Origin of the sequence: Klebsiella sp. CN_Kp100, assembly GCF_040065315.1 — a bacterium.
Lineage (GTDB): Bacteria > Pseudomonadota > Gammaproteobacteria > Enterobacterales > Enterobacteriaceae > Klebsiella > Klebsiella oxytoca.
Genome location: NZ_JBEAIJ010000059.1, coordinates 115344 through 173014, shown reverse-complemented (window position 1 = coordinate 173014; position 57671 = coordinate 115344). Strand labels below are relative to the sequence as shown.

The following is a 57671-nucleotide window of genomic DNA, read 5'->3' as shown; positions in this document are numbered from 1 at the left end:
GAGAGAATGATGGACCTGATCTAAACTGGCCATAGCCGATTCAAATATCTTACCCGTATAGGATTCAACGCTGTCGTCTTCATCGACGTTGCGGTTAACATAGAGGGTACCGTGCGCCAGGCTTTGCGCCAGATGCAGTTTGAAATCCGGGAAACCGCGGGTTTCCAGACTGCGGCAGAAACGGTTGACCGTAGGCTCGCTGACGCCGGCTTCCAGCGCCAGGGCAGCAATACTTGAATGAATGGCCTGCGCGGGGGTTGCAAGAATGACTTCCGCCACTTTGCGTTCAGATTTGCTAAGGTGTTCCAGTCGGGACTGGATTTTTTCCAGCATATTCATGGGTAATCAGGCGCTCATCAATGGAAACGATTTCATTAATGGGTGAAATCATCAGGCGTTTTAGCAAGAATATACCCCTCCGTAGTCGGAAACGGTGAGGAATGACTTTAAAATATGTTGTTTTTTTTCATTACATGATCAGAGTCGTATTTTACTAACTGATAATCGGTCGAAACAACGAACAATACTAGCCGCATGCCCAAAAACTCAGCCCATATTTTCCTCCCTGTGCGATTTAGCCGCGGGAACGGGAGCGGAGGGTTTCGGGAAATTCGTAAACACAGTACGATGCAGTGAAAGAAAATTACAAATACAACTATAGCCTGGCATAAGCACCGGGCTATCAACTAAGGAGAATGACATGGCGGTAACGCAAACGGCCCAGGCATGCGATCTGGTCATTTTCGGCGCGAAGGGTGACCTGGCGCGACGTAAATTGCTGCCTTCCCTGTATCAGCTTGAAAAAGCTGGCCAGATCCACCCTGATACCCGCATCATCGGCGTCGGGCGTGCCGACTGGGATAAAGACGCTTACACCAAGGTAGTGCGTGAAGCGATGGAAACCTTCATGAAGGAGAAAATTGATGAAGGTTTGTGGGAGACCCTGAGCGGGCGTCTGGATTTTTGTAACCTGGATGTCAACGATACCAAAGCGTTTACTCGTCTGGGCAAAATGCTCGATCAGAAAGAGCGGGTGACGATCAACTATTTCGCCATGCCGCCAAGTACCTTCGGCGCGATTTGTAAAGGCCTGGGCGAAGCGAAGCTGAACGCCAAGCCGGCCCGCGTGGTGATGGAAAAACCGCTGGGTACCTCGCTTGAAACGTCCCGCGAGATTAACGATCGGGTGGGCGAGTTCTTCGAGGAGTGCCAGGTCTATCGCATCGACCATTATCTGGGTAAAGAGACGGTGCTGAACCTGCTGGCGCTGCGCTTTGCTAACTCGCTGTTCGTCAATAACTGGGATAGCCGCACCATCGATCACGTTGAGATCACCGTAGCGGAAGAGGTAGGCATTGAAGGTCGCTGGGGCTACTTCGATCAGGCCGGGCAGATGCGCGACATGATCCAGAACCACCTGCTGCAGATCCTGTGCATGATCGCCATGTCCCCGCCGTCGGATCTGAGCGCCGACAGCATCCGCGATGAAAAAGTGAAGGTGCTGAAATCTCTGCGCCGCATCGACCGCACCAACGTGCGTGAAAAAACGGTGCGTGGTCAGTACACCGCCGGCTTCGCGCAGGGCAAAAAAGTGCCTGGCTACCTCGAAGAAGAGGGGGCGAATAAATCCAGCCATACGGAAACTTTCGTGGCCATCCGCGTCGATATCGACAACTGGCGCTGGGCGGGCGTACCGTTCTACCTGCGCACCGGTAAACGTCTGCCGACCAAGTGTTCTGAAGTTGTGGTGTACTTTAAAACGCCGGAACTCAACCTGTTCAAAGAGACCTGGCAAGAGCTGCCGCAGAATAAGCTGACCATTCGTCTGCAGCCGGATGAAGGGGTGGATATTCAGGTACTTAATAAAGTTCCTGGCCTTGACCATAAGCACAATCTGCAAATCACCAAGCTGGATCTGAGCTACTCAGAAACCTTTAATCAAACCCATCTGGCGGATGCCTATGAGCGTCTGCTGCTGGAGACCATGCGCGGTATCCAGGCGCTGTTCGTCCGTCGCGACGAAGTGGAAGAGGCGTGGAAGTGGGTCGATTCTATCACCGAAGCCTGGGCTGCCGATCGCGATTCGCCGAAACCTTATCAGGCGGGCACCTGGGGGCCGGTTGCCTCCGTGGCGATGATCACCCGCGATGGTCGTTCGTGGAATGAATTTGAGTAATCGGCAGCTCCTCCGTCAGGGTTATTTTACCGGTAACATGATCTGACGCAGCAAGTCGCGTAATTTTTAATCTTTTAAGCCCCGGAGGATTCACCCCCGGGGCTTTTTTTATTACACTGGCTGCAGATATTTTGCCCCTGAGCCCCAGTACTTGTGCCTTGAGTCCCAAAAAGTACCGCTAAAGCGCTGCGGCCGGACAGATGAAATTTGAGGAGCCTTTATGAATTCTGAAATGTTACGGGTAACAAATCGCATCATCGAACGTTCGCGCGCTACCCGCGAAGCCTACCTCGCGCGGATTAACCAGGCCAAAACTGACACCGTTCATCGCGCCCAGCTGGCATGCGGTAACCTGGCCCACGGTTTCGCCGCCTGCCAGGCGGATGACAAAGCCTCGTTGAAAAGCATGCTGCGCAATAACATCGCTATCATCACCTCCTACAACGATATGCTTTCCGCCCACCAGCCCTATGAGCGCTATCCGGAGATTATTCGCAAAGCGCTGCACTCCGCGAACGCGGTAGGCCAGGTCGCAGGGGGCGTTCCGGCGATGTGTGATGGCGTTACGCAGGGACAGGACGGAATGGAGCTGTCGCTGCTCAGCCGCGAAGTGATTGCCATGTCCGCGGCGATTGGTCTGTCGCACAACATGTTTGACGGCGCGCTCTATCTCGGGGTCTGCGATAAAATTGTTCCCGGCCTGGCGATGGCTGCGCTCTCCTTCGGCCATCTGCCGTCTATCTTTATTCCTTCCGGTCCGATGGCCAGTGGCCTGGCAAATAAAGAAAAAGTGCGCATTCGCCAGCTGTATGCGGAAGGCAAAGTGGATCGTATGGCGCTGCTGGAGTCCGAAGCTGCGTCTTACCATGCGCCTGGCACCTGCACCTTCTACGGCACCGCCAATACCAACCAGATGGTGGTTGAGTTTATGGGGATGCAGCTGCCCGGATCGTCATTCGTGCATCCCGATGCGCCGCTGCGCGAAGCGCTGACCGCCGCCGCCGCCCGCCAGGTGACTCGTCTGACCGGCAACGGTAATGAGTGGATGCCGCTGGGCAAAATGTTTGATGAAAAAGTGGTGGTTAACGGGATTGTCGCGCTGCTGGCAACCGGCGGCTCCACCAACCACACCATGCACCTGGTGGCCATGGCGCGGGCGGCGGGGATCATCATCAATTGGGATGATTTCTCCGATCTCTCTGACGTGGTGCCGCTGCTGGCGCGTCTCTACCCGAACGGCCCGGCGGATATTAACCACTTCCAGGCGGCTGGCGGGGTACCGGTGCTGGTTCGCGAACTGCTGAAAGGCGGACTGCTGCATGAAGATGTTCACACCGTGGCCGGCTTCGGCCTCTCTCGCTACACCCTGGAGCCCTGGCTTAATAACGGCGAACTTGACTGGCGCGAAGGGGCGACCGCTCCGCTGGACGAACAGGTTATCGCCACCTTTGACAAACCGTTCTCTCGCCACGGCGGCACCAAAGTCCTGAGCGGCAATCTCGGCCGCGCGGTGATGAAAACTTCCGCCGTGCCGGTTGAAAACCAGATTATAGAAGCCCCGGCGGTCGTCTTCGAGAGCCAGCATGATGTGCTGCCTGCCTTTGAAGCGGGCCTGCTCGACAAAGATTGCGTGGTTGTCGTCCGCCATCAGGGGCCAAAAGCGAACGGCATGCCAGAATTACATAAACTTATGCCGCCACTTGGTGTATTATTGGACCGCCGTTTCAAAATCGCGCTGGTGACCGATGGTCGACTCTCCGGCGCGTCAGGCAAAGTACCATCGGCAATCCACGTGACGCCTGAGGCGTACGATGGTGGCCTGCTGGCGAAGGTACGCGATGGCGATATCATCCGCGTCAATGGTCAGACGGGCGAGCTAACGCTGATGGTCGATGACGCTGAGCTGGCCGCGCGTCAGCCCCATATTCCTGACCTGAGCGGTTCGCGTGTGGGAACCGGCCGGGAAATGTTCGGTGCGCTGCGTGAGAAACTCTCCGGAGCTGAACAGGGCGCAACCTGCATCAATTTTTAAGACGATTCGATTTATAGATCTGGCGAGAGAAAATCTGATGAAAAACTGGAAAACAACTGCAGAAGCAATCCTCACCTCCGGCCCGGTTGTACCGGTAATCGTGGTGAAAAAGCTGGAACACGCTGTGCCAATGGCGAAAGCGCTGGTTGCAGGCGGCGTACGCGTACTGGAAGTCACCCTGCGTACCGAGTGTGCGATGGACGCTATCCGCGCAATCGCCAAAGAAGTCCCGGAAGCGATCGTCGGTGCCGGGACCGTCACCAACGTTGAGCAGTTGAAAGAAGTGACCGAAGCGGGCGCGCAGTTTGCTATCAGCCCGGGCCTGACCGAATCTCTGCTGAAAGCGGCGACCGGTGAAGGCACCATTCCGCTGATCCCGGGGATCAGCACCGTATCCGAGCTGATGCTGGGTATGCAGTATGGCCTGAAAGAGTTCAAATTCTTCCCGGCTGAAGCGAACGGCGGCGTGAAAGCGCTGCAGGCGATTGGTGGCCCGTTCGCGCACATTCGTTTCTGCCCGACTGGCGGCATCTCTCCGGCAAACTATCGCGATTATCTGGCGCTGAACAGCGTACTGTGCATCGGCGGTTCCTGGCTGGTTCCGGCGGATGCGCTGGAAGCCGGTGATTACGACCGTATCACCAAACTGGCTCGTGAAGCGGTAGAAGGCGCGAAGTAATCTTCGCGCGCTTACCCGAGGCCCGGTCTGCAGTCCATGCGACCGGGCTTTTTTTATCCTTCGACGACGACCGCTGAAGCCGCCGCTTTAGCCCGCGCAACCGCTTCTTCGACGTTATCGGCTATCGCCAGCGTTACGCCCAGGCGACGTGAGCCGTCAATTTCCGGCTTACCGAACAAACGCAGCTGCAGACCCGCGCCGACCGCTGCCTGGAGGTTGCTGAAGGTGACGTTCTGGCTGCTCATCTGCGGCAGAATGACCGCAGAGGCCGCCGGGCCGTACTGGCGAATCGCGCCAATCGGCAGGCCGAGAAAGGCGCGGACGTGCAGGGCGAACTCGGATAAATCCTGCGAAATCAGTGTGACCATACCGGTATCGTGCGGGCGCGGCGAGACTTCGCTAAAAATCACCTCATCGCCGCAGACGAATAGCTCAACGCCGAACAGGCCGTAACCGCCCAGCGCCAGCACCACCTGACGGGCGATGTCCTGCGCGCGTTCCTGCGCCAGCGCGCTCATCTGCTGCGGCTGCCAGGATTCACGATAGTCGCCATCTTCCTGGCGGTGGCCGACCGGCGCGCAGAAGTGCACGCCGTCCACGGCGCTGACGGTGAGAAGGGTAATTTCAAAATCAAAATTCACCACGCCTTCAACGATAACGCGACCGGCCCCGGCACGGCCGCCCTGCTGCGCATACTGCCAGGCCTCAGCCAGCTGTTCGTGGGTACGAATAAAGCTCTGGCCCTTTCCCGAGGAGCTCATTACCGGCTTGACGATGCACGGCAGTCCTGTCTCGGCGACGGCCTCGCGGAAGGCGGATTCGCTATCGGCAAAACGGTAGGCGGAGGTCGGCAGCTTCAGTTCCTCAGCGGCCAGGCGGCGGATCCCTTCACGGTTCATGGTGAGCTTCGCCGCGCGCGCGGTAGGGACGACTTTTTGCCCGGCCTGTTCCAGCGCCACCAGGGTATCGGTGGCGATGGCCTCGATTTCCGGCACGATAAAGTCAGGCTTTTCCTGCTCAATCAGCGCTTGTAAGGCTTCGCCGTGCAGCATATTAATGACGTGTGAGCGGTGCGCGACCTGCATGGCCGGCGCATCAGGGTAACGATCGACGGCGATGGTCTCAATTCCCAGGCGCTGGCATTCGATGGCCACTTCTTTACCCAGCTCGCCGGAACCTAACAGCATAACCTTTGTTGCCGCAGGGCGCAGCGCCGTACCTAATACAGTCATAACTCTCTTCCGCAGTAAAAAAACATGCGCCGCATTATAAACGAAAACGTTTGCGCATGTCTTTATGTGCATCATTTGAGTTCGCGGAAGAAATTTGATATACTGTATAAAAACACAGTGCTGAGAGGCTGCATCATGGCGGTTGAAATTAAATATGTAGTGATTCGTGAAGGTGAGGAAAAAATGTCTTTTGCCAGCAAAAAAGAGGCCGATGCTTACGACAAAATGCTCGATCTGGCGGAAGTACTGAACGACTGGCTGGTTGAGTGCCCGCTTACGCTCGATGAAGAGCAGCGCGATAGCATGGCGATGTGGCTTGCCGAGCGCAAAGACACCCTCAACCATATTCTGCGTTCCGGTAAGCTGCCGGAAGCTGAGGGCAGCGCCGATGCGCCAGCCGCGCGCGCAGAAGAAGCAGAAGAGGGTGACAAACCCGAAGAGGTCGTCGAATCGGCAGCCTCGGCACCGGCCAGGCCGCGCAAAGCGAAAGCCGCCTGAGCCATGCTGCCGCCGCCACTCGTTCTGGCGGTTGGCTCCCGCGCCGAGCGCCCGGCGCGACATTTGCTCATCTTTAGCTGACGATAACGTTTCCTGACGCCGCGTCGTTTAGGCTGGTGGTATCGCTTATCGCGCAACGAGGAAATGTATGGCTAACTGGCTTAATCAACTACAGTCTTTGCTGGGTCAGCAAGGGCAATCTTCTTCATCTGACGATCGGTCACGCGGCAAAGACTTCCTGCTGCCGGGCGCGCTTGGCGGCCTGGCCGGGCTGCTGGTTGCCAGCAAATCATCGCGCAAGCTGTTAGCCAAATACGGCACCGGTGCGCTGCTGGTCGGCGGCGGCGCGGTTGCAGGCAGCGTATTGTGGAATAAATATCAGCAGAAATTGCGTACCAGCGGGCAGCAGACATCGGCGGCGCCCACGCCCGCAACTGCGGCGTCCTCCGCGCCAGCCGAACTTGATGCCCGCAGCGAAAGGCTGATTATGGCGCTGGTCTTCGCTGCTAAAAGCGATGGGCATATTGACGAACGCGAGCGGGCAAATATTGAAGCGCAGCTGCGCGCGGCGAACGTTGACGTGCAGGGGCGGGTGTTAATTGACCAGGCGCTGGCGCAGCCCCTCGACCCGCAGAGCCTGGCGCAGGGCATCAGCAGCGAGCAAGAGGCGCTGGAAGTTTACTATATTAGCTGCGCGGCCATTGATATTGACCACTTTATGGAACGCAGCTATCTGAACGCCCTCGGCGAAGCGCTGAAGCTCCCGCAGGAAGTGCGTGAAGATATCGAACGGGATATCCAGGCGCAAAAACAGGCCGTAACGCTCTAAATCCGCACGTTTCGCTTGCATCGCTGGCGACTTTTGCCACCCTTATATATTGTGTAGTCACGTCACCCTTCAGGCTGCTGTGAAGCAGCCTGAAAATTTTAGTACTCAATACAAGCCGCAGAAGAATAAGCAGATGCCACCAAAAGCGAAACGGATCCCCCATGCCATGACATTACATGGCGACACGCGAATCGATAATTACTACTGGCTGCGCGATGACGATCGCGCACAGCCGGAAGTGCTTGATTATCTGCGCCAGGAAAATGAGTACGGTAAAAAAGTGATGTCTTCGCAAAGTAGCCTGCAGGACAGGGTACTCAAGGAGATTATCGACCGTATTCCGCAGCGCGAAGTGTCGGCCCCCTATAGCAAAAATGGCTATCGTTACCGTCAGGTCTATGAGCCTGGCTGCGAGTATGCGATTTATCAACGCCAGCCGGTCGTAAAAGAAGAGTGGGATGAATGGGAGGTCCTGCTTGACGGTAACCAGCGCGCGGCCGGCAGCGAATTTTACACCCTCGGGGGGTTAGGGGTTTCTCCTGACAACAACATGATGGCGGTGGCGGAAGACTATCTCTCCCGCCGGCAATATAGCCTGCGCTTCTACCCTTTAAACGACGGCGATGAATTTGCGGAAGTTCTTGAGAACGTCTCGCCTGATTTTGCCTGGAGTAATGATTCGCAGACCCTATGGTACGTGCGTAAGCATCCTACCACGCTGCTGCCGTATCAGGTCTGGCGCCATCGCCTGGGCACACCGGCCAGTGCGGATGTTCTGGTGTATGAAGAGCAGGACGATACATTTTACGTCAGCGTACACAAGACGACTTCCCAGCAGTTTGTGGTGATTTATCTGGCCAGCGCGACCACCAGCGAAGTGCTGCTGCTTAACGCGGAAATGACCGACGCCGAGCCGGTCTGTTTTCTACCGCGGCGCAAAGACCATGAATATAGCCTCGATCACTATCAGCACGCTTTTTATCTGCGATCCAACCGTGAAGGGAAAAACTTCGGCCTTTATCGCACTACCCTGCGCGATGAGCAGCAGTGGGAGACCCTGATCGCGCCGCGTCAGGAAGTGATGCTGGAAGGATTTACTCTGTTTACCGACTGGCTGGTTGTGGAAGAGCGCCAGCGGGGGCTGACCAGCCTGCGGCAGATCAATCGTAAAACAAGAGAGTCCCAGGGCATTGCCTTTGACGATCCGGCCTATGTGACCTGGCTTGCCTATAATCCAGAGCCGGAAACCGCTCGTCTGCGCTACGGCTACTCCTCCATGACGACGCCGGATACGCTATTTGAACTGGATATGAATACCGGCGAGCGGCGGGTACTGAAACAGCAGGAAGTCAAAGGGTTTGATGCCAGCCATTATCGCAGCGAGCATTTGTGGATTAAAGCCCGCGACGGCGTCGAAGTCCCGGTCTCGCTGGTCTACCGTCATGAACATTTCCGTAAAGGCGCCAGTCCACTGCTGGTGTACGGCTACGGCTCCTATGGCGCAAGCATGGATGCGGATTTCAGCGCCAGCCGCCTGAGCCTGCTCGACCGCGGTTTTGTGTTCGCTATCGCCCATATTCGCGGCGGCGGTGAACTGGGCCAGCAGTGGTATGAAGACGGAAAGTTTTTGTGCAAGAAGAACACCTTCAACGATTATCTCGACGTCTGCGATGCGCTGCTGGCGCAGGGCTATGGCGATCCGCGCTTTTGCTACGGCATGGGCGGCAGCGCCGGCGGCATGCTGATGGGCGTCGCGGTGAACCAGCGGCCTGAGCTCTTTCACGGCGTGGTGGCCCAGGTTCCCTTTGTCGATGTCCTCACCACCATGCTCGATGAGTCGATTCCGCTAACCACCGGTGAGTTTGAGGAGTGGGGGAATCCGCAGGATGAAGAGTATTACCGCTATATGAAAAGCTACAGCCCGTACGACGGCGTGCAGGCTCAGGCGTATCCGCATCTGCTGGTTACCACGGGCCTGCATGATTCGCAGGTTCAATACTGGGAGCCGGCAAAATGGGTGGCAAAACTGCGCGAGCTAAAAACGGATGATAACCTGCTGCTGCTCTGTACCGATATGGATTCCGGCCACGGCGGTAAATCCGGACGCTTCAAAAGCTATGAAGGCGTGGCGCTGGAGTTTGCGTTTCTGATTGGCCTGGCGCAGGGGACGCTGCCGGGCCAGGCGGAGGTATAGCGCCGGTTACTCCCCGAGATAGTGCTTCAGCGTCAGGCGCAGCTCGGGGCTCATGCGCTCCAGGTTATTGAACAGCCAGCGTAAATAGCCGGGATCGTTTTTCGCAACCTCGGAAACCGGCTTGCCGCGATATTTGCCGAAGGTGAAGGTGGATAGTAGCGCCGGGCGGCCGGTAATGGTCGCCATTTCCTCAGGCGTCCAGCCGGAGGTGTTGATAATATCGAGCAGCAGGGCGGCGGTGATATAGCAATCATAAAGCGCCCGGTGATGATGCAGTCCCGGTGGTGTCGTAACGCTGAGCTTGCGCGACTTATATAGCCCCATATTGCTGTACTTGATGCCTGGCCACAGGCGGCGCGCCAGCTTCATCGTGCAGATCCACTCGCCCTGCATCTCTGGCAACACCCGACGGTCAAAGCTGGCGTTATGGGCGACATACCACGGACTGCCCATATACAGCGGCACAATCTCCTCGATCCACGGCTTATCGGCGACCATCTCTTCGGTGATACGGTGAATCGCCATCGCCTGCGGGCTGATGGGGCGGTCGGGGCGAACCAGATGGCTCATGGGATTGGTAATTTGTCCGTCGACAATATCAACCGAGGCGATTTCAACAATGCCTCCCTGCAATCCGCAGGTTTCTGTATCGATTACGCGCAGCATGGCTCGCTCCAGGCCAAAGAAACCAGCGTAATGCAACACGCGGGTCTTGCCAACTCGGATGTCCGCAGGGGACGGGAATTATTTCTGTTTCGGTTCATAGGGCAGGCGAGAGAGCGAAACGGAGGCCAGTCGATGGGCAATCAGACGTTCGCGAAACCAGCCGCGCAGATGTTCGGGCTGTTCTCTTTCGACTAAATCGGCAACCACCGGCATATTGTAGCGTTCTTTAAACGCAACGCCCGCCGCGGCGAGATCGACATTCACTTTGTCCATCTCCTCCTGGGATAGTTTAGCCAGGTTCTTTTCCATCGGTTTCTCCTCTGATAACGCCGCAAAAAGTACTAAGCACGCGGCAAAAAGGCAAGTCTCAGACGCTTAGCTCGACTGCGCCATTATACAGGGTTATTCTCTGTGCTACATACATAACAAAAAGGAATGACAACTATGCCAATCATCGCCGGACGCGCGCTGCGTCTGTCTCTGTTTCTCGCCGGTTGCCTCAGCGCAGCAGGCGCATTCGCCCACGCCCATTTGCAACAGCAGCTTCCGGCCGACGGCGCGGTGGTGGCGGCTTCACCCCAGGCGCTGACCCTCAACTTCTCTGAAGGCATCGAAACGCAGTTTAGCGGCGTGACCCTCACCGGGCCGCAGCAGAAGACCATCACCCTGGGTAAACCTGTCCGCAGCGACAGTAATAAGGCCGAGCTGACGGTACCGGTTGAGCAGGCGCTGACGCCGGGCGAATATACCGTTGACTGGCACGTGGTCTCCGTTGATGGCCATAAGACGAAAGGACAATACACCTTTACCGTGAAGTAAGCCGATGCTGAGTGGAGTCTATGTCAGCTTACGCTTTATCCATTTTATCTCGCTGATCGTCGCTTTCGGCTGTGTCCTCTATGGGACATGGTGGGCGCCGGTAACCTTGCGCCGCTTAATGATGCAGCGTTTCTACCCGCTAATGCGCCATTTATTGCTGGCGAGCGCGCTGTCGGCGCTGCTGATGCTGATGGCGCAGGGTGGGCTGATGGGCAGCGGCTGGCCGGACGTCTGGCAGCCGGCTATCTGGCAGGCGGTTGCCGGAACGCAGTTCGGTAGCGTGTGGATATGGCAGATTTTACTCGCCCTTGTGGCGCTGGCGGTGGTCTGGCTGAAGCCCCGACGATCGGGACGTTTGCTGCTGGTCCTGTTTTGCGCACAGCTGCTGCTGTTGGCCGGCGTCGGTCATGCCGCGATGAACGACGGCTGGCTGGGGATAGTGCAGCGGACCAACCATGCTATTCATCTGTTTTGTGTTGCCAGCTGGGTTGGCGGTCTGCTGCCGTTTATCTACTGTCTTCGCCTGGCGCACGGTCGCTGGCGGCAGGCGGCGATTGCCACCATGATGCGTTTTTCACGCTACGGGCATCTGGCGGTTGCTGGCGCTATTGCCAGCGGCGCAGTGAATGCGCTGTTGATCCAGGGCGGGCTCATCAGCGCCTCGCCCTGGGGGCGTATGCTGTTGCTCAAATGTGCGCTGGTGGCGGCAATGGTGGTAATTGCGCTGGTGAACCGGTATGTTCTGGTGCCACGCATGTCGGCAGGCGGAACGCGAGCGGAGCAGCTTATCGTGCGGACCACGCAGATAGAAATTGCGCTGGGGGCGCTGGCGCTGTTTGCCGTCAGCCTGTTTGCCACCTGGGAACCTTTCTGAATAAACTGGTTAAATCATGAAAAAAATCGTTCTGACAATGTTGTTATTGGCAAGTTCTGGCGCTGCGCTGGCGGCGCCGCAGGTGATTACCGTGAGCCGCTTTGAAGTGGGTAAGGAGAGCTGGGCGTTTAATCGGGAAGAGGTGATGCTGACCTGCCGTCCGGGCAACGCGCTGTTTGCCATCAATCCGAGCACGCTGGTGCAGTACCCGTTAAACGACATCGCCGAGCAGCAGATGAAAGACGGTAAGACCAACGCGCAGCCGATTTCTGTGATCCAGATTGACGATCCGCAGCAGCCGGGACAAAAAATGAGCCTTGCGCCATTTATTGAGCGCGCGCAGAAACTCTGCTGATCGATATTTTCATCCTACTGTTTTTACATAAAAATAACCGCCATCTCCCCATTCCGGGAGCGGCGGTTTTTTGTAGGCATACGCAATCCTGAGAGGAATTATTGGTTCCCTTTTGTCACGGACTGGAAAACCTGACACGGTAAACTATTCTTATAAGGCAAGGCGACTTAGCCTGCATTAATGCCAACTTTTAGCGCACGGCTCTCTCCCAAGAGCCATTTCCCTGGACCGAATACAGGAATCGTGTTCGGTCTTTTTTTATCTTTTTTTCAGCAATCGCAGATTCCCTTCTAAAAACCCCAGCAGCTTTTTTCGGGGCTTTTTTCTTATACCACAACAATAATTTCCTAAACATTTCTTTTACAAAAAAATCGCCTGCTAACCTTTTAATAGCTCACCGTCACCAGGACGGTATCGCTGTAGGTTCCCGCAGGCTGGTTGCTCTGGTTCGGGTTAATCTTCAGGGTGTAGCTTGCAGATTGCGCGGCGCCGGAGCCGGTCACGCTGAGATTGTTATTTTCCGTCCAGGCGCTGCCGTTGGGCTGGTAAAATTGATACTGCAAAAAGGCAGTCGGTTGGTTAGCGATGGGCTGGCTCATCTGCCGCCAGTCGCCGACGCTGGCGTTAGTACTGGCGAGATTGACGGTGTAGGCCGCGTTTTTTGTGCAGCGAATGGCAAGCTGGCCGCTGTAGGAACTAAAACCGGACGGGAGGACGGCAGGGGCAAACTCGACGTCCGGCGCGCTGTCGATATAGCAAAAATTGGTCACCCTCACCGATACGTTGACCGTAGAGACCAGGGTGCCGTTATTCGGAATACATATCTTAATGCCCAGTAGATCGAGCCCGACGTAGCAAAAACGATACACCCAGGTAATGGTTAAGACATCGCTATAGGTTCCGGCGGGCACGTTGGCTCCCGGGGTGGTTCTGAAGTAGAGCGGCATGGTGCCATCGCTCGAGTTAAATAGCCCCAGCAGCTCAAGCAGCGTTGTCCTGGACCAGCTTATTACGCCGCCATCCTGATAGGCCGGCGAGCAGGATGCGTCAGAACAGATGCTGTAAGGGATGGCATCGCCGGCGCCGTTAAGCAGCCGGGGCACTCTGTTGCTCTGGTTAGCCGACGCCAGGGTAGCGCTTAGCGTGTTGGTCGAGTTCAGCGCCACCAGTTCCGGGGTGCAGTAAAACCCCGCGCCCGCCATCACGCCCTGAGGCGCGCTGTAGAGCGTAAAGGAATCGACAGGGCCGATCGCTGGCGCACTGGTTTTGATGCTGCAGGCGGCCAGCGCGTTGCTGGCTTGCCCAAGCGCTAAAAGCATCACGAATACCCGGATAATATTTTTCAATCTTATCTCCGCTATGAAGAGGGACAGCTGACCGGGCCTATCCGCTGCGGAACCGGCGTGGTCTCCGGAAGCTCGAACGGGATGCTGCATCGAAGCTCTCCGGCATTTATTTTGACTTCGTTAATGCGCCCGAGGTGCGAGAACCAGACCACGCCGTCGTAGCCCACCAGGGCGCGCTGTTGACTATTAACTTCCTCCACCGGCGTACCGACCGGTAGCGGTTGTCCCTGAGCATCGACGAAGATGAGCGTTGCCGAGCGCACGCGGTTAACCGGGAAATCAACCAGCGCGCCGCTGCCTTCGCGTACGGCGATGCGTTTTTCCACCGTGACGGCTTCGGTATCCGTGGGCAACGGCAGCGTATCGAGGGTGACCTTTCCCGGATACCACGCCGAAGCCCAGGGGATCAGCAGATGACCATTTTTATCGGTCACGCCGACTTTGCGGTTTTCATAATTCACCGTAATGTTCGGATAGTTGCCGGTAGAAACGACGATAAAGGCGTCGTTAATTTGCCGGGCGAAAAACAGACTGTTATCCATCAGCACGACCGAGCCTGCGGCCTCAAACCAGCTGTGATGATCGTCACGCGACCCGTAATAGCCACCGCTCAGCGTGGACACGCGATTAATCCAGGTCAGATCCGCCTGACTATAGTTATTGCCGCCGATCGAATGGGCGAGGTTCCAGCCCAGCCCGCCTTCCGCCGGGGCAGAGCGACTAACGTTGATATTTTCCCCCCATTGGCCTGAGCTGGATCGTTGACCGCTTAGCTGCACGGAGCTTTGCGAATCGAAAGGGATAATGATTTGCAACATGCTGGCGTAGCTATTGTCCTGCAGATCGCGGTTTACGCTCAGGTTGAGGCTGCTGCTTTGCCACAGGCTGCGGCTCCAGGAGAGGTTCATGAGCCGGGTATGTGAATTATCCTCGGCTTTGATATCAAAATAGCCAATGCTGAAAGATCCGAGCGCTCTGTCCCATGGGCTCAGGCTCAGCGTCGCCTGATCTGACTGACGGCTTAATGCGGCGACAGAACCGTAGGTGCTGAGGTTGTTGTAGTCAGCGCTGCGGCGAATATGCTGATAGTTCACTCCCCAGCTGCTGGCGTAATAAGAGTATCCGGCGGTGAGTTGATTGCCGCTGCCGTCGCCCCGGCTGGCGCTGGTCGACAGGCTGAGGGTGCCCAGGTTCCCCACGCCGATATCGCTGCCTATTCCGGCATTGGTTAATCCTTTGCGGTCTTCCGTATGCGTCGACAGCGTGAGCCAGTTGTTGACTCCATAGCGATAAATCGCGCTCAGCGCGCCGGCGCCATAATCGGCACTCTTGATACCGTAGTTGTTGCGCAGGGCCCCAAGGGTGAAATCAAAATCACTCAGGCCTTCGCGCAGCAGGGTGTTGGAGACATAAAAAGGAATGCTGGTGGACACCTGACGACCCAGGGCATCGGTGGTCACCACGGTAGCTTCGCCGGCGCCGCTGATCCAGGGAACGTTGGTCAGCGTATAGGGGCCGCCATTGATTTGCGCGGAGCTGGCTTTATAGCCGTTAATAAACAGATCGACGCTTGAAGGAACCGCCGCGCTGCCGGATAAATTGAGCAGCGGATACGTCACCAGATCCGGGCGAACGCTGAAGTTACGGCTCAGCCGGAGTCCTCCCATTCGTACTGAACTGCTCCAGGTCAGGGCGTTACTGACCACATCCCCGGCCTGGTAGCTAATCATCTGTTCGCTGTCGCTGTATTTCCACAGGGTGTCGTAACGCATAAAGCCCTGCTGCTCGTAGCCCGTCGAAGACCAGTTTTGCCGGATGACGGCATTGTTAGAAAGAACGCCTGGCGGCCCGAAGAGGCGCATCTCGGTATAGGTGCTGGTGGTTTGCGTTCCGCCGGACGAGAAGAGGCTGTAAGCGTCATAGTTAAATAACATGCCGGGACTGCTTATCGCGGCCTGGTAGTTTTGTCCCGTCGTCTCCCCGATGCGCTGCTCGGGAAGCCAATTGTCCGGCACCCGGAGATTGAGCATTTGCCCCGGCCGATCGTATTCCACTTTAACCGAGGGGATCGTCGTCACGTCAACCAGCGCATCTTGGGTCTGTAAGGGAATATGCGCCTGGCGCAAAATGTCGGCGGCGATCCAATAGCGACCCGTAATAACCTTTACCGGAGCGGCGCTCGCCACGAGATTCCCGTTGACCGATACGCTGAGATACAGCTCATACTCCTGCTTATCGCTGTATGAAGCTGCTGGCGCAGGCAACGAATCATAGGTCGCAGCGCAGGCCGTTACCGACGCTAGTGCCAACAGCCCTCCGGTCGCTGCCCTTTTCAGATCGCGCATTATCAACGATCCGCCGGAATTTCCACCGCCTGGCCGTTATCCGTTAATTTCGCGAACAGGTGCATGCCTGAGGGGACTGAAGCGTTTCCCACCAGCGGGAAACAGCTCTTTTTCTGCGCCAGCACGTAGCCGAGCAGGCCATTGGCCTGAGCTATCTGGCCCTTGCCACCGGCATTGGCCCAGTAAACCGCGCTGAGCCGGGCATGCTGATTGCCGGTATTGTCGATGCACAGCGTCTGGCGGCTATTTTGCCGCGAGAGCGACCAGCGCAGCGTGGTTCTTACCGCTTCCACGGATCCATTGTTCTTCAGCGGGTTGATGCCCTGTCCGTAGGTAAACAACGGCAGGACATAGCGCATGCGCATTTTCAGTCCGGCGGAATTCTGTTCCTTCTGCGCCGTCGGTTCAGCGGCAGGAATCTCATCGATAACAATACGGTAGGATTGTTCTTTGCCAGCCGTGACGGGGGCGATGCGCATCAACCGTACCAGCTGACGCTGGCCGGGCGCGACGGTGGTAAAAGGTGGGCTGGCGACGACATCACGCTGATCGGCATAGGCATCGGACGACCCTTTTTGGTCCCAGGAAAAAACGCGCAGCTGTAAATTAACCGGGGTAGCGCCGCGGTTTTCCAGCCACAGCTCTGACCCCTTTTCGTGGCTTTCGATAGTCTGGAAGATGGGCCAAACGAGGACGGAGCTTGCGGCCATAACGGAGCAGGGGAGAGATAAAGCGAATGTAAACAGCGCAAATCTACAGCGAATCATAGTTAACCTGTGATGATTTAATAGGTCAGCGTGACGGTGACCGTGTCGGTATAGGAGCCCACCGCCGGGAAGCCATTCGTGGCAAAAAGGCGGCCATAAACCGTATAGGTTTGCGTGGAGCTCGGAAATGATGCAACGCTCAGGGCCAGCGTACTGTTGCCCCAAACGTTAGCGCGGTTGGCATCCTGATAAAGCTGATAGGCCAGCGTGTTGCCGCCGCCGTTCGACATATAGCGCCGGGTGGCCGAACCGCCGTTTACGCCATAGTCGAGAGCGATTGAGATAGCGGTGCCGGGGGTACAGGTCACGATGATTGAGCCGGCGCCGGAAGTACTGGCGACATCAACATTGTTATAAAGCGATGACAGAGTGCCAAAACTCAAGGTGCCGAAATCCGTCGTTTGGGAGCCATCCCCCGCGCCAAGCGCGCAGCCAGCGGTTATCTGCGCGGAGACTTTGAAGGTCTTCTGGACAGTAGCGGCGTGGGCGCCCGAGGTAAAAAGCAGAATTAATGTAAGCCACTCTGGTCGAAGCATGACGCCCATTTTCCTTATGCGATTACCAGGTTAACGTTGCGGTTACGATGTCGTCATACACATCGGCTGTCGGCGCGTTGACGCTCTGGTCCTCGGGGCGAATACGGGCAAAAACGGGGATAGCCTGCGGGTTGCCTGTGCCTACGATAGCGATTGTTCCGCCGGGTAAAATTTCCTGACTGCGGGCGGCATCCGCATAGAGCCGATAAGCAATCTGCTGGTTGCCTGCCGCGTTTTTCATGTAACGCAGAGCAGCGTCGCCATACTGGCCGCCGTCAAGCGTCAGCGTTGAGTCAAGATCTTCGGTACAGGTCACGGTAAGCGCGTTACCTCCGCCGCTTCCGGTGACGCTTGCATCAATGGAGTTGGCTAAATCACCGTAGGCGCCGAAATTAATCGTGCCCCAGCGGTTGTTTTCTCCACTTCGGACGTTCGATACGCTGCAGCCGCTGCCAAGTGTGACCTGAACACTAATCTGGCCGCTTAATGTTCCCGCTGCGGAAGCCGGTTGCGTAAGAACTATGGCGCTCAGTAAGCCGCCCAGGATACTGCGCGATATCGTTTTCACGTTCATCGAAAACCTCTTAGTGGAAAGCCGCTGAAGAAAAACAACAATGTAGCGATAGTCGTGGGTCACCGTTTAACAACCACGGTTTTGTTGGTTAACGTATAGCTACTTCTGTGGGATATGGGTAACTTTGCGTTAATGACTGCATTTTGGTTGTGAAATGGTTTTTTAGTCTGACTTATTGCTATTCTGTTGAAATAAAATTCCTTATGTTAATATTTTGTTGGTTTTATGTGTTTTCTTTGTTTTTTGAAGGGGCGAAAAGAGAATGCGATTTTTTTAAAATCACAATCGGGCGCAAAGTTTGAAACAAAAAATCTGGACAAAAAGGCGTGTGTAGACACTTACCGTGCGGTTGAGCGACAACGAGGAGAAAACACCTGCACGAAATCAGGCCCATAGTGCAGGTGAACTTTACGGGCCAACATCGGAAGTGACCCAGTATACACATTTGTATGACAAATAGAATAATAGATAAGAAAACGCCTTAAATTTTTTGCCTATTATTTTAACGGCGCTTGTCCGAGGTATTGCAAAGAAAGGATAGGCAGCTTAGAGGCGACAAAGAAATAACGCCCAGGGCATTATTCTGGCGTCACAAAAGAGGGGTACAGCGTTGTTTCAAGGTAGCTAACAATGAACCATATTTCGTCACTAAAAATAAACCAGAGAGCAGCGGACAAAATAATCAACAGGATAGCCAGCAGGAGTATTTCTGTTTTGCTCATAACTTCACTAGCCGTCCGCAAGGAGTACAACGAAGTTATGATAGTAACTAAAGCGGCGTAGAAGATGCAAACGCCGCTGTGCTAAACGGCGTTGATGAAACGTTTGCTGCGTTAATCGATGAGAATTGTCATCTGCGCAGCCATATCATCCAGCAGCTGGAAGCGGCGACGATATTCAGCGCGCTTCTTACTGGCAATGCTCTCAAGCGTCTTTCTTTCCAGCTTCAGTGGTAAGCGCCAGCGCCATGCACCGTCGGCTACCCCTTCGATAGATTGCCAGAATTCATCATAGCTGGCGTGGAAATGGCGCCCTTTGCTCAGACGATAGCGCAGCGCGCGGAAGACGTGACCGTTATCGCTGACTCCGTAAATATGTTGAATGCCGCAACGCGCCGCCATTAGCCAGATAAACTCCATCAGCAGGCGTTTCGGGAACAGACCGTAGCAGGCGCGGGTTGCTCGTTTAATCACTTCATGCGAAATATTGCTACGCGGCCCCTGCAGGCCGCCAATAGTCAACTGCCAGCGATCCTGCTGACGGGAAACGCTAAAAGTCGCGCTGGCGAGCACGATCCCATCGCCATCGCGCAGCCATAGGGTCGTTTCACCCTCGCGTTCAGCTTTGCCCGCCGAAGAGGCGGAAAGCGTAAACCGGCTGTCGTCCTTGCCTGCCAGCTCAAGCAGCGGCAGCTCATTCGCTGCGGTCATGGCATCAGCCAGGCGCGATCCGCCCAGCGAGTCGACAAACTGGTAGTGGCTGATAATCGCGTGCGCGCGCTGGCTGGCGTTGAGCCCGCGGGTTAAATACTGACGATGAACCTTGCCCGGCAGAGTCACCTGAGCGGTCAGTAGCTGATTGAAGTCCGCGCGCGCCGACAGGCTCTCCAGCATGCTGCGCGTTGGCGCATAAAATAATGCCGTGCGCAGTAAAAACTTCAGCCGGTAATTACGTTTTTGCCAGATGGGTGCAGGGGTGAGTCGCCCCATCACCAGGTCGGCAATAAGATTGGGGCGTCGTTCAACGACCCCGGCTGAATGCAGGCTGTTATCCGTCACGATGAATACCTCGTTGTTATTTAGCCTCTATTCTAGGGATATATCGTGAGGAGCTTAATGCCCTGGCGGACTATATTTGGCTTTCGTTTAAACTCGATTGAGGTGGCAATATTACGCCCGCGCCAGCGGGAGAATTTTCCTATAATTAGGTCAGGAGGACGAAATATGTATCAGCGTATTAACGGTTCCGCCTGGCGTAATATCTGGCTGGTTGGCGACCTGCACGGCTGCTTTGCGCGGCTGATGGAAGCCCTTCGCGAGCGCAGGTTCGATCCTTACCAGGACCTGCTTCTTTCCGTGGGCGATCTGATCGATCGTGGGCCGCAAAGCGCGGAGTGTCTGGATTTACTGCGCTATCGCTGGTTTTTCGCGGTGCGCGGCAACCATGAACAGATGGCGCTGGATGCGCTTGCCGATGGCGAACCGATGCTCTGGGAAATGAACGGCGGCGGCTGGTATACGCAACGCTCAGAACAGCAGAAAGAGCGCCTCGCGCCGCTTATCGCCCGCTGCCGTCATCTGCCGCTGATTATTGAGCTCCACAGCGCTGAGCAGGTACATGTTATCGCCCATGCGGATTATCCGGCGACGCTTTATCGCTGGCAGCAGGCGGTGGATGAGCATCAGGTGCTGTGGAGCCGACAGCGTCTTACCGATCATCTCTCCGGGCGTCACGGCGCGATTGCCGGTGCTGACCACTTCTGGTTCGGCCATACGCCGCTTAAACGGCGTTACGACTACGATAATCAGCACTATATTGATACCGGGGCGGTATTTGGCGGGGAGTTAACCCTGGCGGCGCTACAGAGGACGGGCTAAAAGTCACTGTACTCCTGGGCGGGCAGCCAGAAACTATCGATAAAATCCTCTACCGGAAAGCAGCCGCCGTGACGTATTCGCTGATCGTCCATCGCTGCGGTGCACTGCCGTTCGTTATCGTACACATCCACAACGATATCTTCACAGCCTCCGTCGAGGTAACAAATAAACAGCACTAAGGCAAACATCCCGGTCTCATATCCTGAAAAACATAGTTATAAGTGTAGGAGATGTCGGGAAAGCAGGGGGAATAAATAACCCGTCTCAGGCGACGGGTTCCTTTGAATCAGGCGAGACGCATGATCCAGGCATCGGACTGACGATCGTAGTGCTTACGGTAGAGGACGGAATGTTCACCATCAAGTATGGCGGGTACGCTGGTGTCCGCGTCCCATGCATCTAGCTGCATACATAAATCCGGATCGGATTTGCAGGGTATGCTTAACGTTCGCTCTCCCTGCTGTTCGCCGTGCAGTTCGGCGTCGTCTATTTCAAACGCGCCGATACGTACGCTGGTTTTACTCATAAATTCACCCCGTTGATCTGCTGATTTGTGGTACGACCAGTTAAGGCCGCCATTTTTCAGCGTAGACAAAGGTGCGCAAAGCGCCAGTGAAAAAATGCTGTTTTTCCGTTCGTCATCACGCTTTAGTGCTAAAAAGCTTTCCGTCGCGCACCAGTTCACGGGGATAGCTGTTTTTTAAACGCGAGCCGATTTTTTTCGCCAGCCCCAGCGGCGCGCCCTGAAACGTGACAATAACATCATCCTGCTGCGACGGTACTGCAGGATAGACGTCACGACCGCGGTACCACTCTTCCGCTTCGGCCTGGGTCAGCTCAAAAGGGGCATCAGGCGCGGCAAGCGCAATGACCGCTTCGTGCTGCCAGCGATAGCCTTTGTTGTGGGTTTCGGCAAGACGGATACCGATGCGGGAAAAGCGCACTTTGCCGAATAGCGACTCGAGCGCGTGAGGGAATAGCCAGATTTCTTTATCCCGCTGCCAGAGCGTATGGTCAGCGCCCCAATGCAGGCCAACGGCGGCAGCGGCGGTCGCAATGGCGGCCGATTCGCGGCTTTTAAGCGGGATAAAGGGGAATTTACCGACCTTATAACCCGGCGCCGGCAGCGGTGCGATGGCGGCGGTTTTACGCAGACGGGCGACGAAGAAGCCTTCGCAATCGAAAATCTGCGGGAACACGTGCAGGAAACCCTCTTCGGTTAGCGCCTCGCTGGCCTGCGGGAACAGCGAACCGAGCGGCAGTACCTCTGCCGCCTGCGGATAGCGCGCCAGTAGTCCGTTGACCACGTCTTCGTTTTCTTGCCGGTTCAGGGTACAGGTGGAGTAGACCAGCGTGCCGCCGGGGCGAAGCGCATGAAACGCGCTGTCGATAAGCTCGCGCTGGGTCTCGGCGATACTGGCGTTGCTTTCCGGCGACCAGTTTTTTAACGCATCGGGGTCTTTCCGTACCACGCCTTCGCCGGAGCAGGGGGCGTCGAGGAGAATCGCGTCAAAACACTCCGGCAGCGCGGCGCCGAATACGCGCCCATCAAAATGGGTCAGCGCCACGTTGCCGATCCCGCAGCGGCTGATATTGGCGTGCAGCACTTTAACCCGGCTGGCGGAATATTCGTTGGCCAGGATCCCGCCTTTATTGCCCATGCGCGCGGCGATCTGGGTGGTTTTTGACCCCGGCGCGGCGGCGACGTCCATCACCCGGTTCGGCATATTTCCGTCGGCAAACAGCGCGGCGACCGGCAGCATGGAGCTCGCTTCCTGGATGTAAAACAGCCCGCTGAGATGTTCAGCGGTGCTGCCCAGCGGCAGGGCGTCGTCTTCCTCACGATCGATCCAAAAACCCTCCTCACACCAGGGTACCGGCGTTAGCTGCCAGCCGTAGGGGGCGACCAGCTGCAAAAAGTCAGCCACGCTGATTTTTAGCGTATTTACGCGAAGGCTTCGGCGCAGGGGGCGCTGGCAGGCGGCGATAAAGTCAGCGAAAGAGAGATGCGTCGGCATTGCCGTACGCATTTGAGCGAGGAATTCTTCAGGAAGATAGACAGCGTTTTGAGCCACGGGGAGCGCACCACAACGAAAAAAGGGGGCGTAGTTTACCATAAAGGCTCCGGCGACGGACACCGGAGCCTGTTATGCTTAGCGCGGCAGGGCGGTACCCCATTCGCGCCACTCTTTCGGTTCACTCTCCAGCAGCAGGAAGTGTTTACCATCCTGCGCTTTCGGCGCCAGCGGCGTACCCGGAGGCGTCGCAAAAGCGATGCCGCCGCGAATGAACTGATTGAAGGTACCGGTTTTCACCACGCCGCCGATCAGGCCAAAGTCGAGGCTATAGCCGGAAGCCAGCCAGAACACCGAGTTGTTGCGCACCAGATACTGATAACGTTTACTGATACGCAGCTGTACCATGACGCGATCCGACATCGAACCGAGCATCAGGCCGGTAACCGTACCGACTTCAAGCCCGCGGAACAGCACCGGCGTGCCGATACCCAGCGAACCGGCTTCGGGTACTTCGACGATAATGCTCAGGCCGTCGATATAACGTGAATCGCTAATCGTGGTTTCCTGAATTTCAAAATCACGGCGCGGCGCACCGCGTCCCGGCTCCACGTTAATATAGGCCTGGAAGAGCGTATCCAGATGCTCGACGCCCGCTGCGGAAATCTGCGGAGTAATCACCGAGAAACGCGTGCCGGCGCGGGCGAAGGTGTTGACGTATTCCGGATAGAGAACCGCTTTCGCCTGCACTTCGTTTTTCGCGGTAATTAAATTCAGCGATTGGATCTGCCCAATATCAATCCCCAGGTAGCGGATCGGCATACCTTCGGCGATTTTACCGGCGTCAAAGGCGTGCAGGGTTATCTGGCCACCCACCGCGCGGGCGGCGGTTTCCGACGCATACAGCACGCGTTTATTATCGATACGCGCGCTGGCGCTGGCGCCGCTCAGATTATCAAAGCTTATCGCGCCTTTCAGCGCGCGGGAGAGCGGGGAGGCCTGAACCGTCAGGCCGCTGCCGTTAAGCTGCACTTTCGCGCCGCCTTCGGCCCAGAACACGCTGTTACTGGTGAGCAGATGGCGATATTCCGGTTTGATATGGATGTTGATCTCAAAAGCGTTCTTGCGCGGCTGAACGGTGATGATTTCCCCGACTGCGAATTTACGATACAGCACCACCGATCCTGCCTGGACGTCCGGCAGCGTCTCAGCTGAGAGCGTGAGAGTGGTGGTCGGCAGATCGCTCATGCTGTTTTCCAGCGCTTTTTCCTGGTTGGCGTACAGCGGATAGCGGCTTTGCATCGCCCCTTTGTCGCCCGGAATAATGCGGATCCCGCCGTTGACCCATTCGCTGGCGCTGGCGCCGAGGAACTCCACGCCATCAATACCGACTTTGACGTCGATACGGCTATTGACCACGAATTTGCTGTCGCCGCGCACCAGTGAACGGTACTCGGGCATGACTGCGACCTGGAAAGTGACGCCGTCGGCGTTTAGCTTGCGCTCCAGAACCTGGCCAATCTGAACGCCGTGCAGGATCAGCGGCTGCCCGGCATCAATACCGTAGCTTTCTGGCGCGGTGAGCGTGACGGTTGCGACATCCGGTTCTTCCAGGATGGATTTATCGGCAGGCAGCACCGCAAACTGGTTGCGCGGTTCACCCTCGCCGGGGACCAGCTCAAAGGTGGTACCGGTCAGCAGGGCGCTGACGCTGGGATTATCCAGCGAGATTTTCGGCTTCTTCATCTGAATCAGCGTCTTCTCGCGCAGCAAGCTGACGACGCTGGGATCGACGGTCATTTCGCCGGTGACTTTCCCGTCAGCATTGAGATTCAGTTTACTGAGCTGGCCGACCTCCAGACCCTGATACATCAGCGGCGTAGAGCCCGCTTTTAACCCTGCGCCGTCCGGAAGGTCCAGTTTCACCACCACTCCGCGCTGGCTGTGCGCCAGGTCTTCGTATAAGTGATAATCGGTATTCTGCTGAGCCTGCGGAGAATCATCGGGGGAATCAAAGGCGATAGCGCCGTTCACCAGCGCGGAGAGGCTGTCCAGCTGAACTTTAGCTCCGCTCAGGCTGACGTCCGCCTTTACGCCGGATACGTTCCAGAAGCGGCTCTCTTTTTTCACCAGATTGGTGAAACGCCGCTCGATCAGTACATCAATCGTGACGCCCTGATTGTTCGGATTAATGGCGTAGTCATACACCCGGCCGACCGGAATCTTACGGAAGTAGACCAGCGAGCCGCTGGTTAACGAGCCTAAATCCGCTGACTTGAGATGGATCATCAGCTCGCCGTTATTAATGTGGTACTTCGGCTGGGTATCGAGGGCGACAAAGTGATCCTCGGGCTCGCCCTGGCCTGGCATCATGCCGATATAGTTGCCGCCAACCAGCGCATCCAGGCCGGACACGCCGGCAAGCGAGGCTTTCGGCGTCACCAGCCAGAACTGGGTCTCCTTGCGCAGCGCATCTTTCATATCGCCTTTGACGCTGGCAGAAACCTCGATTTTACTCAGATCTTTGCTTAGCGAGATATTCTCGACCGTACCGACTTCTACCCCCTGATAGCGGATAGGCGTCCGTCCCGGAACGATGCCGTTGGCCGACTGGAAGTCGATGACGATCGTCGTACCGCGATCCTGATAGCTGGTCCAAATCAGCCAACCGGCAATCAGCAGCGCGATGACCGGCAGCAGCCAGAACGGTGAAATGCGGCGTTTAGTTTTAATCTTGGCTTCAGTCGGCGAAGCGGGCGTTTCCTGACTCATGTGCGTCCCAAAGTAAGCGGCTGTCCAGCCATTCAACAGCAAGGATAGTTAAAATTACCGCGGCGCCAAAATAGACCGCGGCGGGCCCCATCGTAAACGCGAGGAGCTGATCGCGGTTGATCAGCGACATGGTTAATGCGATGACAAAAAGATCCAACATAGACCAGCGGCCGATCCAGGTAATCAGCCGCAGCAGCAGGATGCGGGTACGTAGCCCCTGTTCACACTTGAATTGTATGCTGACCAGCAGGGTAAACAATACAATAACTTTGGTGAATGGGACCAGAATACTGGCGATGAACACCACCCCGGCGATGGCGACGTTGCTGCTGGCCAGCGACATAATGCCGGAAAGGATGGTGTCTTCCTGACGCGCGCCGTTGACGTAGATGATCGAGATCGGCAGCAGGTTGGCAGGAAGCAGGAAAACCAGTGATGCAATCAGCGCAGCCCAGCTCTTTTGCAGGCTTTGCCGGCGTCGATGGCGCAAAGGCGTGTGGCAGCGGCGGCAGCGCCCGCGCGCATCGCGATGTCCGGTATAATGGCAGCCCAGACAGACCTGAAGATTTTCATCCGGGCGCAGCGCAGGGCGCTGGGGATAAAAACGCTCCCAGAGCTCTTCAACGTTCATATGGATAAGCGTCAGGATACTGAGCAGCGTGAGGGAAACATAGGCGACAAGCCCGATACCCGGCTGCAGGAAGGCGTAATCCTGCACTTTAATGGAGGCGACGCCGATGCCGACCAGGTAAATATCCAGCATTACCCACTCCTTGAGCCGCTCCAGCATCAGCAGTATCGGTCGCAGATTCATGCCCAGCACGTTGCCCAACCACAGGTAGGCGATTGACACCACCAGCAGCACCGGCGCGACGACCGCGCAAAAGAGCACCATCGCCGCCGTGAGCGGATCGCCCTGGCCGGTCATTTGCCAGATGCCCTGAAGGACGTTAGCGTCGATACGCACGCCCAGCAGATGCAAACGTAGCAGCGGTTCGCTCCACGCAAAAGGCATCAGCAGCAGCATAGCGATCGCCATGCTGCCCAGCCGGGTAAGCGACCAGTCGCGGCCATCGCGCACTTTGGCGTTGCAGCGAGGGCACCAGGCGCTTTGATTCTTTTTGAGGACCGGTAAACTAAACAGCAGGTCGCACTGCGGGCAGCGCTGATAGTGAGCGTGCGCAACAGGGGCGCTGACCGAGTAGACGATCATCTTTTTTGCTGGCGTAATCCTGGGTGTTTTTAGTGGCATTTATAACTTACAGAAATGAATGTATCTCTCTATCTTAACTCAGGAATGAATTCATCTTGAGCATGAATGCATTTAAAGCTTATTTTATTAGGCTGTAAGTGTAAGGCAGTAAGACAACTAAGCGATCATATAATGAACAAATCAGAATTCTACGCGGATTTAAACCGCGATTTTCAGGCGTTAATGGCAGGCGAAACCAGCTTCCTGGCGATGATCTCAAATACCAGCGCGCTGTTATTTGAACGACTGGCGGAAGTGAACTGGGCCGGTTTCTATCTGCTGGAAGGCGATACTCTCATCCTCGGGCCGTTCCAGGGCAAGCTGGCCTGCGTGCGTATTCCGGTAGGACGCGGCGTATGCGGGACTGCCGTCGCGCAGAATCGCGTGCAGCGGGTCGAGGATGTTCACGCCTTTGATGGCCACATCGCCTGCGATGCCGCCAGCAATTCGGAAATTGTCTTCCCGCTACGGGTGAACAATCAAACCATCGGCGTCCTGGACATCGATAGCACGGCGCATTCCCGCTTCACCGTTGAAGACGAGCGGGGTCTGGCAGAACTGGTCTCGCATCTGGAAAAACTCATTTCTGCCACGGATTATCAAAAAATATTCACCCGCGTCGCAGGATAATCAACGGATAACGTAGCATTTACCGAGGACGTCATTATAATGACGCCTGTTCATGCCTGCGGCTTGTTGGCTACGTCCGTTGTAATCAGGAAATTTCATGGAAAATCAACCTAAGTTGAATAGCAGTAAAGAAGTCATTGCGTTTCTGGCCGAACGTTTCCCTCAGTGCTTTAGCGCTGAAGGCGAAGCTCGCCCCCTGAAAGTCGGTATTTTTCAGGATCTCGTTGAGCGCGTTGGCGGAGAGATGAATCTCAGCAAAACCCAACTTCGCGCTGCTTTGCGTCTTTATACTTCGAGCTGGCGCTATCTGTACGGCGTTAAACCAGGCGCTGTCCGCGTTGACCTTGACGGCAACCCGTGCGGCGAACTGGAAGAGCAGCATGTCGCTCATGCCCGCCAGCAGCTTGAAGAAGCAAAAGCCCGCGTTCAGGCGCAGCGCGAAGCGCAGCAGGCCAAAAAACGTGAAGCCGCTGCCGCAGCAGGCCAGCCGGAAGAGGGAGCACGTCGCGAGCGTAAACCGCGTCCTCAGCCTCAGGCTCGTCGCAAAGAAGGCGCTGAGCAGCGTAAACCACGCCCGGCAGCAGCCGCCAAAGCGCCGCGCGAAGAGCGTCATACCCCTGTATCAGATGTGTCTGTATTGACCGTTGGCCAGGCACTGAAGGTGAAAGCAGGCAATAATGCAATGGACGCCACCGTCCTGGAAATCACCAAAGATGGCGTTCGTGTACAGCTGACTTCTGGTATGTCAATGATTGTACGCGCAGAACACCTGGTGTTCTGAAACGGAGGCCGGGCCAGGCATGAACAAATTCTTTAAGCTCACCGCGTTGGCGGGCCTGCTGGTAATAGCAGGCCAGTCGTTCGCCGTGGACGATATAACCCGGGTCGATCAAATCCCCGTGCTGAAAGAAGAGCCGCAGCACGCGACGGTGAGCGAGCGCGTAACATCGCGCTTTACCCGCTCTCACTACCGCCAGTTCGATCTCGACAATGCCTTTTCGGCGAAAATTTTCGATCGCTACCTGAACCTGCTGGATTACAGCCATAACGTACTGTTAGCCAGCGACGTCAACCAGTTTGCCGCGAAAAAGAATCAAATCGGCGATGAACTGCGCAGTGGGAAGCTGGACGTATTTTACGACCTGTATAACCTGGCGCAGAAGCGTCGCTTTGAGCGCTATCAATATGCGCTGAAAGTGCTGGAACGGCCGATGGATTTTACCGGCCACGATAATTTCAACCTTGACCGTAGCAAGTCGCCCTGGCCGAAAGATGAAGCCGAGCTGAACGCGCTGTGGGATGCCAAGGTGAAGTTTGACCAGCTAAGCCTGAAGCTGGCTGGCAAAGATGATAAAGAGATTCGCGAAACCTTAACCCGCCGCTACAAGTTTGCTATCCGCCGTCTGGCGCAAACCAATAGCGAAGACGTTTTCTCACTGGCGATGACCGCCTTTGCGCGTGAAATCGACCCGCATACAAACTATCTCTCACCGCGCAACACCGAGCAGTTCAATACTGAAATGAGCCTGTCTCTGGAAGGTATCGGCGCGGTGCTGCAGATGGACGACGACTACACGGTGATCAATTCTCTGGTCGCGGGCGGTCCGGCGGCGAAGAGTAAAGCCATCAGCGTGGGCGATCGCATCGTTGGCGTCGGCCAGCCTGGTAAAGGCATGGTCGATGTGATCGGCTGGCGTCTTGATGATGTCGTCGCGCTGATTAAAGGTCCCAAGGGCAGCAAGGTTCGCCTGGAGATTCTCCCGGCGGGTAAAGGCGCGAAAACGCGTATTGTGACCCTCACGCGTGAACGCATTCGTCTGGAAGACCGTGCGGTTAAGATGTCAGTCAAAACCGTTGGCAAAGAAAAAGTTGGCGTGCTGGATATTCCTGGCTTCTATGTTGGCCTGACGGATGACGTTAAGGTTCAGCTGCAAAAGCTGGAGAAACAAAACGTTAGCAGTATCGTCATCGATCTGCGCAGCAACGGCGGCGGGGCGCTGACCGAAGCGGTTTCGCTTTCTGGCCTGTTTATCCCCTCCGGCCCGGTTGTCCAGGTTCGCGATAATAACGGTAAAGTCCGTGAAGACAGCGATACCGATGGCGTGGTGTACTACAAAGGTCCGCTGGTCGTCCTGGTCGATCGTTTCAGCGCCTCGGCTTCCGAAATTTTCGCCGCTGCGATGCAGGATTATGGCCGCGCGCTGATCGTCGGAGAGCCGACCTTCGGTAAAGGGACCGTCCAGCAGTATCGTTCGCTGAACCGTATCTACGATCAGATGCTGCGTCCTGACTGGCCGGCGCTGGGTTCCGTACAGTACACTATCCAGAAATTCTATCGCATCAACGGCGGTAGTACTCAGCGCAAGGGTGTAACGCCGGACATCATGATGCCGACCGGAACCGAAGAGCGTGAGACCGGCGAGCAGTATGAAGACAACGCGCTGCCGTGGGATAGCGTCAATGCGGCAACCTTCGTGAAATATGGCGATTTGACGCCGTTTGGACCGGAACTGCTGAAGCGTCACGATGCGCGTATTGCCAAAGATCCTGAGTTCCAGTACATCATGAAGGATATTGCTCGTTATAACGCGATGAAAGACAAACGCAACATCGTTTCCCTGAACTACGCGCAGCGTGAAAAGGAGAACGAAGAAGATGATGCGATTCGTCTGGCCCGCGTTAACGATCGCCTGAAACGCGAAGGTAAGCCGTTACTGAAAAAGCTGGAAGATCTGCCGAAGGATTACCAGGAGCCCGATCCGTATCTTGATGAAACGGTTCATATTGCGCTCGACCTGGCCCATGAGGAAAAGGATCGGCCAGCGGTAGAGCCCCCGGCCAGTAAATAATCCCCCCAACGGGCACAATCATTTGTGCCCGTTTTCTTTCGCTTCTTTCCCAACGTTCATTGCCTGATTTCAACAAAATGTCAACGCTTTTGCCCAGCGTCAGCAATATGCTACAAAATGTAAAGTTGTGTCTTTCTCGTGACTTAGCGGGGGCTGATGGTTGAAAATTAGCGTTCTACCCATACCATGTGGGTAATCGCATAGTGCGTTTTGTTAAATCGAGGTAAAAAGAAAATTATGATGCGAATCGCGCTTTTCCTGCTGACCAACCTGGCAGTGATGGTGGTGTTCGGGCTGGTGCTAAGCCTGACGGGAATTCAGTCAAGCAGCATGACCGGGCTGCTGATCATGGCGCTGTTGTTTGGCTTCGGCGGTTCAATCGTTTCGCTGCTGATGTCGAAATGGATGGCGTTGAAATCGGTGGGTGGGGAAGTCATTGAGCAGCCGCGTAACGAAACCGAGCGCTGGTTGATGAATACCGTCGCGCAGCAGGCGCGCCAGGCGGGAATTGCCATGCCGCAGGTCGCGGTCTACCATGCGCCGGATATTAACGCCTTCGCGACCGGCGCGCGCCGCGATGCGTCGCTGGTTGCGGTCAGCACCGGGCTGTTGCAGAACATGAGCCGTGATGAAGCGGAAGCGGTTATCGCCCATGAGATTAGCCACATCGCTAACGGCGATATGGTCACCATGACGCTGATTCAGGGGGTGGTGAACACCTTCGTTATCTTTATCTCGCGCGTTATCGCGCAGATTGCGGCGGGCTTCCTCGGCGGCAACCGCGATGAAGGTGAAAGCAGCAACGGCAACCCGCTGATCTACTTTGCGGTTGCTACGGTACTGGAGCTGGTGTTTGGTATTCTGGCCAGCATCATCACCATGTGGTTCTCCCGCTACCGCGAATTCCATGCGGACGCTGGCTCAGCGAAACTGGTGGGGCGTGAGAAAATGATCGCTGCGCTGCAGCGTCTGAAAACCAGCTATGAGCCGCAGGAGGCCAGCAGCATGATGGCATTCTGCATTAACGGTAAAGCGAAATCCATGAGCGAGCTGTTTATGACTCACCCGCCTCTGGATAAGCGCATTGAAGCCCTGCGCAGCGGCGAATATCTGAAGTAAACGCCGCTCCCGGCCCTGAAAACAAAAATCCGCAACCTTCGGGCTGCGGATTTTTTTATGTCGATTCTTTGCCTACAGCCTGGCGCGCGGCTGCGTGACGCGTAGCCCGCTGACGGCAGCGGCGACGACGGCTAGGATCCCGGCCAGCAGAAGTGCGGTATGAGTTCCGCTATTGCCCAGCAGGTTAAACAGCAGCGCCACCAGCGCGGCGCCTGTACTCTGGCCAAGCAGACGGGCGGTACCCAACATGCCGCTTGCTCCGCCGCTGCGGTGAGCCGGCGCTGAAGAGACGATCGTATGGTTGTTGGGTGACTGGAACAGGCCAAAGCCCGCGCCGCAGAGCGCCATTCGCCAGATAATATCCAGATCCGTGGGTGTGGAGGGGAGCATCGCCAGACCGAACAGGCCACAGGCCATTACCAGCAGGCCAATCGCCCCCAGCAGACCGGCGTGAAATTTCTCTATCAAATAGCCTGCCAGCGGCGCCATTACCATGGTTGCCAGCGGCCACGGCGTCAGGAGCAGACCGGTTTCCACCTCGCTGCGTCCAAGCATCGACTGCAGGAAGAATGGTAGCGAAACCATGGCCAGCATCTGGGCGCAGAAGGAGCATATCGAGGTGCAGATGGACAGGGAAAAAATCGGAATGCGCAGCAGATCGACGGGTAGCAGGGGAACCGGCATTCTGAGCTGACGGCGGACAAAAAAGAATCCAACGACCAGCATCGCAATAACCTCCGCCAGCACCAGCTCGCCGGATTGGCCCTGTGCGAACCCGCCGAGAGCGGTAATTAATAAGCCGAAAGTGAGAGCATTCATGATGGCGCTGGGCAGATCGAAGCGGGTGACCTTGCTCCCGCCGACATTGGCGGGCAGGTAGCGCATCGCGAGAACCAGTGAGATAACGCCCAGCGGAACGTTAATGAGAAACAGCCATTGCCATGAAGCCATCGACAGGATAGCGGCGGCAATGGTCGGGCCCGCAGCGGATGAGACGGCGACAACAAAAGAGTTGATCCCCATTCCGCGGCCGAGAAAGCGGCGGGGATAAATCAGGCGAATCAGCGCGGTATTAACGCTCATTAGCGCCGCGCCGCCAAGACCCTGCGCAACGCGCGCCAGCGTCAACATTTCCAGGCTGCGGGAGAGCGCGCAGGCTAGAGAGGTGAAGGTGAATACGACCAGGCCGATTTTATAAATGCGCCGATAACCGACCATATCGCCGAGGAAAGAGAGCGGCAGAAGCGCAATAACAATGGCAATTTGATAGGCGTTTACTATCCAGATTGAGGATGCCGGTGACGCGTTTAAATCGCTGGCGATCGTCGGAAGCGCTACGTTGGCGATAGCGCCGTCCAGCACGGCCATCGTCAGGCCTAATACAATGGTCAGGATGGCGCCGTAACGCTGCGGTGCTGGCAGCCCATCGGGGAGGTTTTTATCCATATAAAGTGTATGTCTTATCGGGAACTATTAACTGGATAATGATTTTAGCATTGAATATTCAGCGGCATGTCGCAGATTTGTAACGAATGGGCAGAAGAACGATTGCGGGTAACGGGATGCGAATTTATAATAAAAACCGGTTCTAATTTTTATAAAACAGTTGCGATGAGGTGATAAATGGCAGTTGCAGATTTGGATAAACAGCCAGATTCTGTCTCTTCGGTATTGAAGGTTTTTGGCATCCTGCAGGCGCTTGGCGAAGAGCGTGAAATTGGCATTACCGAACTGTCCCAGCGCGTCATGATGTCAAAAAGCACCGTTTATCGCTTTTTGCAGACCATGAAATCGCTGGGGTACGTAGCGCAGGAAGGGGAATCTGAGAAGTATTCTTTAACCCTGAAACTCTTCGAACTCGGCGCGCGGGCTTTGCAGAACGTCGATCTGGTGCGCAGCGCCGATATTCAGATGCGCGAGCTATCACGCCTGACGAAAGAGACCGTCCACCTGGGCGCCCTGGATGAAGACAGCATTGTTTACATCCATAAAATCGACTCAATGTACAATTTGCGCATGTATTCGCGCATCGGACGCCGTAACCCGCTGTACAGCACCGCGATCGGTAAGGTGCTGCTGGCATGGCGCGATCGCGCGGAAGTTGAGCAGATTCTGGAAGGCGTCGAGTACAAACGCAGTACCGACCGGACCATCACCAGCACCGAAGAGCTGCTGGCGGTTCTGGATAAGGTCCGCGAGCAGGGCTACGGCGAAGATAACGAAGAACAGGAAGAAGGGCTGCGCTGCATCGGGGTGCCGGTTTTCGACCGCTTCGGCGTGGTTATCGCCGGCCTGAGTATCTCTTTCCCGACGCTACGTTTCTCCGAAGAGCGCCTGAACGAGTATGTTGCGATGCTGCACACGGCGGCGCGTAAAATTTCTGAGCAGATGGGCTACAACGATTATCCGTTCTGATTCACTATCCTATTCGGGCTACCGTTGCTGTAGCCCGAAACATGACTAGCCGTTATCCACTACCGTGACGCTTTTTCGCAGAACAGGGCAATCGGTAATGCCGATAATACCGCTGCTGGAGTGAACATATTGTGCGGTGCTGATGCCGCGAGCGGTGAGATATTTGCACTGCAATCCTAACCCACCGGCATTCTCACTGCTGCCTATTAACACGCCGTAGCCGCTTAATAATACGCCAATCCATAAGATAGCCAGCACCACAATGGTACGAATGATCAATCGCATTGTTGCCTCAATATTTGTATTATCCCTGCGTCTATTCTGTCATGCACACGAGTTGAAACAAGTCTATGATTCCTAAACTTGCCTTTCGTATTACAGTTAGCCGCGGTTTAAGATGGTCATGTTATCCTGGCGACATTTGATACTGATGCGGAGTGTGGAGTGAAAAAATTACGGTGGGTTTTGCTGATAGTCGTTATTGCAGGATGTTTACTGCTATGGACTCAGATGCTTAACGTAATGTGCGATCAGGATGTACAGTTCTTCAGCGGCATCTGCACTATCAATAAGTTTATTCCCTGGTAAGACATTTTTTATATGACTGATTTTCTTCTGCCGCGCGGGTGGTAGAATGAACGCCTTCTCTTTGAGGTGGTGAAATGAGTGAGTTACTAAATCCCGGGATTGTAAGCCTGGCATCCGTGGCGCTGTCTGTCGTGCTGTTGCTTGTCGGCCTGTTATTATGGTTTTTTGTTAATCGCGCCAGTTCGCGCGCAAATGAGCAGATCGCGCTACTGCAGGCGCTTCTGGATCAGCAAAAGCGGCAAAACGCGCTGCTGCGCCGTCTCTGCGAGGCCAATGAGCCTGAGAAGGAGAGTGCAGCAGAACCTTCCATAGCCGAGAAGGGGAAAGGCGACGACGACTTCATTCGTCTGGTCGCAGAGCGCTAATCTGATTGTCAGGCGTGCATCCTAGGGTGTGCGCCTGTATCTCACCCCGGTCTATAACTTATCCTTATCAATAAATCTTCTGCTGACGGTTATCCGGCGTGCCGGCAAGCGGACGCTGTGCGTTAATCGCGCCTCTTTAATTAGTTTGTTTAATTAATCAAATAAAAGGACAGAAACGGCCTGACTGTCATCAGGACTTCATTATTGCCGTGCAGTATAGACAATATTTTAAGTTATTCCATTTACGCGCTTCTATATTATGCAATGGTCCTGCAAAGCAATTTTTCAGCTATCGATATGAGCTTTTAAATGCATCTTTATGCAATACTTTTTGTTGCCCCCTAAAATTGGCAGTTTAGCTTTGAGCGGGGCGGGGTACGCCGAAGTTGTTGAGGAATGGCGGATAAACTCTCTTTCCGGAGCCAGTCTCTACGGCACAGACGCGGGGCGGAAAGGATAAGGCAGAGGGAGCAAAGTCGCATAAATGTGCAGGTGATCAAATGATTCCCTTATAATTTGTGCGAGCGATCGAGACCCATCTAAAAATGGCTTGCCATTATTAACGTAGTATGTGATAACACGTTTCGGGTTAAACGAGGTACAGTTCTGTTTATGTGTGGCATTTTCAGTAAAGAAGTCCTGAGTAAACACGTTGTCGTTGAATACCGCTTCTCTGCCGAACCTTATATTAGTGCCTCATGCAGTCATGTGTCAGTTTTATCTATGTAAGTGCCCACGGGCGAAGAAAACAGTCTAAGGAATTTTGCAAATGGCAAAGATTAAAGGTCAAGTTAAGTGGTTCAACGAGTCTAAAGGTTTTGGCTTCATTACTCCGGCTGATGGCAGCAAAGATGTGTTCGTACACTTCTCCGCTATCCAGGGTAACGGCTTCAAAACTCTGGCTGAAGGCCAGAACGTTGAGTTCGAAATTCAGGACGGCCAGAAAGGTCCAGCTGCAGTTAACGTAACTGCTATCTGATTCAAGACCACTGAATCTTGTAAGAAAGCCTCGCGACCGCGGGGCTTTTTAGGTTTTATTGCAAATCATGTCAATTATCCTCCCACCGTTGCGCTTTGTTGCAAAACAACATCCTTATTAGCACTGTTTAGCAATCTGTTTTGTATATATCTGTTAAATCAGGTGGTTGCAAAATAATGATGGAGCTAAGGTGCAAAAGAACAAACTTAAGACAGCCGCCAACTTTACCCCTCTGCGGTTCGGGTTGCTATGCGTGGCCATTCTTTGCTGTATGGGGCTGCTGCTGGTCCGGGTAGGCTGGCTGCAAATTGTCTCTCCTGACAATTTGGTGAAACAAGAAGATATGCGCTCCTTGCGCGAAGAGCCTATCGACGTGCAGCGCGGCATGATTAGCGATCGCGAGGGCCGCCCGCTGGCGGTTAGCGTTCCGGTGAGCGCCATCTGGATCGATCCGCAAACAACGCTCGCAAAAGGCGGCGTCGGATATGGCCCGCGCTGGCAGGCCATGGCGCAAGCTTTACATCTCAACCTTAGCGAGCTGGCTCATCGCGTGCAGGCGCATCCTCACGCGCGCTTTCTCTATCTCGCGCGCCAGATAAATCCTGAGCAGGCAGAGTGGATCGACAAGCTGCGCCTGCCGGGTATCAATCTGCGCGATGAGTCGCGTCGCTTTTATCCCGCTGGACACGTTGCCGCTAACCTGCTGGGCTTTACCAACATCGATAATCAGGGGATCGAGGGAGTCGAGAAAAGCTTTAATGCTCAGTTGACCGGTCAACCCGGGCGTCGGCTGGTGCGCAAAGATCGTCACGGCAACGTCATCGAAAATATCACGGAAGTTCCGGCAGTCCCGGCCCATAATTTGCAGCTCAGTATCGACGAGCGTCTACAAACGGTGACCGAAGACGCGTTGGATAACGCCGTGCGCTGGAACAAAGCGGAGTCGGGGGCGGCGGTATTAATTAAAATTGATACCGGGGAAATTCTGTCGATGGCCAGCTACCCTGATTTCAACCCTAACAATCGCGATGATGCAAAGCTGGATGATTTCCGCAATCGCGCGATTAGCGATACTTTCGAGCCGGGGTCGACGGTTAAACCGCTGGTGCTGATGACTGCCCTCCAGCAAGGCATTGTTCAGCCGGATAGCGTGGTGGATACCCATCCGTTTATCCTCGACGGCCATCGCATTCGCGACGTGGGTTACTATCCAGAATTAACCCTCACCGGCATCCTGCAAAAATCCAGCGATACCGGCGTTTCACATCTGTCGCTGGCGATGCCCATTCAGCATCTCATCGATACCTATAAAGCGTTCGGTTTCGGCGATTCTACCGGCCTGGGATTAACCGGTGAAAGCGCCGGGCTGATGCCGCAGCGCCGCTATTGGGGACAGCTCGACCGGGCGACCTTCGCCTTCGGCTATGGTCTGATGGTCACGCCGCTGCAGCTGGCGCACGTATACGCTACCATCGGCAGCTACGGTATTGAACGTCCGCTATCGATCACGCGTATCGATCCGCCGGTCATGGGGACCCGAGTGATGCCGGAGCAGATAGTGCATGAAGTCGAGCATATGATGGAGAGCGTTGCCTTGCCGGGCGGCGGGGGGACCAAAGCGGCGGTGCGCGACTATCGGGTGGCGGTAAAAACCGGTACCGCCAAGAAAATCGGCCCTGACGGGAAATATATCGACAAATACGTTGCCTATACCGCAGGCGTCGCGCCGGCCAGCAATCCGAAATTCGCCCTGGTGGTGGTGATGAACGACCCCAGCAACGGTTCATATTACGGCGGAGCGGTGTCGGCGCCGGTATTCAGTCAAATTATGGGCGATGTGCTGCGCCTGGAAAACGTCATGCCCGATGGAATGCCGGAGGGCTCGGAAAACCTGATCGTCATGCATCACGACGGCGTTCTGCCGCCTGCGCTGTAACGGTGGCCTGGAAGGGCGAATAGCGCTACACTTTCGCCCTTTCAGCACACCGGAGTTGCCATGTCTTACAGTTGCCCTCTTTGCCACGCGCCGCTTGCGCGCCGCGATAATAGCTTTATCTGCCCGCAGCGGCATCAGTTCGATCTGGCGAAGGAAGGGTACGTCAATTTGCTGCCGGTACAGTTTAAGCGCTCCCGCGATCCAGGCGACAGCGCCGAAATGATGCAGGCGCGGCGAGAGTTTCTCGATGCGGGTCATTACCAGCCGCTTCGTGAGGCGGTCAGCGCTTATCTGCACACCTTCGCGCCAACGGATTTACTAGATATAGGCTGTGGGGAAGGCTACTACACTCATGCCTTCGCCGCTATCGTCGGCCGCTGTTGGGGACTGGACGTGTCGAAATCGGCGATTCGCGCGGCGGCAAAGCGCTATCCGCAGGTCAGCTTTTGCGTCGCCTCCAGCCAGCGATTACCGTTTGAGGATGCAAGCCTGGATGCGATAGTGCGTATTTATGCCCCCTGTAACGCGCTTGAACTGGCGCGCGTTGTCCGTACCGGCGGCTGGGTCATCACCGCGACGCCGGGACCTCGTCACCTGATGGAACTAAAAGGGTTGATCTACGACGAAGTGCGTTTGCACGAGCAAAACACGGAAGCGCTTGAGGGTTTCACGCTACGTCATCAGCAGCAGTTGGCCTATCCGATGCGCCTCAAAGGCAGCGAGGCGGAAGCTTTACTGCAAATGACGCCGTTTGCGTGGCGGGCAAAACCGCCGGTTCGGGAAACGCTGCGCCAGCAGGCGCTATTCAGCTGCCAGACCGATTTCATGATTCACTGCTGGCAGCGCGACGCTGAGGGTTAGCCGGCAAAATGGCTCCAGAGTATTTGGGCGCCGATGCCGATCAGCACGATACCGCCGAGGATTTCCGCCCGTTTGCCGAGCAGCGGGCCGATAAAACGTCCTACCATAATGCCCAGCGTTGACATTATCAGCGTCGCGCAGCCGATAGCCAGCGCGGTGGCGATAATGTTGACCTGCAAAAACGCCAGGCCAACGCCGACGGCCATAGCGTCAAGGCTGGTGGCGAAAGCGGTGGTGACCAGCAGCCAGAAACCGTGACGGCGCGGAGCTTCACACTCCTCGCCATCGCCGCCGCGAACCCCTTCGATAACCATTCGGCCGCCGAGAAATACCAGCAATACAAAGGCTATCCAGTGGTTCCACTCGAGCACGAACTGGCTGGCGAGCATCCCCATTCCCCACCCGAACAGCGGAGTGAGCGTTTCGATAGCGCCAAAGATGAGACCGGTGCGCAGGGCTTCGGAAAATTTAGGTTTATGGAGAGTCGCGCCTTTACCAATAGAGGCCGCGAAGGCGTCCATGGACATGCCGAAGGCAAGAAGAATTGTAGCGGATACATTCATGAGAGCGTCCTGACCGGGGATAATCCATATGACACATCGCCGCCCCCAGTAAAAATACGCAGCCCATCCTGAAGATGAGGCGCCGCGTACAGCAGCGATGCGTCTATGGTCTCGCCTGATTGAAGACGTTCTTCTTCAACCCGCACGTGCCACGTTTTGCAACGAGTATGTTGACACGTACATTTTCCGACAGGCAGAAAATTGGCTACTCCCCAACGACGGGCGCAACCTTAACATAATTTTAGAATATAAAACAATAACAGAATCGCGTTATTTTAATAACCAAATGATAACGATTTTCATTTGAATTTAGAGGTGAATGATTCGTTAATAAATATCGTTGAATTAAGCGGCTGAAATATAGCTATGGCTATGTTTCAGCCGCCGGGAAATGATTAAATATAGCGTAAGCTATATTGTTAACTCATTGAGTGGAAACGAGAAGTTTGTATATCTTTTCCAGGTCGTCGATATTTCGTACGCGGATCAGCAGGCGACGTTGTTCTAATTGCATCACCAGCACCCCGTCTTCTGATAAATTCATCTCTGTAATACGCTTATATTCAATCCAGATATTGGCGAAAAAAAAGCCCTGCTTTTTGAAGATGATTTTGGGCGAGCGGATCCAGAAAAGATATAACCCCATTAAGGCCAGGGCAGATAATAACCAGGTGGTGATAAGTTCGCCATGATTAGCGATGTTGTTATAAATCAGAATGGCAATAAGACCGACGAAGATAATGCCATCGACGCGATTGCGGCGGAGCAGGGGGATTGCCAGCAAAACGGGGCCATTGCGGCGCGGCATGATGAACTGGTCGTAAACCGCAAACGCGAACAGTACAAGAATAAACAGGATTAACACCAGGTCCGTGATTGTCATCCATCCTCCAAATAAAAAAGCCGGGGGCAAGCCCCCGGCGCACAACGTATTGATTACTGGCCCAGCAGGCCGACTGCGTAGCCTGCAATACCGATGACGAAGAAGCCAACGATGATCCACAGGGCGTTAACTTTCTTACGCAGCAGCCACATACAGGCGAAGGTCAGCAGCAGCGGCACCAGTCCCGGCATCAGCTGGTCAAGGATAGTTTGCACGGTGGTCACGCGCGTCTGGCCATCCTGACCGGTGATGGTGGAGACCACCAGCGGAATGTTGACGTGCGTCCATTTGTTAACCAGCGCCCCCATGACAAACAGGCCGAGAATAGACGCCCCCTCGGTCAGTTTCTGCAGGAAGCCGCCGCCCATATCTTTAACGATGTCGATACCTTTACGGTAACCGTACGCTACGCCGTAATAACGGGTCAGCAGACGCACCGCGTTAAACAGGATAAAGAACAGCAGAGGCCCGAGCAGGCTGCCGCTCATCGCGATACCGGCGCCGAGTGCGGCGAATACCGGACGAACGGTACCCCAGAAGATTGGGTCGCCTACGCCAGCCAGCGGGCCCATCAGGCCAACTTTGATACCGTTAATAGCACCATCGTCAATCTCTGCGCCGTTAGCACGCTGCTCTTCCATCGCCAGCGTAACGCCAAGAACCGGCGCTGCAACGTACGGATGGGTGTTAAAGAACTCAAGGTGACGTTTAATCGCCTGTTTACGCGCATCGTTGTTCTCCGGATACAGGCGACGAATAGCCGGTACCATGGAGAAGCAGAAGCCCAGCGCCTGCATACGTTCGAAGTTCCATGAACCCTGGAACAGGTTAGAACGAATGAACACGCCACGAATATCACTCTGAGTCAGTTTTTTCTCGGTGGTATTTTTAGTCATATCAACCATTTCGCTCACCTGTTAGTCCAGTTCGTTGTCGAGATCGTTATTACCAGCAGCCTGCACAGGCGCACCCGCTACGCGGTTATATTTCGGGCTCAGCTGGATGTAGAGCACCGCCATCACGGTACCAATGACACCCAGAGCGACCAGGTTGAAATCGGTGAACGCGGCGGTAACAAAGCCCAGATAGAAGAACGGCATCAGGTAGCCTGCGCGCATCATGTTGATGACCATCGCATAACCGACAACCACGATCATGCCGCCCGCGATGTTCAGACCGCCGGTGACCACTTCTGGAATGGCGTTCAGCATGCCCTGCACTTCGCTGGTGCCCACGGAAATCGCCACGATAACCGCCGGAATAGCGATACGCATGGCCTGCAGGAACAGAGAGGAAACGTGTAGCCAGGATATGGCCGTCAGGTTTCCGTTCTCGGCGGCCTTATCCGCCGCGTGCTGGAAGGCAACGGTGATGGTACGAACGATAATGGTCAGAACCTGGCCTGCCGCAGCCAGCGGGATGGCCAGCGCGATACCGGCACCGATGCTTTGATGGCCGGCGATAACCAGAACGGTAGAGATAATAGATGCAAGGGCGGCATCCGGCGCAACGGCCGCACCGATGTTCATCCAGCCCAGGGCGATCATTTCCAGGGTACCGCCGATAATAATACCGGTTTTCATATCCCCGAGAACGGCGCCAATCAGCGTACAGGCCACCAGAGGACGGTGGAACTGAAATTCATCAAGTACCGACTCCATACCCGCAATACACGCGACGATGAACACCAGCACAATCTGAAGAAAGGTAATCTCCATTGCACTTCTCCTGTTGATTAAGTCTTAAGTTGAAAATTGCGTTGCGATCTGCGGGGTGACTTATTTCACCTTGGCGATCAGATCCATCATTTTCAGTTTCTGGTCGGTGGAAACTTTGCGGGCTTCCAGTTCGATACCGCGGGCGTTCAGCTTTTTGAACGCTTCGATATCTTTTTCATCGACCGAAATGGCGTTGTTCACCTGCGTTTTGCCCTGACGGAAAGCCATACCGCCGATGTTGACGCTGGTGATTTTCACGCCGCCTTCAACCACGCGCTCAACGTCCGTTGGGTTAGTGAACAGCAGCATAATGCGCTCGCCTGCGTATTTGGGGTTGTTATAGACGCGGATCATTTTCGCGACGTCTACAACGTGGGCGGTAACGCCCGGAGGAGCAACCTGAGTCAGCAGCGTTTTACGTACGGTATCCGCCGCAACTTCGTCGCTGACGACGATAATGCGGGAAACGTTGGTTTCTTTAGTCCAGCGGGTGGCGACCTGACCGTGGATTAAACGGTCATCGATACGCGCAAGCCCGATAACCATGTAGTCGTTTGGACCCATTGGTTTCAGCGGCGCAGCCGCTTTCGGTGCAGCAGCCTGAACCGGAGCAGGGGCGGCCTTTTCCACCGGCTTCGCTTTCAGGGCCTTCACGCCTTCGCGACCGGTTTCCACCGCCAGGGCAACCAGCTCATCGAACGACGGGTTATCGTCGCGCGCCATCAGCGTTTCGACCAGCATCGGAATATTAACGCCCGCGATGACTTCATGATGTTCTTTATCGACGACAATGCGGCTGGCAGCGTTAAACGGACTGCCTCCCCATGTATCGACGAGAAATAACACGCCTTTTGCTGTATCCAGCTTTGCCAACTGAGCGTTGTACTTCTCGATCAACGTTTCTGCGTTTTCGCCAGGAACGAAATCGATCCAGCCAACGTTTTCCTGTTCGCCCAGCAGCATTTCTGCCGTTTTTAACAGCTGTTCTGCAGCCCAACCATGTGTGCCTATTACAATAGCAATCGTCACTTGCTACCTCCTTTATAATCGTGAATGCATCATCTGTTGTGATACATCCTGAATCACTCTTGCGAACAAAATCGATTCAGTAAGGGTGTAAGATATAAAGTAATTACTACAGCGAATTATTTTAGACAGTGAAAAAATAATTAATGTGATGAAGCTCCGCTAATTTTGCATCGGTTGGTAATTATTTTGCAGCGCAAAAAATAGTCTTAGCTATTGCAAAGACAGGTAAATTTTTTCCAATATTGCTCTATATTTTGCTATGTTTACGTTCCGTTTAATCACTCAGGAGTATAGGGCATAGCCCGCTATATGGATCGTCACCGACGCCTTTTCACCTTCCGGCATTCGTCTGCCGCCATCACCTGCTACGTTTTTTCACCAGCAACAAGTGTCTCGTCTGTGCATGACACAGCGATGACTACGCCTGTCGTTAACTGGAGCTGCTCATGGAATTCTTAATGGATCCCTCTATTTGGGCCGGTTTGCTGACGCTTGTCGTCCTTGAAATCGTATTGGGTATCGACAACCTGGTATTTATCGCCATCCTTGCCGACAAGCTGCCGCCAAAGCAGCGGGATAAGGCGCGCCTGATCGGCCTTTCGCTGGCGCTGTTTATGCGCCTGGGTCTGCTGTCGGTCATTTCGTGGATGGTGACGCTCACTAAACCGCTTTTCAGCGTTGCCGATTTCTCGTTTTCCGGACGCGACCTGATCATGCTGCTCGGCGGGATATTCCTGCTGTTTAAGGCGACCACTGAACTTCATGAACGGCTGGAGAACCGCCAGCATGACTCCGGTCATGGTAAAGGTTATGCCAGCTTCTGGGTGGTCGTACTGCAAATCGTGGTACTGGACGCCGTGTTCTCGCTGGATGCCGTGATTACCGCGGTCGGGATGGTTAACCATCTGCCGGTGATGATGGCGGCGGTGGTGATTGCGATGGCGGTGATGCTGCTGGCCTCGAAGCCGTTGACTAATTTCGTCAACCAGCATCCGACAGTGGTGGTACTCTGCCTGAGCTTCCTGCTGATGATCGGTCTGAGCCTGGTCGCGGAAGGTTTTGGTTTCCATATACCGAAGGGCTACCTGTACGCCGCGATTGGCTTCTCGATTACCATCGAGTTCTTTAACCAGATTGCGCGTCGTAACTTTATTCGCCACCAGTCGACGCTGCCTCTGCGCGCGCGTACCGCCGATGCGATTCTGCGTCTGATGGGCGGCCGCAAACAGAGCGCTGCGGCACACGATAGCGATAACGCCTCGGTGGTGCCGGTACCGGAAGGTGCGTTTGCGGAAGAAGAACGCTATATGATTAACGGCGTGCTGACCCTGGCCCAGCGTTCGTTGCGCAGCATTATGACCCCGCGTGGGGAAATAAGCTGGGTGAACGCCGAGCAAAGTGAAGAAGAAATTCGCCGTCAGCTGCTCTCTTCGCCGCACAGCCTGTTCCCGGTATGTCGCGGCGAGCTGGATGAAATCATTGGTATCGTGCGCGCGAAAGAGATGCTGGTGGCGCTGGAAGCCGGTGAAAATGTTGCCGCACTGGCGTCGGCTTCGCCGGCGATCGTGGTCCCGGAAACCCTCGACCCGATTAACCTGCTGGGCGTCCTGCGCCGGGCTCGCGGTAGCTTTGTCATCGTCACCAACGAGTTTGGCGTGGTGCAGGGCCTGGTGACGCCGCTGGACGTACTGGAAGCGATTGCCGGTGAGTTCCCGGACGCCGACGAAACGCCGGAAATTATCATTGATGGCGACGGCTGGCTGGTGAAAGGTTCAACCGATGTGCATGCCTTGCAGCAGGCGGTAGGCGTCGACGATCTGGTCGATGAGGACGAAGATATTGCGACGGTTGCCGGGCTGGTCATTGCCGTCAACGGCCATATTCCCCGTCCTGGCGACGTGCTGGAACTGCTGCCCTTGCAGTTCACCATCGTGGAAGCCAACGACTATCGCGTCGATCTGGTACGCGTCGTCAAGCAGCGCCAGTATAACGACGAAGAAGAGTAACCTTTGTGCCCGTCGGTTTCATGCCGACGGGCTGTTTATTACCGCATTTCCCGACGCTTTTCCGCCGCCAGCCACTGCGGAAAGTCCTCTACCGGCATAGGTCGGGCATAATAATATCCCTGCAATAAATCGACGCCGTTGTCGCGCAGATAGGCTTCCTGCTCCTGGGTCTCGACGCCTTCCGCTACCATCACTATCTTCAGCCGATGGGCGAGAGCGATGATCATGTCGGTCACCGTTGCGTTGACGCTATCGACACCAATCGCGCCGATGAAAGACTTATCAATCTTCAACACATCAGGACGCAGTTTTTCCAGCCAGGAAAGAGAGCTGTTGCCGGTGCCGAAATCGTCGATGGCCAGCTTTACTCCCTTAAAATGGAGATGTTCGGCCATATGGTGATCGCCATCCTGGAGCACGTCGCGTTCGGTGAGTTCAACCACCAACTGCTGTACTGGATGGGCGCTAAACCAGTAATGATGCAGATCGCGCAGCAGTTCGCCATTCGCGAAATGGCGGGCGGCGACGTTAATGCTGATGTGAAACTGTTTATCCTGCGGAAAGAGGGCTAATTTATGGGCCGTTTGCGAAATAACGTAGCGGGTCAGGGGCAGTATCAGGTTATAACCTTCGGCGATGGGGATAAAGACATCCGGCGAAATAGCGCCTCTGCGCGGGTTATTCCAGCGCAGCAAAATCTCCACGCCGCAGCATTGCCGGGTGCGTAAGTCCTGCAGGGGCTGGCACCAAAGCGTGAACTCGTGGGCGGCGATTCCAAGGTTAATTTCCCGGGAAAAGCTCATTCTTCCCGCGGTCGCCAGCCACGCAATACCGGTCATCAACAGGCTGATTATCAGCGCCAGGGGCAGTTCGCCCGGTAGCTCATTGAAGGCGACCGCTGAGGCGCCCGGCCCGCTGACGCTAATCGTGAAAGGAAATTCCGTCGAATGCTGGCGATAGATGATTTGCTCGCCTGGCAACGCTTCGTGATCGACCAGCCCGGTGCCGCTAATAAAGCTTTTTTCACCGACGCTGAGGCCAATTCCGGTAATTAACGCCGATTTTGCATTGAAAATTAACTCGCCCAGCAGCTCGATATTAATCACCAGCAGCACGCCGTCGTCACCGCTAAGCGAAGCGGGATACCACTGGATGAGAACCGGCGTTCCCTTGAGCAACGAAGAGTCGTAGCTGAAAGTAAGCAGCGGGTGACTGGTCGGCAAGGCGGGCTGTAACTGGTGCACCGGAATATTTCGTTGACCAAAAATACTGGAGCAGTACAGTTGTTTCGACTGCACCAGGGCGATGGATCGCACCGTCTGTAGCGACGCCGCCAGCTTACGTAACGTGAGATGAATTTCCTGACAGGGCTGGTTTACCAGGTGCAGCAGGGGGGCGTGCTGTGCCGCCAGAGGCCGCAGGATATTATCCATGGCGGTCACCATTTTATTGGTGCTGATCTGGACGCGCTGCTGATTTAGGCTACGCTGCGAAATAAATCGTATTACTAATGTCGTCGTTAGCGTAAGTAGCGCGACCAGCAAGCAAACCAGAATGCGTTTCCTGCGATAGGTTGTGATAACTTTTTGTGCAGTCTGCATGCGCGACGCCCTGTCGGCTAAAAGTGTTAATGAGAGTAACAGCCGTTATAGAGCAAGTGTAGTGGGCGCAGATAATATCGAGAGGAAAAAGAAGAATGCGCCCGTGGGCGCATTCTGTTGAGCAATGATTAGTCGCACTGAACTTTGATTGCCAGGCCGCCGCGCGACGTTTCCCGGTATTTGGCGTTCATGTCCTTACCGGTCTCATACATCGTCTCAATGACTTTATCCAGCGACACGCGCGGTTCGCTGGTGCGGCGCATAGCCATCCGACTGGCATTGATGGCTTTGACGGAAGCGATGGCGTTACGTTCAATGCACGGTACCTGCACCTGGCCGGCCACCGGATCGCAGGTGAGACCAAGGTTGTGTTCCATGCCGATTTCCGCCGCCACGCAGACCTGCTCGGGGCTGGCGCCAAGGATTTCCGCCAGACCTGCAGCGGCCATCGAGCAGGCCACGCCGACTTCGCCCTGGCAGCCGACCTCAGCGCCGGAAATGGAAGCGTTCATTTTATACAACGTACCGATAGCGCCAGATGCAAGGAAGTAACGAATATAGATATCCGGGCTGACGGACTCGATAAAGTGGTCATAGTAAGCCAGGACCGCCGGCACGATGCCGCAGGCGCCGTTAGTCGGTGCCGTGACCACGCGGCCACCGGCGGCGTTCTCTTCATTCACCGCCAGCGCGAACATATTGACCCAGTCCACCACGTTCATCGGGTCGCTGGAGAGTTTATCGCTGGCAACCAGCATCCGCCGCAGCGCCGAGGCGCGACGAGGCACGCGCAGCGGGCCAGGCAGTACGCCTTCGGTGTTCATGCCGCGGTCGATGCAGGCGCGCATGGTCTGCCAGATATTAGCAAAATAGTCTTCAATCTCTTTTTTGCTGTGCAGAGCCAGCTCGTTCTGCATCACCATGCCGGACAGCGACATGCCGGTCTCTTTGCAGTAGCCCAGCATCTCCTGGGCGGATTTGAACGGATAGGGTACGGAAAGTTCGCTGGCGCTCTCTTTGCCGAAATGCTCTTCATCGACGATAAAACCGCCGCCGATGGAGTAATAGGTTTTGCTGTAGATTTCTTTCTCGCCAGCCCAGGCATGAATGGTCATCCCGTTTTCATGCAGCGGCAGGTTGTCGCTACGAAAACGCATGCCGTCATTCTGCGGGAAATCGACCTCATGCTGCCCCTGCGCCAGCAGCAGGCGTCCGCGCGTTTCAACGTCGCGAATAAATGCCGGTATCGCGTCAATATCGACCGTATCGGGCTGATTGCCCGCCAGTCCCATAATAATAGCGATATCCGTATGGTGGCCTTTGCCGGTTAATGACAGTGAGCCGTAGACGTCAACCGCCACGCGCGTCACTGTATTAAGCAATCCCTTTTCGACCAGGTCATCGACGAACTGTTTACCGGCCTTCATCGGCCCTACAGTGTGGGAAGATGAGGGGCCGATCCCCACCTTGAACATGTCGAATATACTAATCACGCTAACACTCCTGACAGGGTTGTCGCGAGTGCGACAACGATGTAATCACTGCGCATAGTGTAAGAGGGAACCGGGTCATCAGCTTATGTATTCACATGAATTAAACTAATGGATAACCGCGGATTTACTAATGCTGTGAACCCGCGCTATTAAGTATATACCCTGGAGAATTCGAGTTGCAGAAAAGCTAGCTTACACGCAACCTGAAGTATGGCGGGTAGCGCTAAGGACGAGCGCCTATCTGCAGCGCCAGCTCGCGAATAATACCGGCGGTCATTCCCCAGACAAAATAATGCTGGTACCAGGATAGCCAGACGCGATGCGAATTGCCGCGGCGATGGATATCCAGCGGGTGATAGCGTCCCAGCCGCAGCGCTTCGGCCAGCGGCATTTCGAAGACCGCAGCGACTTCATCCTGGCTGGCATGATAGTGCAGGTCAGGTGGAATAATCCCTACCACCGGGGTGACCTGAAAGCCGGTGACGCTATCCACCGGCGGCAGAACGCCGATGACCTCAACCGACTCTGGCGGGATCGCGACCTCTTCCTGCGCCTCGCGCAGCGCGGCGGCGATCAGCGTCGCATCGCTGCTATCTACCGCGCCGCCGGGGAAAGCGACCTGACCCGCGTGCTTGCGCATCAGCGGCGAACGCTGGGTTAGCAGCAGCCCAGGCTGCGGGCGACGTACAATCGGGACCAGTACCGCAGCCTGACGCTGGTTAAGCGCGCTGCGCGTGGGCTGCGGGCGCAGAAGCTGAAAACGCGAAAGGAAATCGTCAAGTTCGAGGGCGCTGTCCGCCATGTGCTAGCTCTCCAGTTGCTGCAGGATACGATTAACTTTATCAAAAGTTTCCTGATATTCCGCTGCTTCATCGCTATCGGCGACAATCCCGCCTCCGGCGGAGCAGTAAAGCTGCCCCTGCCAGGCCGTCAGCGTACGGATGGTAATGCTGGTATCCATATTGCCGCAGAAGCTGAGATATCCGATGCTGCCGCACCACGCATTGCGCCGCTGCGGCTCCAGCTCATCGATGATCTCCATCGCTCTGACCTTCGGCGCGCCGGTAATTGAGCCACCGGGAAAGGCCGCGCGCAGCAGGTCGGCGGCGTGCAGATGGGAAGGCAATCTGGCGGTCACGGTGCTCACCAGGTGATGCACGGCAGGGAAGGGCTCCACCACAAACAGTTCGGGCACCCGGACGCTACCGGGAGTGGCAACCCGGCCAATATCGTTGCGCATTAAATCGACGATCATCAGGTTTTCGGCGCGGTCTTTTGGCGAGTTCGCCAGCTTTTGCGCCTGCAGCGCGTCCTGCTCAGGGTCGGTCAGCCGGGGGAGCGTCCCCTTAATCGGCCTGGTTTGAATTTCGCCTTGCCGGAGCTGAATAAAGCGCTCGGGCGACAGGCTTAATACTGCCCCTTCATCCAGGCGAATAAAGGCGCTGAACGGCGCGCGATTGGCGCGGTTAAGCTGACGGAAGGCCTGCCACTCATCCCCACGATAGCTTGCCGTAAACCGCTGCGCCAGGTTGACCTGATAGCAGTCGCCGCTGTGCAGCCAGGCCTGGATCTGGCGAAACTTCTCGCCATACTCTTCGCGGCTCATATTTGAGCGCCACGCTGAGGTCAGGGTAAAGGTTTCGGCGACAGGCTCTGCCTGTGCTTCCAGCCATGCCAGGCGCGCCTGCGGATCGTCATAGCTGAATAACGACACCTCCCGACGCTGGTGATCGACGATCAATGCCCAGTCGTAGATCCCCACCGCCATATCCGGCAGCGCGATATCTGCATCCGCTCGTGACGGCAGAGATTCAAAGCGGCGGCCCAGATCGTAGCCGAACAGCCCCAGCGCGCCGCCGAGAAACGGCAGATGCGGATGAGGCTGCGGATGCAGGTTGAAGCGCGCCAGCTGCTGATGCACGAGCGTGAGCGGATCGGCGTCAGAGGTGATGACGGTTTCCCCCTCGTTGATGATGGTCGTTTGACCACGCGTTACCAGCGTGGCTCGCGGCTGGGCGACAACAATATCAAAACGATTATGCGGATGTTCGGCAAAGCCGGAATGCAGCAGCATCGCCCAGGGCCGGGAACTTAAGGAGCTAAAATAGTATTCAGCGGCATCCGGACGCCAGGGCAGGGAAATCATAGCGGGGGACAACATCGTCTTCTTCAATCCTGATCGTTACCGCCCGCTGGTATACAAGAGGACGGCGTGAAATAATTACGCCCCACAATGTAGCAGGAGTCAGTCATGTTTGCAGGTTTACCTTCGCTGAGCCACGAGCAACAGCAAAAAGCAGTGGAAAGAATTCAGGAGCTGATGTCCCAGGGCATGAGCAGCGGCCAGGCTATTGCTTTAGTGGCCGATGAACTGCGCGCCTCCCATACCGGCGATCGGATTGTGGCGCGCTTTGAGGATGAAGACGAGTAAACTCCCTCCAGTTGAGATCAGGTGCCGCTTTCCGCGAACGGAAAGATCGCATCGGGTCGTTTCCCGGGGGCGTCGTAAAACGTCACGTGCGTCACGCGCTCGCCGCGCCAGAAGGTAATTTGCGTCCCGACTGGCGTATGATTCACTTGCACTTCCGTCAGCGGTGCGCTGTTGGCAAAATCCCACAGGCAGACAAAACGCGCCTGCGGCAGGTGACTGCGTATGACCAGATAGCTGAGATCGTGAGTCGCCGGGTTATCGGGCGCCACTCCCTGCCAGAGTTCACCATCACCGGAAAGCCAGAGCGCAACGGTATCGCCGTCGCGCGCAAAGTGGCGCGGCTGGCAGCCGTTCAGCGGCGCCATGGTTGCATTGGCCATATGCCGCAGCGGTCCGCTGAGCGAAAAGGGCTGCGGCGTGCCGCTCTGATCCAGCGCCTGCGCCGCCAGGTGCAAAGTCCAGTCGAGCTGCTGGCGATGTGGGTTCTCTACGGTAGAGAGATCGATCAGCACCTCTTCAAGCCATAGCAGGCGACGGCGAAAGCGCACATCTCGCCAGGCCGTCGCGTCCCACTCGACGCGGCTATGACTGTCTAGCTCCGGCGGCGGCTTGCCCCAGTCAACCTCGCTGTCCAGCCACAGAGCATCGCTATCCATATGCCAGCCTGATACCTGCGGATTGGCCGGAGGCTGGTTGGTCTGATTGACGGAAAGCGTATTATGGGTGGCGCTGTTTTTGTAGTAGTCGTAGTGCATTTTCGCGCCGTAGCCGGTTGTGCCCATATCCGGGAGCAGCCAGCCGTCGTGATGCCAGAGCATCAGCCCCAGCCTGTCGTAATGATCGTGTTCGCCGCCCCAGGGACTGTGCTTTATCAGCAGCGCCTGCTGCGGGCGCCGCCAGAGAGTGAGCCCCGCGCCTGGCGCAAACAGCGATTGCTGAGGAATGAGCGCCTGCGTCGTTTCAGGCAGCGGCTGGTTGCGCCACAGCAAGGTCTCGCGGACATCAGGTTCCGTTTCAATAAACTGCAGCACGGCGGCGTAGAGCGGGTCACGCCAGATAAACCAGGCGAATTCGTACAGATCCCGGTGTCGCAGCTTTTCTTGTCCGGCGAGGCAGTCGTTGAGGCGAGGGAAGGTTCCGTCCGGCAGTAGCAGCGACAGCGGGAACTTCAGCATCGGCTGATACCAGGGGCCATCCAGCAGGCTCCAGCGAGTGCCGCGCGCCAGTTTTTCAAAGGCAAAAAAGCCCTGCAGCGCGTAGTAGTGGTAGTGAATCGAACCTTCAAACCATAGCCCCTCCGCCAGCAGGCCCTTTTCCAGCTGCCAGCGCAGGCCGTAAGGCTGGTTAACGGCGAATTCCAGCAGGCTCTCATCTTCAAGAACGAAACCGAGAACGCCAAGCGCCGCGCTAATTTTGACTTCGTGATTATGAATCTGCGCAGTGCGGTGCTCGCGTAGAAACGTTGCCGCGCAGCGCAGCAGGTTGTCGCGAATATGCCGCTCTTCGGCGGAGGTTAAGCCGTCGCGAATAAAGTCATAACCCAGCGCCATCTCCAGAATACAGTTGGCTTCGCACAGCGTCTGGGCGTTCATCTTCCCCGGTCCGTTGTTGGGAATATCACCGTGAATTTGATAGCCGGGATAGACGTCAGCGTAACCCATCAGCAGCGTGCGAACTTTATCGCGATACGCCGTTTCGCCGGTCAGCCGCCATATCAGACCAAGCTGCTGACAGGCGCTGGCGTTACGACCGTTCATTTCTCGCCACCATGCGCCGTCCCACGGCTCACCGCTGAAAATTTCGCCATCAACCGGGCAGGCGTGGCGATGAGGCATATCCGCCCGCCACGTCAGCCGCACGCCGTGATGGGGGCAAAAATAGTAGAGGTTCCAGCTGGCGATCCCCGTTTGTGGAATGAGCGCCGTCGCGTCAAGCTGCGGTTGCGCTTCCTGCACCAGCCGTTCAAGCAGACCGCTATCGCCGGCTGCACGTCTGGCAATGTCGGGCCAGAGTCCAGAAAATTGTTTCATTAGCGGTTATCCCTGACCTCTGACGATGGGGAAAGCGGAACAATGAGCGTGGTGATATCGTCGGGATATTTCGCTCTTAACCATTGCGCTTTGGCGCGGAACAGGGGATCTTCCGGCCAGGCATGCGCGGCGGTGGCCATATTGCGCAGCGCTTTCTTGTCGTCCATCTTATCAAGGTCTTTCCAGGGCCATGGCGTATCGCTGTTAATAAACCCGGCGATGTATTGATAGCCTTTGCGCAGGCTATGGTCGTCGAGGGTGAAGTTCCAGATATCGACGCCCGCCTTCTCGCCCAGACGACCCAGTCGGTTATAGGCTTCAAGGTTGAAATTGCTGTAGTGCCACGGACGCGTGCGCTCCAGCTCGCCCATCTGGCGGCCTTCAATGTCGAATTGCCCGGCAATTCGTCGCAGCTGGGTGATGTACAGGCGCTGTTTCGCCTCGTCAGTTTTACCGCTAAACAGGGCGAAGGTCGCGGCCTGCATATCAAAATAGCTGCCGTGGTTGTTGTGCCAGTTATCTTCTTCGAAACCGTTCTGGCTGGTGGTCATCCACTGGTAATACTCGCCAAACCACTGCTTTAATGCGCTAACGTCGTTTTCGTTCAGCGCCTCTGAGGATTGCAGCAGGGCGATAGCATCCACCACCTCTACCAGCGCGCGGCTATCAATAATGCCGATACCGCGTCCGGTATTAATGCCGGGAATGGCCTGGGCATATTGCAGGTTGGGATTCATGCGCGTTTGTGGATCGATAAACCAGCTCTTCAACTGGGCCGCCGCCTTCTGCGCGTAGCGATTGTCCTGGGTGAAGTACCACGCCAGCGCAAGGGTTGATACGTCGTTACTCATCTTCACCAGGCGGTTTTTATCGGTGGCATCGCTATTGGCATCCGGGTTGGTTTGCCCATCCTTACGAATATAGGGCAGTCCGTCTTTCGTATCAGGGTTCGGCCACCAGTAGGGAGGGAAACTATAGTAGTCGTGCTTATCGCCGCTGGCGGCGACCAGGGTTTTATCCATCACCGAGAACAGCGGATGCTTGAGCGCCAGATCGGCTTTTTTTTGCAAAGCCGCTTGCGCCTGCACGAATAGCGGATCTTTCGCGGCAATCTGCTGGCGGCTAAAGGTTAAATCCTTTCCGTCGAGCGTGTACGGCTCAGCGGCATATGAGGAGGCGCTAAGGCCGGAACAAAACAGCGCAATGCCTAACAAACCTCGGCGAGGTATTGAGATCATAGTGATAACCCTTCTGCATAATATGAGAAAAGATAACAACAGAATTATACCTGTCGCGTATTTTAATGACGCATAAAACAGGCGGTTTAATTAAAGGCGAACTATTTGAATATTCGATGGCGTGCAGTGTAAAAGACAAAGTGATTTTTTTTGTGATATCCATCAAACTTATTGTCATGGATAAATAATGGCGTTTTTAATGCTGCCGCCGTCACACAATTTCGCCTTTTTCCAGATTTTTTGAATGTTTTAACAAAATCAGTAAATTTATAATTTATTGATATTATTCGATATTTTATTTGTGTCACCTTTTTTGTCACTTCTTGATGTGATCTGCTTCTATTTTTTGATTTTTGAAACGCGATTTCTTTTTAGTGTGGTTGTATTGGGAAATACATTTCTATCTAATGAAGAGAAATATTTCTTACGTCTGCTTTATTAACGTCTTAGCGATATTCAAATACCTTGCTGTGTATTAATTAAGAATTTAATTACCTTTGTGCCCTACAATAAAGGATATGCCATCATGTCTGCCAATAAATTACGTTCACTATTACTTCTCACCGCACTCGGGCTCGGCGTTAGCCAAAGCTATGCGGCTACCACCCTCAACGTTTGGATCCGCGCCAGCAACGACTCGAAAAATATCTACAAACAAGAAGCGGAAAAATTTGAAGAATCAACCGGTATCAAAATCGCGTATTTCAACGCCACTACCGACTTTGAACAGCGGCTGGCGCGCGCCACGGCGGGCAACGCCTTACCCGATCTGATTTTTAACGATGCGGCTTCGCTGGGGCAGTTTATCCAGCTGGGTATTGCCGAAGAAATTGACCCGCAAGCGATCGCCGGCGGCGACCAGCTATTCCCGACGGCCTGGAAAAGTACCCGCTATATCGACGGCAAATACTACGGCGTACCGACTTCAGCGCAAACCTTCGCGCTGTTCGTACGCAAAGACTGGCGTGAAAAACTGGGGCTGCCGCAGCCTAAGAGCTGGGATGATATCCAGACCCTGGCGAAAGCCTTCACTACCCAGGATCCCGACGGCAACGGCAAAAATGATACCTACGGCTTTATCGTTCCCGCCTCCACGACACGCGGCTACGCCAGCTGGTTTATGAGCAGCTTTATCTGGCAGGCGGGCGGTGATTTCGTTAAAGAAGAGAGCGGAAAGTTCAGCGCCTCGCTCAATACGCCGGAAGTGGCTCAGGCGATAACCTTTATGCGCACCATGATGTGCGAAAAAGTCACCCAGCCGGGGGCGATTAACGCCACCACCGCCGACGTTATTCCATCCTTCCGCTCAGGGCAAAGCGGCATGTTCTTTAGCGGCCCGTACCATATCGCGCTGTTCGATAAAGATCCCGGTAAAGACAATTTTGAAGTGGTTCCGGTGGTGGGGCCAAAAGGCGAAGCGACTCTCGCGGAGGGCACCACGGTCTTTATGATGAAGAGCAGTAAACAGAAAGAGGCGGCGCGTAAATTTATCGAATTCATGATCTCGCCGGAAGGCCAGGAGATCGGCATGGGTAAAGGCAGCCAGCATATACCGGTGGTGCGCCTGCCGGTGAATAAGAACGTCGACGTCAAAGCCGTTTATCAGGACGCCCGCTGGGAAACTTTCGCCAGACTTTACAATGAACAGGGACGCTACGTGCCGCAAATTCCTAACTGGACGCCGGTGCGCCAGGTGGCCGCCGACGGTTTTAACCGAATTTTTGCCGACTGCAGCAGCGATATCGCCGCTGAGCTGAAAACTATCGACGGCAAGGTGAACGCTGAGCTGAAAAAACAAAACGTGCTGGCTAACTGAGGACACAAGTGATGACGCTGCATGAGACGAAGTCCTCGCCGATAAAGCAGGCCGCTTCGCCTGACTCAACCGGATGGCTGAGCGCAAAGCGTAAGCGGGCGCTGATCCCGTGGCTGTTTTTGGCGCCTGCGCTGATTATTTTCAGCTGGTTTAAGTTTATCCCGATGATTCAGGGTCTGGTGATGAGCTTTTACAAGGTCAACTTTAATCAGCCGAACGAGTGGGTAGGACTCGATAACTTCACCCGCGCTTTTGCCGACGCAGAGTTGCACGCGGCGGTGGTGAACACTTTGCTGTACGTGGTGGTAACGATGTTCGCCGCGGCTATCCTGGCCTTCTTCCTCGCCATGCTGCTGGAAGGCCCGGCGCGCCATCTGCGCTTTATTCGAACCGCCATCTTTTTACCCGCGGTCACCAGCGCGGCAATCGTCGCCGAAATGTGGCGCATTTTGTTCAACCCGACGCCCAATGGAGTGGTTAACCACATCCTCAGCTGGTTTGGCGTCGCCGATCAGGGCTTCCTTGCCAGCTCCGATCAGGCGCTGGGGGTCATCATGCTGCTGCATATCTGGAAAGCGGTGCCCTACAACATGGTGATTTTTATTGCCGGTCTGGCGGGGATCAGCCGCGATTTATACGATGCGGCGAACGTCGACGGCGCCAGCTGGTGGAATCGTCTGCGCTACGTCACGCTGCCCGGCATGATCCCGGCGCTCTCGGTGGTGCTGATGCTCTCCTTTATCCGCGGTTTCCGCGTGTTCGCCGAGGTGTACGCCACCACCGGCGGAGGGCCGTCTAACGCCACGGAAATGGTGATGACCCATATCTACAAACTGGGTTTTGAGCAGTTTGACTATGGCTACGCCTCGGCGGTGTCGTTTCTGCTGTTCACCTTCACGGTTGTATTAACCCTCTGTCATCTGACGCTGAAAAAACGTATCGCACGTTACTAAGGAGCCGCGATGTTAAGTAAACGTTGGGATACAGCAGGGCGCTGGTGCATTTACGCGCTGCTGCTGATTGTCTTCGTCGGGCCGTTCTGGGGCATCGTGGCCACGGCCTTCAGCGGTGCGCCGGTGAAGCCGGGCGAGCTGCTGGCCTGGCCGAATCAGTTCTCGCTGGAAAACTTCATCTTTGCGTGGATGGATATCGGCGTCTGGCAGTACCTGCTGAACTCTATCCTGGTGGTGTTCTTCGGCACCGTTCTACAGGTGTCGGTCAGCGCGCTGGCGGCGTATGCCCTGGCGCGGAAAAAGTTTCGCGGCGTGGCGCTGGTGAGCCTGGTGATTTTGTCCACCATGATGCTGCCGGAAGAGGTCATCGCCATTCCGCTGTACATGATTATTAACTGGCGACTGCCGCTGATCGATGCCTCGCTCTACAACAGCTACCTCGGGATGATTTTGCCGGTGGTTGGCTGGGCTTTCTCCATCTTTGTCCTGACCGAATTTATGTCGGCGATACCGAAAGAGCTGGAAGAGGCGGCGCGGATAGACGGCGCCAACGAATGGCAGATTTTCTTCCATGTGATTCTGCCGCTGGTGAAACCGGCGCTCGGTACGGTAGTGACGTTCGGCTTCATTATGATTTGGGACCAGTACCTGCTGCCGCTGATTGTGGTTAACCAGGACAGCCTGAATACTATTCCGGTGATCCTCGGCACGCTGCGTACCGATGAGAGCATCACGCCGAACATTTTTATCGCTATTACGCTGCTGGCGATGCTGCCCAGCATCATCGTCTATCTGGGTCTGCAAAAACATTTCAACCGCGGGATTATGTCCGGCGCAGTCAAAGGATAAGGAGTGACCAATGGGATCTGTTGTACTGAATAGCGTGCGTAAATCGTATGGTGATGCGCACGTCATTAAAGACGTGTCGCTGACTATCCCGGACGGTGAATTCTGCGTTCTCGTTGGCCCCAGCGGCTGTGGGAAATCAACCCTGCTGCGCATGATCGCCGGCCTGGAGGAGATCTCTGGCGGCGAGGTGCATATTAACGAGCGCAACGTTAACGAGGTAGAACCGAAGCTGCGCGATATTGCGATGGTGTTTCAGAGCTATGCGCTCTACCCGCAGATGACGGTGCGTGAAAATATGGGTTTTGCCCTGAAGATGGCGCGCCTGCCGAAAGCGGAGATTAATCAGAAGGTTAATGAAGCCGCTGCGCTGCTGGGGCTCGAACCGCTACTGGAGCGCTTGCCGAAGGATCTCTCGGGCGGCCAGCGCCAGCGGGTGGCGATGGGGCGGGCGATCGTGCGTAAGCCGCAGGTGTTTTTGTTTGACGAACCGCTCTCCAACCTCGACGCCAAGCTGCGAACCCAGGTGCGCGGCGAAATTCGCGAGCTGCATCGCCGGCTGAAAACCACCTCGGTGTACGTCACCCACGATCAGATTGAAGCCATGACCATGGGGCAGATGATCGTGGTGCTGCGCGATGGGCGCATTGAGCAGGCGGGGACGCCGCTGGAGTTGTACGACCGGCCGGCGAATCTGTTCGTCGCTGGTTTTATCGGTTCGCCGGAGATTAATCAGCTGTCGGGCGTCGTGGTTTTGAACGGCA

At 55.5% G+C, this 57671-nt stretch carries 54 protein-coding genes and 2 pseudogenes (2 of these 56 cut by a window edge); 27 read left to right on the top strand and 29 right to left on the bottom strand.

The genetic code is table 11. The annotated features are described in order from the left end of the window. Positions 1-339, bottom strand: the start of a protein-coding gene (locus ABLV12_RS26675; RefSeq protein WP_004103378.1) for a MurR/RpiR family transcriptional regulator. It extends 531 nt beyond the left edge of the window; only the first 339 of its 870 coding nucleotides appear in the window; it begins with the start codon at positions 337-339; its stop codon lies beyond the left edge, outside the window. Positions 340-700: 361 nt separating this feature from the next. On the opposite strand from ABLV12_RS26675, the gene zwf reads away from it, so the two are divergent. From zwf to ABLV12_RS26660, 3 genes are all read left to right on the top strand, one after another. Beyond that, on the top strand, positions 701-2176 hold the full coding sequence (gene zwf, locus ABLV12_RS26670; RefSeq protein WP_004103371.1) for a glucose-6-phosphate dehydrogenase: 1476 nt from the start codon (positions 701-703) through the stop codon (positions 2174-2176). 220 nt (positions 2177-2396) lie between these two features. Beyond that, entirely contained in the window at positions 2397-4208 is a 1812-nt protein-coding gene (edd, locus tag ABLV12_RS26665; protein WP_004103369.1) for a phosphogluconate dehydratase, read from the top strand. Positions 4209-4245: 37 nt separating this feature from the next. Next, positions 4246-4887 carry a bifunctional 4-hydroxy-2-oxoglutarate aldolase/2-dehydro-3-deoxy-phosphogluconate aldolase gene (locus tag ABLV12_RS26660; protein WP_004103368.1) on the top strand — a complete coding sequence of 214 codons (642 nt, stop codon included), beginning with the start codon at positions 4246-4248 and terminating at the stop codon, positions 4885-4887. A 53-nt stretch (positions 4888-4940) separates the two neighbouring features. On the opposite strand, the gene purT is transcribed toward ABLV12_RS26660, so the two are convergent. Beyond that, positions 4941-6119: a formate-dependent phosphoribosylglycinamide formyltransferase gene (gene purT, locus ABLV12_RS26655; protein WP_004103366.1), complete on the bottom strand. Its 1179-nt coding sequence runs from the start codon at positions 6117-6119 to the stop codon at positions 4941-4943. A 135-nt stretch (positions 6120-6254) separates the two neighbouring features. Between purT and ABLV12_RS26650 the strand changes: the two genes are divergently transcribed. The 3 genes from ABLV12_RS26650 to ptrB all read left to right on the top strand — a co-directional run bounded on the left by ABLV12_RS26650 (position 6255) and on the right by ptrB (position 9640). Further along, complete coding sequence (locus ABLV12_RS26650) at positions 6255-6617, top strand: YebG family protein (protein WP_017145640.1); 363 nt, start codon at positions 6255-6257, stop codon at positions 6615-6617. A 148-nt stretch (positions 6618-6765) separates the two neighbouring features. Next, positions 6766-7446 carry a DUF533 domain-containing protein gene (locus ABLV12_RS26645; protein ID WP_064397732.1) on the top strand — a complete coding sequence of 227 codons (681 nt, stop codon included), beginning with the start codon at positions 6766-6768 and terminating at the stop codon, positions 7444-7446. A gap of 133 nt (positions 7447-7579) precedes the next feature. After that, entirely contained in the window at positions 7580-9640 is a 2061-nt protein-coding gene (gene ptrB, locus ABLV12_RS26640) for an oligopeptidase B (RefSeq protein WP_016808307.1), read from the top strand. Between the two features lie 6 nt (positions 9641-9646). Here the strand turns inward: ptrB and exoX are convergent, their stop codons facing one another. Both exoX and ABLV12_RS26630 read right to left on the bottom strand, forming a co-directional pair. Then, on the bottom strand, positions 9647-10306 hold the full coding sequence (gene exoX / locus ABLV12_RS26635; RefSeq protein WP_348867481.1) for an exodeoxyribonuclease X: 660 nt from the start codon (positions 10304-10306) through the stop codon (positions 9647-9649). 78 nt (positions 10307-10384) lie between these two features. Then, positions 10385-10615, bottom strand: a complete 231-nt coding sequence (locus tag ABLV12_RS26630) for a DNA polymerase III subunit theta (protein WP_004103351.1) — start codon at positions 10613-10615, stop codon at positions 10385-10387. A gap of 135 nt (positions 10616-10750) precedes the next feature. Here ABLV12_RS26630 and yobA point away from each other — a divergent pair, with 135 nt between their 5' ends. The 3 genes from yobA to ABLV12_RS26615 are packed head-to-tail and all read left to right on the top strand — an operon-like array spanning position 10751 to position 12354. Next, positions 10751-11125: a CopC domain-containing protein YobA gene (gene yobA, locus ABLV12_RS26625; RefSeq protein ID WP_064397728.1), complete on the top strand. Its 375-nt coding sequence runs from the start codon at positions 10751-10753 to the stop codon at positions 11123-11125. Between the two features lie 4 nt (positions 11126-11129). Then, a complete protein-coding gene (gene copD, locus ABLV12_RS26620; protein WP_004103346.1) occupies positions 11130-11999 on the top strand; it encodes a copper homeostasis membrane protein CopD in 870 nt (289 codons plus the stop codon). A 16-nt stretch (positions 12000-12015) separates the two neighbouring features. Then, a complete protein-coding gene (locus ABLV12_RS26615) occupies positions 12016-12354 on the top strand; it encodes a YebY family protein (RefSeq protein ID WP_004103344.1) in 339 nt (112 codons plus the stop codon). 386 nt (positions 12355-12740) lie between these two features. Here the strand turns inward: ABLV12_RS26615 and ABLV12_RS26610 are convergent, their stop codons facing one another. The 7 genes from ABLV12_RS26610 to ABLV12_RS26580 all read right to left on the bottom strand — a co-directional run bounded on the left by ABLV12_RS26610 (position 12741) and on the right by ABLV12_RS26580 (position 19700). Then, the gene (locus ABLV12_RS26610) at positions 12741-13700 is read right to left on the bottom strand and encodes a spore coat protein U domain-containing protein (RefSeq protein WP_064397726.1); all 960 of its coding nucleotides are present in this window, start codon (positions 13698-13700) and stop codon (positions 12741-12743) included. A gap of 11 nt (positions 13701-13711) precedes the next feature. Next, a complete protein-coding gene (locus ABLV12_RS26605) occupies positions 13712-16045 on the bottom strand; it encodes a fimbria/pilus outer membrane usher protein (protein WP_348867480.1) in 2334 nt (777 codons plus the stop codon). Between the two features lie 2 nt (positions 16046-16047). Then, on the bottom strand, positions 16048-16812 hold the full coding sequence (locus ABLV12_RS26600; RefSeq protein ID WP_004113760.1) for a molecular chaperone: 765 nt from the start codon (positions 16810-16812) through the stop codon (positions 16048-16050). Between the two features lie 17 nt (positions 16813-16829). Beyond that, positions 16830-17348: a spore coat U domain-containing protein gene (locus ABLV12_RS26595; protein ID WP_032692328.1), complete on the bottom strand. Its 519-nt coding sequence runs from the start codon at positions 17346-17348 to the stop codon at positions 16830-16832. A gap of 22 nt (positions 17349-17370) precedes the next feature. Then, a complete protein-coding gene (locus ABLV12_RS26590) occupies positions 17371-17922 on the bottom strand; it encodes a spore coat U domain-containing protein (protein WP_064397722.1) in 552 nt (183 codons plus the stop codon). A 578-nt stretch (positions 17923-18500) separates the two neighbouring features. Next, positions 18501-18644 carry an Ecr family regulatory small membrane protein gene (locus tag ABLV12_RS26585; RefSeq protein WP_142447463.1) on the bottom strand — a complete coding sequence of 48 codons (144 nt, stop codon included), beginning with the start codon at positions 18642-18644 and terminating at the stop codon, positions 18501-18503. A gap of 111 nt (positions 18645-18755) precedes the next feature. Further along, positions 18756-19700, bottom strand: coding sequence for a VirK/YbjX family protein (locus tag ABLV12_RS26580; protein WP_004113756.1), 945 nt, complete (start codon positions 19698-19700; stop codon positions 18756-18758). A 165-nt stretch (positions 19701-19865) separates the two neighbouring features. Here ABLV12_RS26580 and pphA point away from each other — a divergent pair, with 165 nt between their 5' ends. After that, complete coding sequence (gene pphA, locus ABLV12_RS26575) at positions 19866-20519, top strand: protein-serine/threonine phosphatase (RefSeq protein WP_105890446.1); 654 nt, start codon at positions 19866-19868, stop codon at positions 20517-20519. On the opposite strand, the gene ABLV12_RS26570 is transcribed toward pphA, so the two are convergent. From ABLV12_RS26570 to yebS, 5 genes are all read right to left on the bottom strand, one after another. Further along, positions 20516-20707: a YebW family protein gene (locus ABLV12_RS26570; protein WP_004103330.1), complete on the bottom strand. Its 192-nt coding sequence runs from the start codon at positions 20705-20707 to the stop codon at positions 20516-20518. The genes pphA and ABLV12_RS26570 overlap by 4 nt on opposite strands. A gap of 98 nt (positions 20708-20805) precedes the next feature. Continuing rightward, on the bottom strand, positions 20806-21045 hold the full coding sequence (locus ABLV12_RS26565) for a YebV family protein (RefSeq protein ID WP_004103329.1): 240 nt from the start codon (positions 21043-21045) through the stop codon (positions 20806-20808). Positions 21046-21160: 115 nt separating this feature from the next. Beyond that, complete coding sequence (gene rsmF, locus ABLV12_RS26560) at positions 21161-22594, bottom strand: 16S rRNA (cytosine(1407)-C(5))-methyltransferase RsmF (RefSeq protein ID WP_348867479.1); 1434 nt, start codon at positions 22592-22594, stop codon at positions 21161-21163. A gap of 78 nt (positions 22595-22672) precedes the next feature. After that, positions 22673-25306 (bottom strand): PqiB family protein, encoded by a 2634-nt coding sequence (locus ABLV12_RS26555; RefSeq protein ID WP_016808295.1) that lies wholly within the window; start codon positions 25304-25306, stop codon positions 22673-22675. Further along, complete coding sequence (yebS, locus tag ABLV12_RS26550) at positions 25275-26558, bottom strand: membrane integrity lipid transport subunit YebS (RefSeq protein WP_016808294.1); 1284 nt, start codon at positions 26556-26558, stop codon at positions 25275-25277. The genes ABLV12_RS26555 and yebS overlap by 32 nt, the downstream gene beginning before the upstream one ends. 132 nt (positions 26559-26690) lie before the next feature. Between yebS and ABLV12_RS26545 the strand changes: the two are divergent. The 4 genes and pseudogenes from ABLV12_RS26545 (at position 26691) to htpX (ending at position 31156) form a co-directional block, all read left to right on the top strand. After that, positions 26691-27204, top strand: a pseudogene (locus ABLV12_RS26545) (GAF domain-containing protein). 81 nt (positions 27205-27285) lie between these two features. Further along, positions 27286-27969, top strand: coding sequence for an RNA chaperone ProQ (gene proQ / locus ABLV12_RS26540; protein ID WP_004103320.1), 684 nt, complete (start codon positions 27286-27288; stop codon positions 27967-27969). 19 nt (positions 27970-27988) lie between these two features. Next, a complete protein-coding gene (gene prc / locus ABLV12_RS26535; RefSeq protein ID WP_004113745.1) occupies positions 27989-30037 on the top strand; it encodes a carboxy terminal-processing peptidase in 2049 nt (682 codons plus the stop codon). A 237-nt stretch (positions 30038-30274) separates the two neighbouring features. Further along, complete coding sequence (gene htpX / locus ABLV12_RS26530) at positions 30275-31156, top strand: protease HtpX (RefSeq protein ID WP_004113743.1); 882 nt, start codon at positions 30275-30277, stop codon at positions 31154-31156. A 72-nt stretch (positions 31157-31228) separates the two neighbouring features. Here htpX and ABLV12_RS26525 read toward each other — a convergent pair whose 3' ends face one another. Then, positions 31229-32602 (bottom strand): MFS transporter, encoded by a 1374-nt coding sequence (locus ABLV12_RS26525; protein ID WP_004103315.1) that lies wholly within the window; start codon positions 32600-32602, stop codon positions 31229-31231. A 177-nt stretch (positions 32603-32779) separates the two neighbouring features. On the opposite strand from ABLV12_RS26525, the gene kdgR reads away from it, so the two are divergent. Beyond that, on the top strand, positions 32780-33571 hold the full coding sequence (kdgR, locus tag ABLV12_RS26520) for a DNA-binding transcriptional regulator KdgR (RefSeq protein WP_004103314.1): 792 nt from the start codon (positions 32780-32782) through the stop codon (positions 33569-33571). Positions 33572-33616: 45 nt separating this feature from the next. Here kdgR and ABLV12_RS26515 read toward each other — a convergent pair whose 3' ends face one another. Continuing rightward, positions 33617-33856, bottom strand: a complete 240-nt coding sequence (locus ABLV12_RS26515) for a YobH family protein (protein WP_004103313.1) — start codon at positions 33854-33856, stop codon at positions 33617-33619. 159 nt (positions 33857-34015) lie between these two features. Between ABLV12_RS26515 and mgrB the strand changes: the two genes are divergently transcribed. The 6 genes and pseudogenes from mgrB to rlmA all read left to right on the top strand — a co-directional run bounded on the left by mgrB (position 34016) and on the right by rlmA (position 38300). Next, entirely contained in the window at positions 34016-34159 is a 144-nt protein-coding gene (gene mgrB / locus ABLV12_RS26510) for a PhoP/PhoQ regulator MgrB (RefSeq protein WP_041146201.1), read from the top strand. A 74-nt stretch (positions 34160-34233) separates the two neighbouring features. Beyond that, on the top strand, positions 34234-34524 hold the full coding sequence (locus ABLV12_RS26505) for a YebO family protein (RefSeq protein WP_004103312.1): 291 nt from the start codon (positions 34234-34236) through the stop codon (positions 34522-34524). A gap of 612 nt (positions 34525-35136) precedes the next feature. Next, a pseudogene (locus tag ABLV12_RS26500) lies at positions 35137-35281 on the top strand (DUF2627 domain-containing protein). 12 nt (positions 35282-35293) lie between these two features. Next, a complete protein-coding gene (gene cspE, locus ABLV12_RS26495) occupies positions 35294-35503 on the top strand; it encodes a transcription antiterminator/RNA stability regulator CspE (protein WP_001062678.1) in 210 nt (69 codons plus the stop codon). A 190-nt stretch (positions 35504-35693) separates the two neighbouring features. Continuing rightward, on the top strand, positions 35694-37439 hold the full coding sequence (gene ftsI, locus ABLV12_RS26490; RefSeq protein WP_064397713.1) for a peptidoglycan glycosyltransferase FtsI: 1746 nt from the start codon (positions 35694-35696) through the stop codon (positions 37437-37439). A gap of 60 nt (positions 37440-37499) precedes the next feature. Continuing rightward, entirely contained in the window at positions 37500-38300 is an 801-nt protein-coding gene (rlmA, locus tag ABLV12_RS26485; protein WP_004103310.1) for a 23S rRNA (guanine(745)-N(1))-methyltransferase, read from the top strand. Here rlmA and mntP read toward each other — a convergent pair. From mntP to manX, 5 genes are all read right to left on the bottom strand, one after another. Further along, complete coding sequence (gene mntP / locus ABLV12_RS26480) at positions 38297-38863, bottom strand: manganese efflux pump MntP (RefSeq protein WP_004103309.1); 567 nt, start codon at positions 38861-38863, stop codon at positions 38297-38299. The two genes, rlmA and mntP, sit on opposite strands and share 4 nt — an antisense overlap. Before the next feature lie 424 nt (positions 38864-39287). After that, complete coding sequence (locus ABLV12_RS26475) at positions 39288-39746, bottom strand: DUF986 family protein (protein ID WP_016808290.1); 459 nt, start codon at positions 39744-39746, stop codon at positions 39288-39290. A 53-nt stretch (positions 39747-39799) separates the two neighbouring features. Next, positions 39800-40651 carry a PTS mannose transporter subunit IID gene (locus ABLV12_RS26470; RefSeq protein WP_004103307.1) on the bottom strand — a complete coding sequence of 284 codons (852 nt, stop codon included), beginning with the start codon at positions 40649-40651 and terminating at the stop codon, positions 39800-39802. A gap of 12 nt (positions 40652-40663) precedes the next feature. Then, positions 40664-41464, bottom strand: coding sequence for a PTS mannose transporter subunit IIC (manY, locus tag ABLV12_RS26465; protein ID WP_004103305.1), 801 nt, complete (start codon positions 41462-41464; stop codon positions 40664-40666). 60 nt (positions 41465-41524) lie between these two features. Continuing rightward, a complete protein-coding gene (manX, locus tag ABLV12_RS26460) occupies positions 41525-42493 on the bottom strand; it encodes a PTS mannose transporter subunit IIAB (protein ID WP_023321216.1) in 969 nt (322 codons plus the stop codon). Between the two features lie 446 nt (positions 42494-42939). Between manX and yoaE the strand changes: the two genes are divergently transcribed. Beyond that, positions 42940-44499 (top strand): CNNM family cation transport protein YoaE, encoded by a 1560-nt coding sequence (gene yoaE / locus ABLV12_RS26455; protein WP_017145648.1) that lies wholly within the window; start codon positions 42940-42942, stop codon positions 44497-44499. A 38-nt stretch (positions 44500-44537) separates the two neighbouring features. Here yoaE and ABLV12_RS26450 read toward each other — a convergent pair whose 3' ends face one another. The 4 genes from ABLV12_RS26450 to pabB all read right to left on the bottom strand — a co-directional run bounded on the left by ABLV12_RS26450 (position 44538) and on the right by pabB (position 49754). After that, positions 44538-46100, bottom strand: a complete 1563-nt coding sequence (locus ABLV12_RS26450; RefSeq protein ID WP_004113734.1) for an EAL domain-containing protein — start codon at positions 46098-46100, stop codon at positions 44538-44540. Positions 46101-46228: 128 nt separating this feature from the next. Then, entirely contained in the window at positions 46229-47593 is a 1365-nt protein-coding gene (gene sdaA / locus ABLV12_RS26445) for an L-serine ammonia-lyase (RefSeq protein ID WP_004103297.1), read from the bottom strand. Positions 47594-47816: 223 nt separating this feature from the next. Continuing rightward, positions 47817-48395, bottom strand: a complete 579-nt coding sequence (locus ABLV12_RS26440) for a CoA pyrophosphatase (RefSeq protein WP_134882827.1) — start codon at positions 48393-48395, stop codon at positions 47817-47819. Positions 48396-48398: 3 nt separating this feature from the next. Further along, positions 48399-49754, bottom strand: a complete 1356-nt coding sequence (pabB, locus tag ABLV12_RS26435; RefSeq protein ID WP_348867478.1) for an aminodeoxychorismate synthase component 1 — start codon at positions 49752-49754, stop codon at positions 48399-48401. 90 nt (positions 49755-49844) lie between these two features. Between pabB and ABLV12_RS26430 the strand changes: the two genes are divergently transcribed. Then, positions 49845-50024 carry a YoaH family protein gene (locus ABLV12_RS26430; RefSeq protein WP_004103292.1) on the top strand — a complete coding sequence of 60 codons (180 nt, stop codon included), beginning with the start codon at positions 49845-49847 and terminating at the stop codon, positions 50022-50024. A 17-nt stretch (positions 50025-50041) separates the two neighbouring features. On the opposite strand, the gene ABLV12_RS26425 is transcribed toward ABLV12_RS26430, so the two are convergent. Then, positions 50042-52054, bottom strand: coding sequence for a heparinase II/III family protein (locus tag ABLV12_RS26425; RefSeq protein WP_160885956.1), 2013 nt, complete (start codon positions 52052-52054; stop codon positions 50042-50044). Then, on the bottom strand, positions 52054-53292 hold the full coding sequence (locus ABLV12_RS26420; RefSeq protein ID WP_004103289.1) for an alginate lyase family protein: 1239 nt from the start codon (positions 53290-53292) through the stop codon (positions 52054-52056). The genes ABLV12_RS26425 and ABLV12_RS26420 overlap by 1 nt, the downstream gene beginning before the upstream one ends. 526 nt (positions 53293-53818) lie before the next feature. Between ABLV12_RS26420 and ABLV12_RS26415 the strand changes: the two genes are divergently transcribed. The 4 genes in view from ABLV12_RS26415 to ugpC are tightly spaced (at most 11 nt apart) and all read left to right on the top strand, a layout consistent with a single transcriptional unit that may run on beyond the window. After that, a complete protein-coding gene (locus ABLV12_RS26415; protein WP_049129244.1) occupies positions 53819-55108 on the top strand; it encodes a sugar ABC transporter substrate-binding protein in 1290 nt (429 codons plus the stop codon). Between the two features lie 11 nt (positions 55109-55119). Continuing rightward, positions 55120-56061: a sugar ABC transporter permease gene (locus ABLV12_RS26410; RefSeq protein WP_004103287.1), complete on the top strand. Its 942-nt coding sequence runs from the start codon at positions 55120-55122 to the stop codon at positions 56059-56061. A 9-nt stretch (positions 56062-56070) separates the two neighbouring features. Further along, entirely contained in the window at positions 56071-56910 is an 840-nt protein-coding gene (locus ABLV12_RS26405) for a carbohydrate ABC transporter permease (protein ID WP_004103286.1), read from the top strand. Between the two features lie 10 nt (positions 56911-56920). Beyond that, a protein-coding gene (ugpC, locus tag ABLV12_RS26400) for a sn-glycerol-3-phosphate ABC transporter ATP-binding protein UgpC (protein ID WP_348867477.1) crosses the window boundary here: on the top strand, positions 56921-57671 show its 5' portion. It continues 344 nt past the right edge of the window; the window shows 751 of its 1095 coding nt (coding positions 1-751); the start codon lies at positions 56921-56923; the stop codon falls past the right edge of the window.

Bases quoted from the DNA above. Each gene is read 5' to 3' on its own strand.
- zwf (WP_004103371.1), top strand. From the start codon at position 701: ATGGCGGTAACGCAAACGGCCCAGGCATGCGATCTGGTCATTTTCGGC.
- edd (WP_004103369.1), top strand. From the start codon at position 2,397: ATGAATTCTGAAATGTTACGGGTAACAAATCGCATCATCGAACGTTCG.
- ABLV12_RS26660 (WP_004103368.1), top strand. From the start codon at position 4,246: ATGAAAAACTGGAAAACAACTGCAGAAGCAATCCTCACCTCCGGCCCG.
- purT (WP_004103366.1), bottom strand. From the start codon at position 6,119: ATGACTGTATTAGGTACGGCGCTGCGCCCTGCGGCAACAAAGGTTATG.
- ABLV12_RS26650 (WP_017145640.1), top strand. From the start codon at position 6,255: ATGGCGGTTGAAATTAAATATGTAGTGATTCGTGAAGGTGAGGAAAAA.
- ABLV12_RS26645 (WP_064397732.1), top strand. From the start codon at position 6,766: ATGGCTAACTGGCTTAATCAACTACAGTCTTTGCTGGGTCAGCAAGGG.
- ptrB (WP_016808307.1), top strand. From the start codon at position 7,580: ATGCCACCAAAAGCGAAACGGATCCCCCATGCCATGACATTACATGGC.
- exoX (WP_348867481.1), bottom strand. From the start codon at position 10,306: ATGCTGCGCGTAATCGATACAGAAACCTGCGGATTGCAGGGAGGCATT.
- ABLV12_RS26630 (WP_004103351.1), bottom strand. From the start codon at position 10,615: ATGGAAAAGAACCTGGCTAAACTATCCCAGGAGGAGATGGACAAAGTG.
- yobA (WP_064397728.1), top strand. From the start codon at position 10,751: ATGCCAATCATCGCCGGACGCGCGCTGCGTCTGTCTCTGTTTCTCGCC.
- copD (WP_004103346.1), top strand. From the start codon at position 11,130: ATGCTGAGTGGAGTCTATGTCAGCTTACGCTTTATCCATTTTATCTCG.
- ABLV12_RS26615 (WP_004103344.1), top strand. From the start codon at position 12,016: ATGAAAAAAATCGTTCTGACAATGTTGTTATTGGCAAGTTCTGGCGCT.
- ABLV12_RS26605 (WP_348867480.1), bottom strand. From the start codon at position 16,045: ATGCGCGATCTGAAAAGGGCAGCGACCGGAGGGCTGTTGGCACTAGCG.
- ABLV12_RS26600 (WP_004113760.1), bottom strand. From the start codon at position 16,812: ATGATTCGCTGTAGATTTGCGCTGTTTACATTCGCTTTATCTCTCCCC.
- ABLV12_RS26595 (WP_032692328.1), bottom strand. From the start codon at position 17,348: ATGCTTCGACCAGAGTGGCTTACATTAATTCTGCTTTTTACCTCGGGC.
- ABLV12_RS26590 (WP_064397722.1), bottom strand. From the start codon at position 17,922: ATGAACGTGAAAACGATATCGCGCAGTATCCTGGGCGGCTTACTGAGC.
- ABLV12_RS26585 (WP_142447463.1), bottom strand. From the start codon at position 18,644: ATGAGCAAAACAGAAATACTCCTGCTGGCTATCCTGTTGATTATTTTG.
- pphA (WP_105890446.1), top strand. From the start codon at position 19,866: ATGTATCAGCGTATTAACGGTTCCGCCTGGCGTAATATCTGGCTGGTT.
- ABLV12_RS26570 (WP_004103330.1), bottom strand. From the start codon at position 20,707: ATGTTTGCCTTAGTGCTGTTTATTTGTTACCTCGACGGAGGCTGTGAA.
- ABLV12_RS26565 (WP_004103329.1), bottom strand. From the start codon at position 21,045: ATGAGTAAAACCAGCGTACGTATCGGCGCGTTTGAAATAGACGACGCC.
- ABLV12_RS26555 (WP_016808295.1), bottom strand. From the start codon at position 25,306: ATGAGTCAGGAAACGCCCGCTTCGCCGACTGAAGCCAAGATTAAAACT.
- yebS (WP_016808294.1), bottom strand. From the start codon at position 26,558: ATGCCACTAAAAACACCCAGGATTACGCCAGCAAAAAAGATGATCGTC.
- proQ (WP_004103320.1), top strand. From the start codon at position 27,286: ATGGAAAATCAACCTAAGTTGAATAGCAGTAAAGAAGTCATTGCGTTT.
- prc (WP_004113745.1), top strand. From the start codon at position 27,989: ATGAACAAATTCTTTAAGCTCACCGCGTTGGCGGGCCTGCTGGTAATA.
- htpX (WP_004113743.1), top strand. From the start codon at position 30,275: ATGATGCGAATCGCGCTTTTCCTGCTGACCAACCTGGCAGTGATGGTG.
- ABLV12_RS26525 (WP_004103315.1), bottom strand. From the start codon at position 32,602: ATGGATAAAAACCTCCCCGATGGGCTGCCAGCACCGCAGCGTTACGGC.
- kdgR (WP_004103314.1), top strand. From the start codon at position 32,780: ATGGCAGTTGCAGATTTGGATAAACAGCCAGATTCTGTCTCTTCGGTA.
- ABLV12_RS26515 (WP_004103313.1), bottom strand. From the start codon at position 33,856: ATGCGATTGATCATTCGTACCATTGTGGTGCTGGCTATCTTATGGATT.
- ABLV12_RS26505 (WP_004103312.1), top strand. From the start codon at position 34,234: ATGAGTGAGTTACTAAATCCCGGGATTGTAAGCCTGGCATCCGTGGCG.
- cspE (WP_001062678.1), top strand. From the start codon at position 35,294: ATGGCAAAGATTAAAGGTCAAGTTAAGTGGTTCAACGAGTCTAAAGGT.
- rlmA (WP_004103310.1), top strand. From the start codon at position 37,500: ATGTCTTACAGTTGCCCTCTTTGCCACGCGCCGCTTGCGCGCCGCGAT.
- mntP (WP_004103309.1), bottom strand. From the start codon at position 38,863: ATGAATGTATCCGCTACAATTCTTCTTGCCTTCGGCATGTCCATGGAC.
- ABLV12_RS26475 (WP_016808290.1), bottom strand. From the start codon at position 39,746: ATGACAATCACGGACCTGGTGTTAATCCTGTTTATTCTTGTACTGTTC.
- ABLV12_RS26470 (WP_004103307.1), bottom strand. From the start codon at position 40,651: ATGGTTGATATGACTAAAAATACCACCGAGAAAAAACTGACTCAGAGT.
- manY (WP_004103305.1), bottom strand. From the start codon at position 41,464: ATGGAGATTACCTTTCTTCAGATTGTGCTGGTGTTCATCGTCGCGTGT.
- yoaE (WP_017145648.1), top strand. From the start codon at position 42,940: ATGGAATTCTTAATGGATCCCTCTATTTGGGCCGGTTTGCTGACGCTT.
- ABLV12_RS26450 (WP_004113734.1), bottom strand. From the start codon at position 46,100: ATGCAGACTGCACAAAAAGTTATCACAACCTATCGCAGGAAACGCATT.
- ABLV12_RS26440 (WP_134882827.1), bottom strand. From the start codon at position 48,395: ATGGCGGACAGCGCCCTCGAACTTGACGATTTCCTTTCGCGTTTTCAG.
- pabB (WP_348867478.1), bottom strand. From the start codon at position 49,754: ATGTTGTCCCCCGCTATGATTTCCCTGCCCTGGCGTCCGGATGCCGCT.
- ABLV12_RS26430 (WP_004103292.1), top strand. From the start codon at position 49,845: ATGTTTGCAGGTTTACCTTCGCTGAGCCACGAGCAACAGCAAAAAGCA.
- ABLV12_RS26425 (WP_160885956.1), bottom strand. From the start codon at position 52,054: ATGAAACAATTTTCTGGACTCTGGCCCGACATTGCCAGACGTGCAGCC.
- ABLV12_RS26420 (WP_004103289.1), bottom strand. From the start codon at position 53,292: ATGATCTCAATACCTCGCCGAGGTTTGTTAGGCATTGCGCTGTTTTGT.
- ABLV12_RS26415 (WP_049129244.1), top strand. From the start codon at position 53,819: ATGTCTGCCAATAAATTACGTTCACTATTACTTCTCACCGCACTCGGG.
- ABLV12_RS26410 (WP_004103287.1), top strand. From the start codon at position 55,120: ATGACGCTGCATGAGACGAAGTCCTCGCCGATAAAGCAGGCCGCTTCG.
- ABLV12_RS26405 (WP_004103286.1), top strand. From the start codon at position 56,071: ATGTTAAGTAAACGTTGGGATACAGCAGGGCGCTGGTGCATTTACGCG.